The sequence below is a fragment of the Burkholderia sp. PR2 genome (genome assembly GCF_052372875.1).
In the GTDB taxonomy this organism is placed as follows: domain Bacteria; phylum Pseudomonadota; class Gammaproteobacteria; order Burkholderiales; family Burkholderiaceae; genus Burkholderia; species Burkholderia diffusa.
Genome location: NZ_JBQRWH010000001.1, coordinates 343493 through 399604, shown reverse-complemented (window position 1 = coordinate 399604; position 56112 = coordinate 343493). Strand labels below are relative to the sequence as shown.

The 56112-nt window shown below is 64.6% G+C and carries 51 protein-coding genes and 4 pseudogenes (2 of these 55 only partly in view); 16 read left to right on the top strand and 39 right to left on the bottom strand.

What is annotated here, in order from left to right; translation table 11 throughout:
- Positions 1-635, bottom strand: partial view of a bifunctional nicotinamide-nucleotide adenylyltransferase/Nudix hydroxylase gene (locus tag ACT2FV_RS01765; protein ID WP_059685934.1) — the 5' portion only. It extends 406 nt beyond the left edge of the window; the window shows 635 of its 1041 coding nt (coding positions 1-635); it begins with the start codon at positions 633-635; the stop codon falls past the left edge of the window.
- Between the two features lie 181 nt (positions 636-816).
- On the opposite strand from ACT2FV_RS01765, the gene ACT2FV_RS01760 reads away from it, so the two are divergent.
- Positions 817-1269 carry a type II toxin-antitoxin system RatA family toxin gene (locus ACT2FV_RS01760; protein WP_444503063.1) on the top strand — a complete coding sequence of 151 codons (453 nt, stop codon included), beginning with the start codon at positions 817-819 and terminating at the stop codon, positions 1267-1269.
- A gap of 106 nt (positions 1270-1375) precedes the next feature.
- Here ACT2FV_RS01760 and ACT2FV_RS01755 read toward each other — a convergent pair whose 3' ends face one another.
- The 6 genes from ACT2FV_RS01755 to ACT2FV_RS01730 are packed head-to-tail and all read right to left on the bottom strand — an operon-like array spanning position 1376 to position 5294.
- Positions 1376-1792: a hypothetical protein gene (locus ACT2FV_RS01755; RefSeq protein WP_244107997.1), complete on the bottom strand. Its 417-nt coding sequence runs from the start codon at positions 1790-1792 to the stop codon at positions 1376-1378.
- Positions 1789-2166, bottom strand: a complete 378-nt coding sequence (gene speD / locus ACT2FV_RS01750; protein WP_444503062.1) for an adenosylmethionine decarboxylase — start codon at positions 2164-2166, stop codon at positions 1789-1791. The genes ACT2FV_RS01755 and speD overlap by 4 nt, the downstream gene beginning before the upstream one ends.
- Positions 2163-2309 (bottom strand): hypothetical protein, encoded by a 147-nt coding sequence (locus ACT2FV_RS01745; RefSeq protein WP_170296473.1) that lies wholly within the window; start codon positions 2307-2309, stop codon positions 2163-2165. The genes speD and ACT2FV_RS01745 overlap by 4 nt, the downstream gene beginning before the upstream one ends.
- The gene (locus ACT2FV_RS01740; protein ID WP_444503061.1) at positions 2309-3817 is read right to left on the bottom strand and encodes a DUF4178 domain-containing protein; all 1509 of its coding nucleotides are present in this window, start codon (positions 3815-3817) and stop codon (positions 2309-2311) included. Before ACT2FV_RS01740 ends, ACT2FV_RS01745 begins: the two co-directional genes overlap by 1 nt.
- A 9-nt stretch (positions 3818-3826) precedes the next feature.
- Positions 3827-4879: an SPFH domain-containing protein gene (locus ACT2FV_RS01735; protein ID WP_059600117.1), complete on the bottom strand. Its 1053-nt coding sequence runs from the start codon at positions 4877-4879 to the stop codon at positions 3827-3829.
- A 28-nt stretch (positions 4880-4907) separates the two neighbouring features.
- Positions 4908-5294, bottom strand: coding sequence for a DUF350 domain-containing protein (locus tag ACT2FV_RS01730; RefSeq protein ID WP_059600118.1), 387 nt, complete (start codon positions 5292-5294; stop codon positions 4908-4910).
- A 121-nt stretch (positions 5295-5415) separates the two neighbouring features.
- Between ACT2FV_RS01730 and ACT2FV_RS01725 the strand changes: the two genes are divergently transcribed.
- From ACT2FV_RS01725 to ACT2FV_RS01705, 5 genes are all read left to right on the top strand, one after another.
- On the top strand, positions 5416-6930 hold the full coding sequence (locus ACT2FV_RS01725) for a polyamine aminopropyltransferase (RefSeq protein WP_444503060.1): 1515 nt from the start codon (positions 5416-5418) through the stop codon (positions 6928-6930).
- Complete coding sequence (locus ACT2FV_RS01720; RefSeq protein ID WP_444503059.1) at positions 6930-8549, top strand: FAD-dependent oxidoreductase; 1620 nt, start codon at positions 6930-6932, stop codon at positions 8547-8549. Before ACT2FV_RS01725 ends, ACT2FV_RS01720 begins: the two co-directional genes overlap by 1 nt.
- A gap of 149 nt (positions 8550-8698) precedes the next feature.
- On the top strand, positions 8699-9460 hold the full coding sequence (locus ACT2FV_RS01715; protein ID WP_444503058.1) for an N-acetylmuramoyl-L-alanine amidase family protein: 762 nt from the start codon (positions 8699-8701) through the stop codon (positions 9458-9460).
- Between the two features lie 50 nt (positions 9461-9510).
- On the top strand, positions 9511-9900 hold the full coding sequence (locus ACT2FV_RS01710; RefSeq protein ID WP_124629632.1) for a lysozyme inhibitor LprI family protein: 390 nt from the start codon (positions 9511-9513) through the stop codon (positions 9898-9900).
- A gap of 136 nt (positions 9901-10036) precedes the next feature.
- The gene (locus tag ACT2FV_RS01705) at positions 10037-10561 is read left to right on the top strand and encodes a GNAT family N-acetyltransferase (RefSeq protein ID WP_444503057.1); all 525 of its coding nucleotides are present in this window, start codon (positions 10037-10039) and stop codon (positions 10559-10561) included.
- Here the strand turns inward: ACT2FV_RS01705 and ACT2FV_RS01700 are convergent.
- Positions 10556-11476, bottom strand: a complete 921-nt coding sequence (locus ACT2FV_RS01700; protein ID WP_444503891.1) for a LysR family transcriptional regulator — start codon at positions 11474-11476, stop codon at positions 10556-10558. The two genes, ACT2FV_RS01705 and ACT2FV_RS01700, sit on opposite strands and share 6 nt — an antisense overlap.
- A gap of 151 nt (positions 11477-11627) precedes the next feature.
- Between ACT2FV_RS01700 and ACT2FV_RS01695 the strand changes: the two genes are divergently transcribed.
- Positions 11628-12821, top strand: a complete 1194-nt coding sequence (locus ACT2FV_RS01695; RefSeq protein WP_444503056.1) for an FAD-dependent oxidoreductase — start codon at positions 11628-11630, stop codon at positions 12819-12821.
- Positions 12822-12916: 95 nt separating this feature from the next.
- On the opposite strand, the gene ACT2FV_RS01690 is transcribed toward ACT2FV_RS01695, so the two are convergent.
- The 3 genes from ACT2FV_RS01690 to ACT2FV_RS01680 all read right to left on the bottom strand — a co-directional run bounded on the left by ACT2FV_RS01690 (position 12917) and on the right by ACT2FV_RS01680 (position 16274).
- Positions 12917-14263, bottom strand: a complete 1347-nt coding sequence (locus ACT2FV_RS01690) for a glutamine synthetase family protein (RefSeq protein ID WP_124901223.1) — start codon at positions 14261-14263, stop codon at positions 12917-12919.
- A 147-nt stretch (positions 14264-14410) separates the two neighbouring features.
- Complete coding sequence (locus tag ACT2FV_RS01685; RefSeq protein WP_151051692.1) at positions 14411-14968, bottom strand: helix-turn-helix domain-containing protein; 558 nt, start codon at positions 14966-14968, stop codon at positions 14411-14413.
- Between the two features lie 16 nt (positions 14969-14984).
- Positions 14985-16274, bottom strand: coding sequence for an NAD(P)/FAD-dependent oxidoreductase (locus tag ACT2FV_RS01680; RefSeq protein WP_151051694.1), 1290 nt, complete (start codon positions 16272-16274; stop codon positions 14985-14987).
- Positions 16275-16937: 663 nt separating this feature from the next.
- On the opposite strand from ACT2FV_RS01680, the gene ACT2FV_RS01675 reads away from it, so the two are divergent.
- Entirely contained in the window at positions 16938-17402 is a 465-nt protein-coding gene (locus tag ACT2FV_RS01675; protein ID WP_444503055.1) for a hypothetical protein, read from the top strand.
- A gap of 179 nt (positions 17403-17581) precedes the next feature.
- Here ACT2FV_RS01675 and ACT2FV_RS01670 read toward each other — a convergent pair.
- Positions 17582-19217 (bottom strand): annotated as a pseudogene (locus ACT2FV_RS01670) (tyrosine-type recombinase/integrase).
- Between the two features lie 827 nt (positions 19218-20044).
- Here ACT2FV_RS01670 and ACT2FV_RS01665 point away from each other — a divergent pair.
- Positions 20045-20281 (top strand): type II toxin-antitoxin system ParD family antitoxin, encoded by a 237-nt coding sequence (locus ACT2FV_RS01665; protein ID WP_133188681.1) that lies wholly within the window; start codon positions 20045-20047, stop codon positions 20279-20281.
- The gene (locus ACT2FV_RS01660) at positions 20278-20616 is read left to right on the top strand and encodes a type II toxin-antitoxin system RelE/ParE family toxin (RefSeq protein WP_444503054.1); all 339 of its coding nucleotides are present in this window, start codon (positions 20278-20280) and stop codon (positions 20614-20616) included. Before ACT2FV_RS01665 ends, ACT2FV_RS01660 begins: the two co-directional genes overlap by 4 nt.
- A gap of 200 nt (positions 20617-20816) precedes the next feature.
- Here the strand turns inward: ACT2FV_RS01660 and ACT2FV_RS01655 are convergent.
- Positions 20817-21217 (bottom strand): annotated as a pseudogene (locus tag ACT2FV_RS01655) (DDE-type integrase/transposase/recombinase); the annotation flags it as partial.
- Between ACT2FV_RS01655 and ACT2FV_RS01650 the strand changes: the two are divergent.
- A complete protein-coding gene (locus ACT2FV_RS01650; RefSeq protein ID WP_444503890.1) occupies positions 21099-21386 on the top strand; it encodes an H-NS family nucleoid-associated regulatory protein in 288 nt (95 codons plus the stop codon). The pseudogene ACT2FV_RS01655 and the gene ACT2FV_RS01650 overlap by 119 nt on opposite strands.
- Here ACT2FV_RS01650 and ACT2FV_RS01645 read toward each other — a convergent pair.
- The 3 genes and pseudogenes from ACT2FV_RS01645 to tnpA form a co-directional block, all read right to left on the bottom strand.
- A pseudogene (locus ACT2FV_RS01645) lies at positions 21317-21550 on the bottom strand (IS66 family transposase); the annotation flags it as partial. The gene ACT2FV_RS01650 and the pseudogene ACT2FV_RS01645 sit on opposite strands and share 70 nt — an antisense overlap.
- 62 nt (positions 21551-21612) lie before the next feature.
- The gene (gene tnpB, locus ACT2FV_RS01640) at positions 21613-21960 is read right to left on the bottom strand and encodes an IS66 family insertion sequence element accessory protein TnpB (RefSeq protein WP_148092775.1); all 348 of its coding nucleotides are present in this window, start codon (positions 21958-21960) and stop codon (positions 21613-21615) included.
- The gene (gene tnpA, locus ACT2FV_RS01635) at positions 21948-22331 is read right to left on the bottom strand and encodes an IS66-like element accessory protein TnpA (RefSeq protein ID WP_444503053.1); all 384 of its coding nucleotides are present in this window, start codon (positions 22329-22331) and stop codon (positions 21948-21950) included. The genes tnpB and tnpA overlap by 13 nt, the downstream gene beginning before the upstream one ends.
- Before the next feature lie 80 nt (positions 22332-22411).
- Here tnpA and ACT2FV_RS01630 point away from each other — a divergent pair.
- Positions 22412-22693, top strand: a pseudogene (locus ACT2FV_RS01630) (transposase); the annotation flags it as partial.
- Between the two features lie 389 nt (positions 22694-23082).
- On the opposite strand, the gene ACT2FV_RS01625 reads toward ACT2FV_RS01630, so the two are convergent.
- The 22 genes from ACT2FV_RS01625 to ACT2FV_RS01520 all read right to left on the bottom strand — a co-directional run bounded on the left by ACT2FV_RS01625 (position 23083) and on the right by ACT2FV_RS01520 (position 50865).
- Positions 23083-23304, bottom strand: coding sequence for a hypothetical protein (locus tag ACT2FV_RS01625; RefSeq protein ID WP_444503052.1), 222 nt, complete (start codon positions 23302-23304; stop codon positions 23083-23085).
- A gap of 177 nt (positions 23305-23481) precedes the next feature.
- Positions 23482-23844: a Fis family transcriptional regulator gene (locus ACT2FV_RS01620; RefSeq protein WP_444503051.1), complete on the bottom strand. Its 363-nt coding sequence runs from the start codon at positions 23842-23844 to the stop codon at positions 23482-23484.
- 185 nt (positions 23845-24029) lie between these two features.
- Entirely contained in the window at positions 24030-25400 is a 1371-nt protein-coding gene (locus ACT2FV_RS01615) for a metallopeptidase TldD-related protein (protein WP_444503050.1), read from the bottom strand.
- Between the two features lie 90 nt (positions 25401-25490).
- Positions 25491-27305 carry an aminopeptidase P family protein gene (locus ACT2FV_RS01610; protein WP_444503049.1) on the bottom strand — a complete coding sequence of 605 codons (1815 nt, stop codon included), beginning with the start codon at positions 27303-27305 and terminating at the stop codon, positions 25491-25493.
- A gap of 53 nt (positions 27306-27358) precedes the next feature.
- On the bottom strand, positions 27359-29125 hold the full coding sequence (locus ACT2FV_RS01605) for an ABC transporter ATP-binding protein/permease (protein WP_444503048.1): 1767 nt from the start codon (positions 29123-29125) through the stop codon (positions 27359-27361).
- Positions 29126-29187: 62 nt separating this feature from the next.
- Positions 29188-30654 carry a metalloprotease TldD gene (gene tldD / locus ACT2FV_RS01600; RefSeq protein ID WP_444503047.1) on the bottom strand — a complete coding sequence of 489 codons (1467 nt, stop codon included), beginning with the start codon at positions 30652-30654 and terminating at the stop codon, positions 29188-29190.
- A 25-nt stretch (positions 30655-30679) separates the two neighbouring features.
- Positions 30680-31990: a thioredoxin family protein gene (locus tag ACT2FV_RS01595; protein WP_444503046.1), complete on the bottom strand. Its 1311-nt coding sequence runs from the start codon at positions 31988-31990 to the stop codon at positions 30680-30682.
- Between the two features lie 17 nt (positions 31991-32007).
- Entirely contained in the window at positions 32008-32418 is a 411-nt protein-coding gene (locus tag ACT2FV_RS01590; protein ID WP_444503045.1) for an ExbD/TolR family protein, read from the bottom strand.
- 1 nt (position 32419) lies between these two features.
- Positions 32420-33145, bottom strand: a complete 726-nt coding sequence (locus tag ACT2FV_RS01585) for a MotA/TolQ/ExbB proton channel family protein (RefSeq protein ID WP_444503044.1) — start codon at positions 33143-33145, stop codon at positions 32420-32422.
- 30 nt (positions 33146-33175) lie between these two features.
- A complete protein-coding gene (locus ACT2FV_RS01580) occupies positions 33176-33820 on the bottom strand; it encodes an energy transducer TonB (RefSeq protein WP_444503043.1) in 645 nt (214 codons plus the stop codon).
- 128 nt (positions 33821-33948) lie between these two features.
- On the bottom strand, positions 33949-34689 hold the full coding sequence (locus ACT2FV_RS01575) for a TonB-dependent siderophore receptor (protein WP_444503889.1): 741 nt from the start codon (positions 34687-34689) through the stop codon (positions 33949-33951).
- A gap of 24 nt (positions 34690-34713) precedes the next feature.
- Positions 34714-36243, bottom strand: a complete 1530-nt coding sequence (locus ACT2FV_RS01570; protein WP_444503042.1) for a TonB-dependent siderophore receptor — start codon at positions 36241-36243, stop codon at positions 34714-34716.
- 479 nt (positions 36244-36722) lie between these two features.
- Positions 36723-37697, bottom strand: coding sequence for a FecR family protein (locus ACT2FV_RS01565; RefSeq protein WP_444503041.1), 975 nt, complete (start codon positions 37695-37697; stop codon positions 36723-36725).
- 42 nt (positions 37698-37739) lie between these two features.
- Positions 37740-38231 (bottom strand): RNA polymerase sigma factor, encoded by a 492-nt coding sequence (locus ACT2FV_RS01560; RefSeq protein ID WP_444503040.1) that lies wholly within the window; start codon positions 38229-38231, stop codon positions 37740-37742.
- 635 nt (positions 38232-38866) lie between these two features.
- Positions 38867-41560 carry an aminopeptidase N gene (gene pepN, locus ACT2FV_RS01555; RefSeq protein ID WP_444503039.1) on the bottom strand — a complete coding sequence of 898 codons (2694 nt, stop codon included), beginning with the start codon at positions 41558-41560 and terminating at the stop codon, positions 38867-38869.
- 601 nt (positions 41561-42161) lie between these two features.
- Entirely contained in the window at positions 42162-44195 is a 2034-nt protein-coding gene (locus ACT2FV_RS01550; RefSeq protein ID WP_444503038.1) for an ATP-dependent nuclease, read from the bottom strand.
- 373 nt (positions 44196-44568) lie between these two features.
- The gene (locus ACT2FV_RS01545) at positions 44569-45072 is read right to left on the bottom strand and encodes an integrase core domain-containing protein (protein WP_444503888.1); all 504 of its coding nucleotides are present in this window, start codon (positions 45070-45072) and stop codon (positions 44569-44571) included.
- A 77-nt stretch (positions 45073-45149) separates the two neighbouring features.
- Positions 45150-46007, bottom strand: a complete 858-nt coding sequence (locus tag ACT2FV_RS01540; RefSeq protein ID WP_059600127.1) for an IclR family transcriptional regulator — start codon at positions 46005-46007, stop codon at positions 45150-45152.
- 109 nt (positions 46008-46116) lie between these two features.
- Positions 46117-47523, bottom strand: coding sequence for an MFS transporter (locus ACT2FV_RS01535; protein ID WP_444503037.1), 1407 nt, complete (start codon positions 47521-47523; stop codon positions 46117-46119).
- Positions 47524-47638: 115 nt separating this feature from the next.
- Entirely contained in the window at positions 47639-48472 is an 834-nt protein-coding gene (locus ACT2FV_RS01530; protein WP_059600128.1) for a sugar phosphate isomerase/epimerase family protein, read from the bottom strand.
- A 39-nt stretch (positions 48473-48511) separates the two neighbouring features.
- Positions 48512-49123 (bottom strand): NIPSNAP family protein, encoded by a 612-nt coding sequence (locus ACT2FV_RS01525; protein WP_059600129.1) that lies wholly within the window; start codon positions 49121-49123, stop codon positions 48512-48514.
- Entirely contained in the window at positions 49120-50865 is a 1746-nt protein-coding gene (locus ACT2FV_RS01520) for an FAD-dependent oxidoreductase (RefSeq protein ID WP_444503036.1), read from the bottom strand. Before ACT2FV_RS01520 ends, ACT2FV_RS01525 begins: the two co-directional genes overlap by 4 nt.
- A gap of 135 nt (positions 50866-51000) precedes the next feature.
- Between ACT2FV_RS01520 and ACT2FV_RS01515 the strand changes: the two genes are divergently transcribed.
- Entirely contained in the window at positions 51001-51897 is an 897-nt protein-coding gene (locus tag ACT2FV_RS01515; RefSeq protein ID WP_444503035.1) for an NAD-dependent epimerase/dehydratase family protein, read from the top strand.
- 20 nt (positions 51898-51917) lie between these two features.
- Here ACT2FV_RS01515 and ACT2FV_RS01510 read toward each other — a convergent pair whose 3' ends face one another.
- Positions 51918-52964 (bottom strand): Gfo/Idh/MocA family oxidoreductase, encoded by a 1047-nt coding sequence (locus ACT2FV_RS01510; RefSeq protein WP_444503034.1) that lies wholly within the window; start codon positions 52962-52964, stop codon positions 51918-51920.
- A gap of 215 nt (positions 52965-53179) precedes the next feature.
- Between ACT2FV_RS01510 and ACT2FV_RS01505 the strand changes: the two genes are divergently transcribed.
- The 3 genes from ACT2FV_RS01505 to ACT2FV_RS01495 all read left to right on the top strand — a co-directional run.
- On the top strand, positions 53180-54478 hold the full coding sequence (locus ACT2FV_RS01505) for an ABC transporter substrate-binding protein (protein ID WP_444503033.1): 1299 nt from the start codon (positions 53180-53182) through the stop codon (positions 54476-54478).
- Between the two features lie 138 nt (positions 54479-54616).
- Positions 54617-55486 (top strand): branched-chain amino acid ABC transporter permease, encoded by an 870-nt coding sequence (locus ACT2FV_RS01500; protein ID WP_444503032.1) that lies wholly within the window; start codon positions 54617-54619, stop codon positions 55484-55486.
- A protein-coding gene (locus ACT2FV_RS01495) for a branched-chain amino acid ABC transporter ATP-binding protein/permease (protein ID WP_151049788.1) crosses the window boundary here: on the top strand, positions 55483-56112 show its 5' portion. 1926 nt of this gene lie beyond the right edge of the window; 630 of the gene's 2556 nt are visible here — the first part of the coding sequence; it begins with the start codon at positions 55483-55485; its stop codon lies off the right edge, out of view. Before ACT2FV_RS01500 ends, ACT2FV_RS01495 begins: the two co-directional genes overlap by 4 nt.

The window sequence follows — 56112 nt, the reverse complement described above, 5'->3', positions numbered from 1 at the left end:
TCGACCGTCACGAACGTGACCGGATACGGTGCGGCCGACCATGCCTTGCGATACGCGGCGATGAATTCGGCCTCGGCCTTCAGCTGCGCGAATTGCGGCTGCGTGCGGAAATGCTCGAGCCAGCCGAACACGGGTTCCGGCACGGCCCATTGCACAAAGCTGTTGGTGCGTTCTGCGAAATACTGATCGCGGATTTCGGTAGCGGAGATGTCCTCGGTCGCATCGACGTCAACGAGCTCCCATTGCGGGAACATCCGCAGGTAATACGACGTAGCGTCCTTTTCGTGGCCGATCAGCCCGACCTTGCGCTGCGCGACATCGCCGAGCGCGGCGGCCACCGCATCCTGCACCCAGCGCACCCAGTCGCCGTCGTTGTACGTCGAATCCTGCACGGGCGCGACCGTCACGCGCTCGCGCTCGGACGGCTCGAGCAGCGAAGCCAGCATCTGGCAGCGCTCGTCGAACGAGAACGGATCCTTGATGGTGCGGGGCTTGTCGGTCGACCCGATCAGCACGCACACGCGCTCGGCCCGGCTCAGTGCCGACTTCAGCACGTTCAGGTGACCACGATGCGGGGGCTGGAAACGACCAATGAAAACGAGCGCGTCGAAGCGCCGGTTCTGTTGCGTACTCATGAGGCTCCCTCAAGAGATTGAAACGCTTCGGGTCTGTCCCGAAGGCATGGAATCGATCGTAGGGGAATTCCCGCAGAAGGTCAATCGAGCACGCGCTCGACTTGACGAAGTCTGACGAAACGCGCGGCATTGGCGGGTTACACTCGATTTCATCCCAATCCGCGCCACGGCGCCCGCCATCATGAGGATCTCAGTCAGCCGGACCGTCGGCGTCGATCGCAGACGCCTCTTCACGTGGTCGCAGGACTACGCGCGGCGGCTCGTATGGGACAGCTTCCTCACCGACGCCTATCTGCTCGACGAAACGACGGCCGACGTCGGCGTCGACGCGTTCTGCCGCAGTCAGTCGGGCGCGACGATGGTGTCGCGCTACATCTCGTACCGCCCGCCGCAGGTCGCCGCCGTCGAAATGGTCGAAGGGCCGAAGGTGCTCGAACGCTTCAGCGGCAGCTGGAACTTCACCGAACACACGCCGGGTTCGACCGAAGTGAAATTCACGTACCACTTCCGTGCGCAGCCGTCGTGGCTGCGCTGGCTGCTCGAACCGCTGATCGGCGCGTTCTATCTCGTGCACACGCGCCGGCGCCTCGATTCGTTCAAGCGCTGGGCCGAAGCGGAGGCGTTACCGCGCTGACACGCACTGCCGCGCGGCCCGGCGCATCTGCGCCCTCTCCCTCCGAATGGATTCGAACGCGCCATGGCCGCGCCATCGGGCATCTCGCATTCCGACGGCCCAGGCGCTAACGTACTCCGCCCCGGCCTATCGAGAACGTTTCCGCGCCGGCATCGCGGCGCAACGTGACCTCCGTACCGGTCAGCCATCCCGACGATTTCAGGATCGGGCGCGCGAGCGCGTACAGCCGATCGGCGCTGGTGCCATACAGGTACAGATAGCCGTCGTTGCCGTCGCGATGCAGTTCCGTCTCGCCGAGTTCGCCCGCGCCTGCCTGCCTCACTGCGCGATCCAGCCGACGTTCCAGTGCATGAAGCCGCGCCTGGTCCTTCTCGTAGTAGTCGAAGTGGACCATCACGACGGGCCCGGGCGGCTTCGGCGGCAACTCCGCGGCAACGCTGCCGGTCAACAGTGCAAGGCCGAGCAATGCGGCAAATCGTATTCCTGTACGCATATCAGCAGTCAGTGTGACGCGTTCGCTCACGCGATGCCGCGCGCCACCTGCCGCCGGACCTGCGCCTGCGTACCGAGCGCAGCGGCGATCGCGTCGACCGCATCGGCCGCGCGTGCCGCGCCGCACATGAACGCATCGACGGCCGCGAAGCGATGCTCGGGCCACGTATGGATCGTGATGTGAGATTCGGCGAGCAGCACGACACCCGTCACGCCATGCTCGCCGCCGAAATGATGAAAGTGCGCACCGATCACGCGCGCGCCTGCCCGTTGCGCCGCTTCCGTCAGGATCGTTTCAAGCCGTGCGGCATCGCGCAGCAGCGCCGCGTCGATGCCGGCCAGGTCGGCCAGCACGTGCGAGCCGAGCATCGCACGCGGCGCGGCGAGACCGTCGCGGGCCGTCATTTGTGCGACCCGTACGACGAGTAGCCGCTGCGCGCCGACGAACTGCCCCACCCGCTGCCACCCGACCCGCTGCCGCCGAGCGACGCGCAACTGAACAACGTGACGACGATCAGTCCGTAAAGTCCGTAGAGGATGTAGCGCATTACGCGTTGCCCCCGTCCGACGCGAAACCCTTCCACAGCCATTCAGGCAGCCACAGCACCAGCAGGCCGACCAGCACGTAGACGGTGCGGCCGCTGAACGAGAACAGCGAGTCCATGTTGAAAATCACGAGCAGCGCGCTGAACACCCACGGCAGCGGCGCGAAACTGTGCGGGTGTTTCCCGCCGAACAGGCCCGTCGACGCGGTGGCGCCCGTCGCAGCCGCCGTCGCGAGCGCCGGTGTGCCGAAGCGCTCGGCCAGCGCGCTGCCCGACAGCGGCCGCGCGCGCGACCAGACGATTTCCGCGGCGCTGCGCTCGCGCGTCAGTTTGTCCTTCTGCCAACCGTAATCGATGATCGACGTGCGATCGCCCACCTGCACGCGCCAGTTGAACGCGCCCACCACGTAGACGACCTCCGATTCATACGCCTCGCGCAGGCGGTAGGTCTTGCCGCCGTCGGTCACGTCGGACTCGCCGCCGATCGTCGGCCAATGGTCGAGCACCTGCACGCGTTCCCAGCGCCCTTCGCTCTGCACGAGCCACAGGAAGCCGCGCTTCGGGTTCAGCAGCAGGTATTCGTCCCACGTCTCTTCGTCGCCCGGCACGCGGCATCGCATCATGCCGATCACCGTGTACTTCACGCCGTCGAACGTGCCGATTGCACCGAGCTCCAACGCACCCTTCACCGATTCGAGCTTACGCTGCGCCGCGAACACGGTCTGCTGCTCGGCCGTGCACTGCACGCCAGCATGACAACTGCCACACACGACGTAATCGGCCACGTTAGGCGCATAAGACAGCGGCGCGCCGCAGCTCGGGCACGCGAACGGCACCATCTCCGCGCCGCGCTTCTCGCGCGTATCGGTCTCGGTATCGCGCAACCCCGTGAACGCAAGCGCGTCGAACTCGAGTGCCTCGCCCGAATAGACGGCGGGGCTCCCGCCGTTCGCATCGGCGTCGGAATAGTCGAAGGTCGCGAACGCGTTGCCGGTGCGCAGGTCGACGACGCGCGCTTCCCAGCCCGCGTCGACGCGGAACGGCAACTCGCCGTCGCCGCCCGTGCAGCGCGCGGTGCGCACGTCGGACACGAGAAACGCGCGGCCGCCGTGGTCGATCCGCATACCCGGTTCCAGCGTGCCGAACGCCGGCCACGCGCCGCCGGATGCGTCGTCGGGCTCGCGCACCGTGACCGCATACTGCCCCGACGCATCCGACAGCCAGCCGAACGCGCCGTCGTCGAACACGACGTACCACTCGCTCCACGCGCCGGCGTCGTAGGTCATCTGGAGGCGGCCGAGCACCGTGAACGCGCGCTTGCCGTAGCGTCCGGCCGTGCCGATCTGGATCGGCGACGCGTCGTCGAGCACCGTGGCCAGCTCGCCGATGCGCTCGACGTCGGTGCCGCGCTTGAGCAGCGTGCTGCGACAGAACGCGCAGACGGCCATCACCGCCGCTGCCGAGCGAAACTCGACCGGCGCGCCGCACTGGGGGCACGAAGTGCTGAACATGCGCGACGCTTACCGGGTGAGCTTCGCGAGGATTTCCGCCTTCGCGCGCGAATAGTCCTCTTCGGTCACGAGGCCCTTGTCGAGCAACGCCTTCAGTTGTTCGAGACGCTGCACGTAATCGGTTCCTTCGGCCGGCGCGGCCGGCTGCGCGGCGGCGACCGGTGCCGCAACGGGCGCGGGCGGTGCAGCCTGCGCCGGTTGCGCGGCGCCCGCGATCTGGCCGGCCATCGCCTGCCCGATCGCCGCGCCGGCCGCGAGCCCCGCGCCGACGCCCGCGATGCCGCCCGGGTTCTGCGCGGCCAGCGGGATCGCCTGTGCCGTCTGGTATTGCGTCGCGCGGGCGAGATCGCCGGCCATCCCCGCGCCGATTCGCAGGTCGAGCGCCTTCTGCAGCTCGGCCGGCAGCGATACGCTTTCGACCGCGAACGCATCGAGCGCGAGGCCGTAGCGTGTGAACACCGGGACCAGCGCCTCGGCGACGCGTTGCGACAGCAGCGTCTGGTTCGCGGCCATGTCGACGAATGGCACGTCGGCCGAGCCGAACGTCGTGCTCATCGCTGTGACGACCAGATTGCGCAGCTGCTGTTCGAGATCGTCGACCGTGTACTGCGCGCGCGTGCCGCTCACCTCGCGGTGGAACGCGGCCGCGTCGACGATCCGGTACGAGTAGATGCCGAACGCGCGCAGCTGCACGAAGCCGAATTCGCGATCGCGGATCGTCACCGGCTGCGCGGTGCCCCAGCGCCGGCCGAGCTGCAGCCGCGTGCTGAAGAAGTAGACATCCGACTTGAAAGGCGACTGAAAGAACTTGTCCCAGTTCTTCAGGTACGTGAGCACCGGCAGCGTGCGCGTTTCCAGCTTGTACAGGCCCGGCTGGAACACGTCGGCGACCTTGCCTTCGTTGACGAAGATCGCGACCTGCGTTTCGCGCACGGTCAGCTGGCCGCCGTACTGGATCTCCTGGTCTTCCATCGGATAGCGCCAGGCGAGCACGCCGTCGGTGTCTTCCGTCCATTGCAGGACGTCGATGAACTGCTTGCGGATAAACGAACCCAGACTCATGTCGGTCTCCTCGAGCGCGCGTGGCGCATCAGGTCAGGCAGGCGGCATTGATGATGCCGACGACGAGCGACGCGGTGCCCATCAGGCCGCCCATCGCGACGTTGCGATCCTCGATCGCATGGTTCATGCCGGGAATCAGGCGGGTCAGCACCGCATAGGTGACGAGCTGCACGGCCATCGCGCCGACGGCCCACAGCATGACTTCGCCGAGCGTCGAGTTGTGCGCGATGCTGGAGGCGAGCGTCAGGCAGAAGCCGATCAGCGCACCGCCGAACGACAGCGTCGCGGCCGCGTTGCCGTCGCGGATCAGTGCCAGTTCGTCGAACGGGGTGACCTTCAGGTACACTGCCGCGAACACGAAAAGCAGCACGAACGCCGACAGCAAATGAACCGCATAAAGATAGGCACTATTCATTCTTTTCCTCGGATTTTGTGCTCGGTTCGCCGCCCCCTCGCCGGCCGGCCCATGGCGGGCCGCCCTACGGAAATCCGCGCCAGTATAGCCACATTGACAAGCCCTGCACAACGGACGCGCCATGCTGCATAAGCGCGCGCTCGTCCTGTCGATCCTCGTGCTCGCGTCGTGCGGGCTCGGCTACGAACTGATCAGCAGCGCGCTGTCGAGCTACCTGCTCGGCGATTCGATCCTGCAGTTCTCGTCGGTGATCGGCTGCTACCTGTTCGCGATGGGGATCGGCTCGTGGCTCGCGAAGTTCGTCGAGGACGACGACGTGCTCGACCGCTTCGTCGACATCGAGCTGCTCGTCGGCCTGCTCGGCGGCGTGTCGGCAGCGCTCCTTTTCGCGGTGTTCGCGTGGCTGGCCGCGCCGTTCCGCGCGGCGCTCTACGCGCTCGTGCTCGCGCTCGGCCTGCTGATCGGGATGGAGATCCCGCTCGTGATGCGCGCATTCCAGCAGCGCCGCCAGGCGTTTCGCCATACCGTCAGCGAGGTGCTGACCTTCGACTATCTCGGCTCGCTCGCCGTGTCGCTGATCTTCCCGCTCGTGCTCGCGCCGCGTCTCGGCCTGTTGCGCACGAGCTTTCTGTTCGGGCTGCTGAACGCATTCGTCGCGCTGTGGACCACGCACCTGTTCCGCGACGAGATCCGCAACGTGCGCGGCAAGCTGATGCGCGCGTCGCTCGTGATCGGACTGCTCGTCGCCGGCTTCGCGCTGTCGGACCGCATCACACACTGGGCCGAGCACGGCGTATACGGCGACGAGACGATCTATTCCGAAACGACGCCATACCAGCGCATCGTGCTCACGCAATGGCACGACGACATGCGGCTGTACCTGAACGGCAACCTGCAGTTCTCGTCGCGTGACGAGCATCGCTATCACGAGGCGCTGATCCATCCGACGATCGAGGCGCTGCCGTGGGCGAAACGCGTGCTCGTGCTCGGCGGCGGCGACGGCCTCGCGGTGCGCGAACTGCTCAAGCACCGCAACCTCGAACGGATCACGCTCGTCGATCTCGACCCCGCGATGACGAAGCTGTTCTCGACCTCCGCGCCGCTCGTGAAACTGAACCAGGGCGCACTGAAGGACCCGCGCGTGCAGGTGATCAACGACGACGCGGTGCGCTGGCTCGAATCGAATGCCGAGGTGTACGACGCGATCGTCGTCGACTTCCCCGATCCGACCAACTTCGGGCTCGGCCGGCTGTATTCGGTGCCGGTGTTCCGGCTGCTCGCCCGCCACCTGTCGGAAAACGGCTATGCGGTGATTCAGTCGACGTCGCCGTACTTCGCGCCGCACGCGTACTGGACGATCATCGCGACGCTGCACGAAGCCGGGCTCAACACGTGGCCGTACCATTGCTACGTGCCGTCGTTCGGCGACTGGGGCTTCGTGATCGCGGGCAAGCGCCGCGACTTCACCGTGCCGACGCGCTATTCGGTGCCGACGCGCTGGCTCGACGCGCAGACGGCCGCCGAGATGTTCCATTTCCCGGCCGACATGCCGGCGCTGCCGATGTCGCCGAACGAACTCAACGACCAGCCGCTCGTGCGCCGCTTCGACGACGACTGGAAGCACGTGCTGCGCTGATGGATCGCCGCACGTTCCTCCTCGCGTCCGCGGCCGCGTCGCTCGCCGCGTGCGGCCGCACCGGCTGGATCGAGACGACGCCGCGCGTCGGCTACCCCGGCATGCGCGAAGGTCACGCGTTGCGAGATCACGCAGCGCTGCCACCGCCGTCCGGCACGATCGAGACCGACGTCGCGATCCTCGGCGCGGGCGCGGCCGGCCTGTCGTGTGCGTGGCAGCTTGCGCGCGCCGGTCACACGCGCTTCGTCGTGCTCGCCGGCCCCGAATTCGGCGGCAATATGGCCGGCGGCCGCTTCGGCGAGCTCGGCTATCCGAAGGGTGCACACTACCTGCCGCTGCCCTCGCTCGAATCCGCGCATCTGCGCGACATGCTCGCCGATCTCGGCGTGATCGAATCGGCGCCGTTCTCCGCGCACCCCGCGTACGACGAACGCGCGCTCGTGCACGCGCCCGACGAACGGCTGTTCATCGCCGGCCAGTGGCAGGACGGCATCGTGCCGACGACCGGCCTCGACGACGCCGCGCTCGCGCAGCAAACACGCTTCTTCGCATACACCGACAGTTTGCGCACCGCGCGCGGCGCGGACGGCCGCAAGGTGTTCTGCATCCCGATCGCTGAATCGTCGCGCGACCCGCGCTGGCGCGCGCTCGACCGGCGTTCGTTCAAACAGTGGCTGCTCGACGAGGGCTACACCGCGAGCGCGCTGCACTGGTACCTGAACTACTGCTGCCGCGACGATTACGGCGCGGGCTACGAGCACGTGTCCGCGTGGGCCGGCCTGCACTACTTCTCGTCGCGCGGCGCTCACGCGAGCGATGCGGGCGACGGCGCGGTGCTGACCTGGCCCGACGGACTGCACACGATGGCGACGAAGCTGAGCGACTCGATCACCGCGCGCACCGGCTCGAACACGTGGTCGCGGGACGGCTTCGCCGTTCGCGCGACCGAACGCAACGGCGGCGTCGAGGTGCTGTGCGCGCGCGTCGCCGACGACGGAACGCTGACGACGTTCACGCTGAAGGCGCGGCGGGTCGTCAGCGCGATGCCGCTGTTCGTCGCGGCGCGCGTGTTTCCGCAGCTTCACGCATACGGCTTCGATCCCGTGCGCGACCTGCCGCCGCGCGCGCCGTGGCTCGTGTCCAATTTCCTGCTCGACGGGATGCCGGCCGAGGAAGCCGGCGTGCCGCTCGCATGGGACAACGTCGTCTACGACGGCGCGGGGCTCGGCTATGTCGTGTCGACGCACCAGCTGATCCGGATGTCGCCGCCGACGCGTTCGGTGTTCTCCGCCTATCAGGCGCTGAGCGCGCGCTCGCCGGACGACACGCGTCGCTGGCTCGCGCAGGCGGAACCCGACGCGCTGCGCGAGCAGGCGGCGATCGACCTGCAGGCCGTATACGGACGCGAGCTGTGGAAACATGCGACCGCGCTCGAGATCACCGTGCGTGGCCACGCGATGGCGACGCCCGACGTCGGTTTCCTGAGCCGGCCGGGGCTGCTCGCGCTGCGCGAGGCAGACGGCCCCGTCGTGTTCGCGCATGCGGATCTGTCCGGGCTGTCGCTGTTCGAGGAAGCGTCGTACTGGGGCATGCTCGCCGCCCGGCGCATGCTCGCCTGATTGCCGGCTCGCGCCTTCCGTGCGGCAGTGGTCATTGCGTCATTGCGGTGCCGCCGGCAACCGCTATAATCGCGCGACATTCCGACTGCATTGAGCAGGCCGACGGTGCGCGCCATGCGACGCACCGCATGTCCTCCTCGACAACAATAATGACAAACCGAACTGTTCGACGCCTTCGCCCGTTCGTGCGCGCCGCCGCGCGCCTGCTCGCGTGCGCCCCGCTGCTGGGCGTGCCGCCGGCGCTGTATGCGGCCGATGCCGCAAGCCCGGATGCGCAGCCGGCCTCCGGCCGCTACGTCGTCGTCGACACCGGCCATACGCCGGCCCACCCGGGTGCCACCGGCGCCAGCGGCCGCGTCGAATACCGGTACAACCTCGACCTGTCCACCGCCGTCGCGGAGAAGCTCGCCGCGCACGGCGATCGCGTGCTGCGCACGTCGGCCGACGGCCGCGAGATCGCGCTCGACCAGCGCTCGACGCAGGCGCCCGACGCGAACCTGTTCGTGTCGATCCATCACGATTCGATGCAGCAGCAGTTCATCGACGCGGGGCGGCAACGCGAATTCCGCGGTTTCGCCGTGTTCGTGTCGGAACGCAATCCGCACTACGCGGAAAGCCTGCGTTGCGCAAAGGCGATCGCCGAGCGGCTGGTCGCGGCCGGTGAACGTCCGTCGCTGTATCACGCGCAGCCGATCAAGGGCGAGAACCGTCCGCTGATCGATCCGCAACTCGGCATCCACCGCTTCGATGATCTCGTCGTGCTGCGCACCGCGCCGATTCCGGCCGTGCTGGTCGAGGCCGGCGTGATCGTCAATCCCGACGAGGAAAAGCGGCTCGCGCAGCGCGAAACGATCCAGCGCCTCGCCACCGCGATCGCGAGCGGGATCGACGTCTGTACGGCGACCAGGTAAAGGTAACGCCCGTTGGTTTCAACGGTTTTCACCCAGTGAGGAGGAGTTCCATGAAGAAGAAGAATCTGCTCGTATCCTGCGCGCTGCTTGCGCTCGCCGTGCCGTTCGCCGCGCATGCGGCCGGCTGCGGCAAACCGCGCAGCGCGTTCGACCAGGTGTACTGCAGCAGCAACGAGTTCTCGCAGCTCGACCGCGAACTGAACGACGAGTACGGCCGCGTGCGCAAGCAGTTGAGCGGCGACCAGCAGGCCAAGCTGAAGACGGGCCAGCTCGCGTGGATGAAGCAGCGCGACGACCGCTGCAGCGAAACGCGCGACGACGGCTATCTCGTGAACCTGCAATGCGCGATCGACTTCACGCAATCGCGCCTGTCGTTCCTGCGCGAACGCGAGCGCGAGTGCTCGAGCACGGGGTGTGTGACGGCGAAGCTCGGGGAGTAAGGGCTTTTTCGCATGCCGCGCCGCGAAGCGCTTTGCGGCGCGGCGTGTCGTGCCCTTGCGGTTCCGCCACTTCGGCGCCGCGAAAGGAGCGGCGATGCGACTTAAATGCTCTGAAGTCCTCAATGATCTGAACACGATGAAGATCGACATCCGCGCCGCCACGCCCGACGATGCCCCGGCCATCGCCGCCATTCACGTCGCATCGTGGCAGGCCACCTACCCGGGCATCATGCCGGCGTCGTTCCTCGCCGGCCTGTCGGTCGAAAAGCGTACCGCTTCGTGGTGCCACGCGCTCGGCGCAGGACGGCCGCGTGTCGCGCTCGCCGTCGCGAAAAATGGGCCGACGGGCTGGATCGCCTACGGGCCGACGCGCGACACCGACAAGGATCGCACCTGGGGTGAAATCGAAGCGATCTACCTGCATCCATCGCATTGCGGGCAACGCATCGGCGCGGCACTCGTCGACCATGCCTGCCGGGCGCTGCACGACATGGGCCATGAATGGGTGTCGCTGTGGGTGCTGGTCAAGAACCATCGCGCCCGCGCGTTCTACGAACGCGAGGGTTTCGTCGCCGAAGACGACATCAAGACGTTCGAGATCGACGGTGCGCCGATCGACGAAGTGCGCTACTGGCGCGCACTGCCGAAGCGATCGTCATGACGGCATCGCTTCCGCCACCGCAAGCCGCGCCTGCATCAACTGCAGCAACGCGCCAGTCTTCGCGTTGACGGAATTGCGCCTCGAATAGGCCGCCAGCAGTTCGAGCGGCGCCGGCGCCATCTCCAGCGGCACGCGCACCAGCCGCCCGGCAGCCAGCTCGGCCGCGCATCCGCGTTCGACGAGAATCGCGAAGCCGATCCCGTTCACCGCCGCCAGACCCGCCATTTCCCCGCTATTGACGCGATACCGGCTGGTGACCGGAATCTTGTGAATCCGCCCGTCGCCGTCGGCGAACTGCCACGGCTGCCCTTTCAGCGTGCTCAGCGTCGTGATGCACGGCAACTGCCTGAGCTGCTCCGTCCGCGTCGGCATGCCCGTGCGTTCGATCAGCGACGGCGCAGCCACGACGACGCTCGGCAAGCTGGCGAGCGGCCTGACGACGAACGCGCTGTCGTCCAGCCTTCCGCGATTGACGATGATCGACAGGTCGATATCGTCGCGCAGCGTCGGGACGCCCGCGAGGCGCGTGTCGCAATCGATTTCGACACGCGGGTGGCGGCTCGCGAATTCCGCGACGATCGGCCCGAGCATACGCGGCCCGATTTCGCCGGGCACGCATAGCTTCAGCACGCCGCGTAATTCCGTCTGCTGCGAGGTCAGTTCGAATTCAGCATGCGTCAGCGCATCGAGCATCGGCTTTGCGCGCTCGTGCAACAGGCGTCCGGCCTCCGTCATGCGCAAGTGCCGCGTGCTGCGCTCCAGCAGCCGCACGCCGAGCCTCGATTCCAGCTGCGCCACATGGCGGCTCACGTTGGAACCGGGTATCGACAGCACGCGTGCGGCGCCGGCAAAGCTGCCTTCGTCGACGACCGACACGAACACGCGCACCGCGTTCAGATCCAGCTTGCTGCGCATCATTATCCCGTTTCAGGTATCAAAGCTCGCCGTTTTTCGCGGCTTATCCCGTTCGTGACCGTAAATTACGATGTGGATCCAGTCAAGGCGCGGCCGCCGGCACGAATCCGCGCCGACGCGAGCACGCACACGCACCTACCGGAGCATCAATATGGATATCGCCATTCTCGGCGCCGGCGTGGCCGGAATGAGCACCGCGCTTGCGCTTGCCGGGCACGGACATCGGATACGGGTCTACGAACGCAGGCCGTCCGAGACGACGATGGGCGCCGGCGTCGTCCTATGGCCGAATGCCTGCTTCGTGCTCGAGCAGCTCGGCCTCCTGCCCGACATCGTCGAAGTCAGCGGCCACCTGCGCGCGATGCGGTGCATGGACCGGCATGGCACTCCGTTCAAGCACGTCGATATCGGCGAACTCGACCGACACATGGGTTTTCCGACGCGCGCAATACTGCGGCGCGACCTGCAGGCCGTGCTGGCCCGACACGTCGCGGCACACGACATCGACGTCCGCTTCGGCCACTGTGCAACAGCCATCGACGCCGGCCCCGACGGCCGCGCCGTCGTTCATTTCGACAACAGCGCGACGATCGCCCCCGATCTCGTGATCGGCGCGGACGGCCGCATGAACTCCGTCGCGCGACGCCATGTGGCCGGGGACGCCGCACCCGTCTATCAGGGATTCGTCAACTGGATCGGCGTGGCGCACGGCGACGTGCCGCTGGTCGACGACGTGTCGATATTCGACTACTGGGGCCAGCGCGAACGATTCGGCATCGTCGCGCTGGACCGGCATCGCATGTACTGGGCGGCGGCCCGGGCCGAGGCCGAATTCGACGACAGCCGCTACGGCGACGATGCAGCGCCGGATGATCCCGGCTCCCTACTCGAACGTCTGTTCGATGGCTGGCCGGCACCCATCGCGGAGGTGATGCGCGCAACGCCACCCAACACGATCGCGAAGATCCACGTGCACGATCTCGATCCCGTCGATGTATGGCATCGCGGCAATGTGCTGCTGATCGGCGATGCCGCGCACGCGCCACTCCCCACCTCCGGACAGGGCGCATGCCAGGCACTCGAAGACGCGTGGCATCTCGCCCAATGTCTCGACGAGCATGGCAAAGGCAACGGTCGCGGCCTCGACGCCGCACTCGTGGCGTTCACGCTGCGCCGCAGCCGTAAAACCGCGACGATCACGCTGCGCGCACGCGAGTTCGCTCACCGGTTGTTCGGCAACGACATGCACGAAGCCGCGCGACAGGTCGATCCGATCGCCGAAATCGAAGCGCTCGCGAACGCGTGGGGAGCGGGCCTGCCGATGATGCAGGGGCGAGATCGATAAGAGCCTGACACGTCACTCGACGGCGGCAGTCATGCGCGCATGGTCGTCGTCGACATCAAACGCATCGTCACGCGGACATCCCTGCCCCGTGCGTCCTACAGAAACCACCGATACTCCCGCGCCCCGATCTCGTTGCGAAAATCCAGCTCCTCCTGCCGCTTGTTCTCGCAATACACCATCACGAATTCACTGCCGAGCCCTTCACGCACGGCCGCGTGATCCTGCATCGCCGCGACGGCCGACAGCATCTCCTTCGGAAAATCGATCCCGCTGCCGCGATCGTCGTTCAGCGGCGCGATCGGCTCGATCCGTGCGTCGAGCCCGTGCTCCATCCCGCTGAGGATCGCCGCGAGCACGAGGTACGGATTCGCGTCCGCGCTCGCGAGCCGATGCTCGATCCGCAGATTGCGCGCATCCGATTCCGGAATCCGGATGCACGCGTCGCGATCCTCGAAGCCCCAGCTTGCACGGCTCGCCGCGTTCACCATCGATCCATAGCGCCGGAACGCATTGTGATTCGGCGCGAACACCGGCATGCAGTGCGGCAGCAGCTCGAGGCAGCCGGCCACCGCATGCCGTAGCGGCCGCTGCCCATCCGCGGCGAGCAGGTTGCGGCCCGCGTCGTCGTACAGGCTCACATGCACATGCATCCCGCTGCCCGGCGCATGCAGATACGGCTTGCCCATGAAGCTCGCGCGATAGCCGTGCTGCAACGCGACGCCGCGCGTGCTGCGGCAGAACAGCGCCGACCAGTCGGCCGCGCGCAACGCGTCGTCGGTATGGCCGAAGTTGATCTCGAACTGGCCGGGCCCGAGCTCCGCCGTGATCACCGTCGCGTCGACGCCCTGCTCGCACGCGGCCTCGACCATCTCGTGCAGCACGTCGGAAAACCGCGACAGGCGTTCGATGTGCATGTTCGGCTGGTCGTCGCGGTCGTCGCTCAAGCGATCGCGCGGATACTGCGGCATCCCGTCCGCGAGCTGCGCGGCGAACAGATAGAACTCGAGCTCGAACGCGACGACCGGCCGGATGCCGCGTGCCGCGAACCGCCGAAGCACGCGCGCCAGCACTTCGCGCGGCTCGAACTCGATCGGCGCATCCGTGCCATCGGAGCTGATCAGCATCTGCGCGAGCGGCTTCCGCTCCCAGCGCACCGGCTTCAGCGTGCCTGGAATCAGGCGACGCGGCGCGTCCGGGTCGCCGTCGTTGAAACAGTAATCGCCGATCTTGTAGAGGCCGCCCTGCGTGCCGAGCAGCACGCAGTTCTGCGGCAGCTTCAGCAGCGAACCCGACGCGACCTTCTCGAGCGCATCGATCGGATAGCGCTTGCCGTAGAAATGGCCCGGCAGGTCGAGACAGATCAGGTCGACATAACCGATCTCGGGATGCGCCTGCCGGAATGCGCGGATTTCATCGACCAGCACGGGAACGACGTCAGCCATGTCTCATCCTTTCCATGTCTTGTATGGCGGTGCCGCAACGCGGCGAACCGGACTCACCGGCATGCGGCACGTCACATGCCCGATATCGATCAGTACTGCAAACCGGCAACACGGCAAGACGGCCCCTCGGGCCGCCGGCCGACAAACTCAGGTGAACACCCAGATCACACGCGCCGGGGCATCGCCCAGGTTCGCGTAACGGAACCGCTTGTGCGCGGGAAGCTGGAATGCGTCGTTCGGGCCGAGCGTGATGGGTATGTCGTCGCCGTCGATCCAGATCGTCAGCTCGCCTTCGAGCACGAAGCCGCCCTGCTCGTCGCTGTCGTCGACGGAGCGCTCGCCGCTGCTCGCCCCGGGCGCGAGATGACTCTCCAGGATCGAGAAGCGCGAACGCATGTTCGGCGACACGAGGATGTCCGTGATGCCGGCCGCGTAATACACGGTGCGCCGCTCGTCGGGCCGTGTGACCCACGGCACGCTGCGCGGTTTGCTGAGGCTGTAGAAATACGTGGTCGGCACGCCGAGCGCCTCGCCGATCGCGGTGAGATCCGCGACCGTCGGGCGCGACAGCCCGCGCTCGACCTGCGATAGAAAGCCGACGGAGCGGCCGATCCGTTCCGCGAGATCGTTGAGCGTGACCTTGCGATGCTTGCGCAGATCGCGGATCAGGATTGCCAGACTTTCTATCTCTTCCTGCTCGTTCATGATGGATTCCGGTGCGTCAGACGGTATCGCGCAAACGGTACCAGGCCTTGCCGATCGCTTCCAGCGGCGCGGCGAGGCGGTCGCCGCCCGGGAAGCGCGGGTTGCGGATGCGCTGGTACAGCGCGAGCAGGCGATCGTCGCCGAGCACGGCGTCGGCGACCGCGCGCGCGCCGGCGAGCGTCGGCAACACACCGTGCCCCGAGAAGCCCTGCAGCCAGAAACGCTGGCCGCGACGGCCGATGTCCGGCGTGCGTCGCATGCTGATGTCGATGTGGCCACCCCACGCGTAGTCGAGCGACACGCCGGCCAGTTGCGGGAACACGCGTTCAAGGTGCGGGCGCGTCGCGGCCGCGATGTCGGCCGGAATCCCGCCGAGATACGTGCAGCCGCCGCCGAACAGCAGGCGGTTGTCCGGGCTGAGGCGAAAGTAGTCGGGCACGAACTGGTTGTCGATCACGCAACTGTTGCGCGGCAGCAGCGAGCGTGCGACGTCTGGCGCGAGCGGCGCGGTCGCGACCTGGTAGGTGCCGACCGGCAGCAACCGGCGCGACAGTTCGGGATCGAGTTGGTCGACATACGCGTTGCACGCGAGCACCAGCACGTCCGCGCGCACCTCGCCGTGCGCGGTGCGGGCAACGTGACCGCCCTCGGTCTCGCGATACTCGAGCACGCGGCTTTGCTCGAAGATACGGGCGCCGGCCCGTTCGATCGTCTGCGCGAGACCGAGCGCGAGCTTCAGTGGATTCAGATGGCCGGCCTCGGGATCGTGGAGCGCGGCGAGATAGCGCGCGCTGCCGATCCACTCGGGTATCTCGTCCTGCCCGATCACGCGCAGGCGGTCGTAGCCCCAGCGCTGCGCTGCCTCGTCGCGGGCCTGCGCGAGCATCGCGACGCGACGCGGCCGCACCGCGGCCCACAGACTGCCAGGCCGGTAGTCGATGTCGAAGCCGTGCCGCGCGGGCAGTTCGCGCACTTCGGCCGCGGCCCAGCGCATGCTGTCCCACAGCACGCGCGCGCCGGCGCGGCCGAGCGAATCCTCGAGCGGCTGCATGTCGCACGACCAGCCGAGCAGCGCCTGTCCGCCGTTGCGGCCCGATGCGGCCCACGCGACGCGACTCGCTTCGAGCACGACCACGCGCTTGCCCGCGAGCGCGAGGCGCAATGCCGTATGCAGCCCGCTGAAGCCCGCGCCGACGACCAGTACGTCGGCGTCGACGCGTTCGTCCAGTTCGGGCCGCCGCGGAATCGGCGCCGGATAAGTGCCGGCGTAGTAGGTTGCGACGTGACGGTCGGACTGCACGAACATGCGGATTCCCGTGAAATTTTCATCGCCAAATTTCATGAAAAATTAGCACGACAATTTCACGAGAGCAAGCGGGAGAATGAAGTCTGAGGAAATCCGACGTGACCCTGGAGTCCGAAGTCCGACGAACTAAAGTTGCGCTCCTTTCAGGAGGTTTTGGTGCGATTTAACATTTCGCACTATTGGAGCAACTTGGGCTGTCAAACTCGACCGCGCAAGAAAAGCTAGATTGGCGGCGCACCGTCCTGGCTATGCGGTTGGCGCAAGTAATCGCATCAAGGCACGATTCACACGCCGTTGCGGCGGCTATACGCGATGCGATAAGCCTAGGTACCGAGAGTCGACAGCAGTAAAGAATACGACGGACGCTGGCACAGCGGTCGAAAATCAAGGTCCATTCGTCATACCGCCGTTGGAACTAAAGTTACGCGCTTCCTGCTCGAAAGGAACTAAAATTGCACCAATTCTGCGTGCGGCGGCAGGCACAAACCTCAAATTCGCTCGCTTCCTGCTAGACCCGCCCTTCCTGACATTAAGGCAGGAACGCTCCGGATAACGCGTGCTACCGTCGAAGGTCACATACGGCCCTTGGCGACGGTATTTTCCGCAAACCTGCAGCCTGGCTAGCGTCTGCACACTGACGCCAGGCCAGTGGAGAAATTCGCGATGGCATTGCACCTCTTTGTGGACACCGAGTTCACGGATTTTCTGAACTGTGACCTCATCAGCATTGCACTCGTGGCCACAGACGGCCGTGAATTCTATGGGGAGCGATCGGATTTCGATCGGGGAAGCTGCAGCGAATTTGTACGGGCAGCGATCCTGCCTCAGCTTGGACAGTACCCGGGCAGGGTGTTTACACGCGAGGAATTGCGTGCCGCATTGCTATCCTGGTTAGACCAGTTTGCCATCGAGAGCGAACCGCGAATGCTGTGTTTCGACTATGGCGGCGACTGGGAATTGATGGTCGATTTGCTCGGTGACGTACCGTCGGGCTGGCAGGCGTGCTATCTCGGTAGCGACACATTGGACCAGCAACAAATGGAGGTCTATTTCAACGAGCATGGCGGCCGGCATCACGCGCTGCATGATGCGCGTGCAAATTGTCACGCGGCGCGTCATCGAATCTAACGCCCCTCTCCCAAGGATGCTAGCGACTTCGATTGCGAGTTCAACCGTGGATGATCCAGCATCATGTCCCAGTCGGTTAGTGTTAAAGGCAACGGGCAAGACCAGCCCGGTCACCTACGATTCCAAGGCGTCTCACGAACTAATCCCCCTCAGAATCTGCGTCGGAATGCGCGAACAGACTACCGCTTGAAAGCAGCCGCGCTGAACGCCAGATCGAACTGGCGGGCCCGCTGCACCTCGTCACTATGCAGATAGGTTGACGTCGTCGAGATGGACGCGTGGCGCAGGTTATCGCGGACCATGAGCAACTCAGCCCCTCGCGCAAGCGCGTGCGACGCATGCGTGTGCCGCATCCAATGGGGGCTTGCGCGGCGCAGCTTCTCGGCCGTCGCTGGCCGCTCATCCTGGATCGCGTCGGCGACCAGCACGAAGAATCGGCGCAGCACACGCCACAGCCTCGTGCTTTCAATGCCACCGCGGTCCGCATCGAGGCTCGCAATCAACGGCGTCGCCGGGTTCCAGCGACTCGGCGTGACCGGAAGTCCTCGCTGGACGAGGTATTGGTCGAGCGCGGTCCGGGCGAGTGACGGTAACGCCACCTTGCCCAGCTTGCCGCCCTTGCCGAGCACATGCAGCCAGTGATCGCCGTGCTCGTCGCGACGGACGTCGCCGAGCGTTGCGCCGACCAGTTCGCTCGCACGTAGACCGGTGGCGTAGCCAAAGTCGAGCAGGAACCGCAGGCGCTGCGCGGCCGGTACGCTCCAGCCGTATGACCACTCAAGGCCGTCAGCGAGCGTGCGGATCAGCAGCCACTCACCTTCCGAGAAGCCGCGGGAAACGTCCAATCCTGTACGCTGCGCTTGGCTCTTGATCTTGACGCCGGCGAACGGATTCGCGAGCACGTAGCGCTGTTCGACCAGCCAGCGAAACAGCGCCGATAGGACGTTCAGTGCGTATGCCGCTGAGCGCGCCGAGAGCGGGCCGGTGAACGGTCGCCATTCGACACGGTGCCGTTGCCGAGACGGGCCGACCCAACACTCACGCGGTGTCGGCTTTCGCAAGAAGCCCCGGTACGCGATTGCGTCGTCGGTATTGAGCGACGATAGCGCACGGCCGCGCTCGACGATCGCCCACAGAATCAGCCGCTCCGCCTCCTTGCGATAGGCACGCTGCGTGGCAACCGACTCATGCAGCGCTAGCCAGGACTGGATCGCCTCGTAGTCGTTCGACGCGTTCAACAGGCAAGCGGCCTGCGGTGCCCGGAACTGCCCCTGCGAGCCGTCAACGTCGTGCGGCACGCGCAGTTGCTCCCACGGCACGATATTGCCGGTCGGCGCAGCGACAATCAGCGCCCGCGCCCGTTCGGTCAGCGCCGGATGGGCGGCGAAGAACGCCTCGATGCGGCGCGCGCCGGCAATGCCGAGTCCGGTGATGGCGGCCCACCAGCGCCGCGACGATGCGCGGCGGGAACCAAGCTTCGAGCGTGTCGGTGATCACCGGGGTCGGCACGAGTAGATTGCGCAGCGTTTCAATCGCACGGGCTACCCCGTCGGCCGACGCTTTCGACGGGCGGTCGATAAAGACGGCAGCCAGGTCCTCGCGGTGACGTTGCACGGCGAACGCGACGAGTTGCCGGCGGATACGGCCGAGGATACCGCGCGACGACACACCGGCTTGCCGGCGGTCGCCCAGGTAGCGGGCAACGGCAGTCCGTGCGTCGAGGCCGGCGTACCAGCCGCGCAATGCGGCGAGCTCCGCTTCGTTGGGGAACTCAGGGCCCGTGCCGTCGACGGGAAGAGCCTCACGCGTTTTCATGATTGCCAGTTTAGAGCAAAAATGATGATGGACCGATAATGTTATTTATCTGCCCACATGCACTCAAATACAAACAAATTCCTTTCAATCGTTGTGGCCAGGCGTCCGATGCGGTGGCTGGCTTTTCTAGCATCCCTTCACTTTCGGCGCCGCAGTCCTTTCACCGAGCAATACCGTGGTCTAACAGCACCGACGACACTCAACGAACATGATCGATTTCACGGAAGAGCAGATAGTAGCCAGAGAGCTCCGAAACACCGCATACCACGAAGCGGGTCACAAGATGCTCTACGATCGCTTCGACGGCGCGGGCGACGCAGGCGTGTGGAAAAACGAGAGTGGTAATCCAGAGGAGAGTGCGCGGCGCGGCCACCCTGCTAATGCCGCGAGCTGCGGCTCCTAGACAAAATTCGGCATTGCGTCGGCATGATCATACGATAGGAAATGTTCTCGAACGCTGTCGCAGTTGCGTGCTCCAGCAGCGTCTGGACTGTTGGCTGCATCAGGCCGGCGCTTCCGGATTCCAGCGCCCTGCCCAAGCAATCGGGGGCGTACATTCGCATGACAGGAACTGGCACGCTTGCCAAACTTGAGATTCCCTATAGTTACTACAGACTTTCCGGCGTCAGTGTTAATTATGTCAAATAGAGTTGACGTTTTCGACCGGTGACCCTGCCGCGCTACATGCTCTTGCCAGTGGATTTACTCCCTCACTGGCAACCGTGACAAGGCATCAAATACCTGTTTTGACCATCTGGACTGGTTAGGCACACTTGCACAATGCCCTGATCTTGGCAAAATTTGCCAAGCCTGATAGACTGTTCCGCATGGGTACCATGAACATTTCCCTCCCCGATTCGCTGAAGGAATACGTCGACGAGCAGGTCGGCCAGTGCGGCTACGGCACGAGCAGCGAATACGTCCGCGAACTGATCCGTAAAGATCAAGATCGCAAGCGCCTGCGCGGAATTATCCTGCAGGGGGCGGCGTCGGGCCTCGCGGATCCGGTCGATTCTGACTACTTCGAATCGCTGCGCGCCCGCGTCCGCACGTCGCGCAAATGACGACAAAGCCCGTCATGCCGACGAGGCTGGCCAGGCGGGACGTGGAAGACCAGCTGACCTACTATCTCGTAGACGAAGACTCGGAACAGGCAGCACTCGGATTCATCGCGGAGATCGAGCAGGCGTACGCTCATCTCGCTAAACACCCGAACATTGGTTCTCCTCGTTACGCGTACCAGTTGGACATACCAGGCCTGCGATCGTGGCCACTTGATCGCTACCCGCATGTGATCTTCTACGTTGAGCGCACGGATCACGTCGAAGTCTGGCGCGTGCTTAACGGCAAGCGGGATCTCCCGTCGTGGCTGTTGAACGAAGACAGCGAGATTCACTGACGCTTTCTAGACGGTCATGCTGTGCGAAGACACGTGTTTTCGGCAGTACCCTTTTCTCCACCAATACACGAACCCTAACCGTTCTCGGTCGGGTTTTTTTCTTGCCCGATCGCGCTGGCGTCCGCGTGCACGTGCGGATTCCTGGGTTTTGTCGTGATAAGGACGGAGGATCGAGCACGACTCCATATACGTAGGATGGCTTAAATCGACAGCGCGTAGAATTGTGCCGCTACCGTGCGTTCAACGCCGTCCCCTTTCATCTGGCCTTTGCGAATCATATGCATGAGCTCGATGCCCGAGAGGATGATGCGCGCACACCGAAAATTCTTGAAGCCATCATTGGCCTGATGATACGTTTGATGGCGCGGTGGTCCTGCTCGATGATGTTATTCAGATACTTGTTCTGGCGGATCTTGATCGGCGTGTCGCGCTCGGCGTTGAGGGTCTCGAGCGCAGCCAGATTCGCTCCGCTTTTGTCGATCGTGACCGTCTCTGGCTCGCCGTTCTGGTCGATAGATTTTTCGAAATACCGTCGAGCTGCGGCCTTGTCGCGATGCGCCCGCAGCAAAGCGCGCAAATACCAACCCGCTCGCGCGCGGTATCGCGATCCCGCAACCGGTGCGACGTGGATCAGCCGCGGCCGTCCGCCGGCCTGGATCGACGGCAAGGACCGCGCACAATTCCAGATCGCGCCGCCGCCCGCCTTGAGCTGTTCGCTGCGCCGGCCGAACTGCTGGCGCTTGAGGACCGAGACCTCGTGGGTGAGTTGATCGATACGAGTCTGCCGGTAGCGTAGTTCCCGGTCTCGTTCACTCGCTTCCCGCTCCTTCTCCTTGATCTTCTGGTCCTTCGCCTCAACCTCGGCCATCAGTTGCGCTGTCAGGGCGCGCAACTGTTCCGGGCTGAGTGCGTCGAGGTCGGCAGGCAAGTTCATGCGGGCCAGTCTGCCAGAACCCTGCAGACGGCGGAAGCGCAACTGTTTACGGCGCGCCGGGCTCAGACGACACGGATCACACCGTCCTCGCCGATGCGTTGCCACGGCAAGCCCAGCACCAGGCCGGCCAGCTGTTCGTGCGTCAAGGCACGCTGCTTGGGTTCACTGCCGAGGTGCGGCCAGGCGAACTGTCCCTGGTTCAGGCGTCGCGCGGCCAGCCAGATGCCGATCCCGTCGTGAATCAGGACCTTCATGCGGTTGGCGCGCCGATTGGCGAACAGATAGGCATGGTGTGGGTGAGCGGCGCCGAACACCTTGACCACGCGCGCCAAGGCCGTATCGAAACCGGCGCGCATATCCAGCGGATCGACCGCCAGCCAGATCTCGTCGACACGGATCACCGCAGCCACTCACGCAGCCACGCGGCGCACTGGGTTGCCTCGGACACCGGCCAACTCACCGTGATCGACTGATCTCCCCGGCGCACCTCGATGCGGATCTCTGGCGAATGCGGACTCGGCGTTCCCAATGCCAACGGCACAAAGGCCGGCAGCGACGCTGGCGTGGCCAGTGGACGGCCCAACGGCTTCTTGGGAAGTCGACCTTCCGCCTGATCGATCCAGCGCCGCAGCAGATTCGCGTTGAGCCTGTGTTCCAGCGCGACCGCCGCAACCGATACGCCGATTCCCTGGCAGGCAGTAACCACCTGCGCCTTGAATTCCTCGCTGTAGCGTTGCCGCCTACGACGCTCGGGGAGTGATTCCGATTCGATAGTGTTCACGTGTCCGCTTATTCGTTAAGTGGACACGATACTCCCAAGCGCCTCGGCCAAACTCAAGACGGGTTGGCTGGCCGCTTACGCTCGGTCTCGTCCCAGGACAGTCGGGTTCCGGCGGCAAGATCGAGCTACAGGGAATTAGTAAACGAGGTGATACCTATCTCAGGACTTTGCTCGTTCACGGCGCGCGGAGCATCATCTATCGAGTGAGAGAGCCAGGTCCATGGGTGACGCAGATGAAACAGCGGCGTCCATTGAACGTCGTCATCGTCGCGATGGCCAACAAGCTTGCCCGAATAATCTGGGCGATGCTGGCACATCAACGGCCCTACCGGAAGGACTACGAAAGCGCTAAGCCAGCCTGATTTCTCTGGTTTGTCTGAAAGTTGTGCTGAAGGGGTGGAACGTCAAAAGTTGCGGTGGCATTCGAGTGTGATGACAAAACAGGTAGGACCTGGGACTCACTAAGCCTGAAAATTTGTCTGAGCCTGAAAAGCTCGCGAATTGAATGAGGCGTGAGTCTGCGGATTTCATAGGGGCCCGCAGCAAATCAGGCTGCAACAAGGCCGAATGTAGAGCTGCAGCCCATCCTGTTTTTCGAAGACTCGAAAGTCCGGCGCAAAGGGGGGCGTTCATGTAGACAAATTTAATCCGGACATATGCGAATTGACGACTTTATTTTGGTAAGACCGCCAATAAAGTCGTCAATTCAGGGTCCGGATGCCTAGATCGGCGGGATTCTGGAGTGACAGATTTATTTCGCTCTACGGCGCACGATCGCGTCGTCGGCCCGCGTGATCAGCCGTTCCAGCATCTGACGCTTCGTTACCGAGTAACGGCGAGCCAACCGTGTCAAAGCAAGAGAGGCTTCTGTACTGACCCACATATCCAGACGCCGGTCACCGTTGCCGTCCTTGCCTGCCGTCTCCCGCTTTGCCCGATAAGCTGCTTGCCGCTGTGCCGTCGTTTGTGTCATCCCGCACCTCCTTCGTTACCCGGTAACAATCAATCTGAAACATGTTACCCGGTAACGCGCGGCCTAACGACGTGTGGCAGATTTAGCGCTTACAAACTTCTTGCTGTACGTGGATTCGAGGCAGGGTCACCGCTGGATTGGCTAATCGTTGCACTTGACTCTTGAGACCGCCCAGTGTCACGCCCGGCGACTTGCCGATTCAAGTCGATTCGCGACGGCCTCGATCGCGCTCACGGGAGCACGAGCCAGTTGGTCATCATGTTCCGTCACCAGTTCGGCGAATAACCGAAAGGTGTGGTCGCCGAACTTGATCTCTCCATCCCGCCCAGCCTGAAGCGCATTCCATGCAGCGGCCTCGTACTCACGGAATCCCCGCGTTTCCGGTGCGCCATACCCCAACGATCGCAACATCTCGGCGGCAAGTGCCACTCTTGTCAGCAATTGCAGCGACGTCAACGTCCCAACGCCCGCCCTCAGTGCTTCGAGTTGAAGATGATATTCGAGCGCCAGACTATCCCTGACATGTCGGGGAAGCGGCATGCAATCGATCTTTCGAGCGCGTTTCCTCAGACTGGATTGGCGAGCTCGGCTATGGAAATCACGCATGGATCACCGTCCAGGAAATTGCCGGACGAAGGCTACCCCCGTTCCACGCAGCTCGGAAAGGCCATTCACCAATCGTCCAGGCAACGTCCTGCGAGCCGACCCGATCTCGACGAAACCGCTCATCGTCCGGCCACGGTCATTTCTTCGATCAACACCGAGCCCGACTTCAACGCGCCAGCCGTAAACGTATCGCTTCCCACCGCAACGATGTTCCTGAACATCTGCTGCAGCGTGCTGGCGACTGTAATGCCTTCCACGGGGTACCGGATCTTGCCGTTCTCGACCCAGAACCCGGCGGCGCCTCGCGAATAGTCTCCGGTCACCAAATTGATACCTTGTCCGATCATCGACGTGAGCAGGAGCCCGGTCCCAAGTCGCTCGAGCATGCCGTCGAGATCGTCACCCGGCATGGTTGCCGTGCTACGCAGCGACAGGCCATGCGGACCGTGCGCGTTGCCGGTCGTATGCATGCCGAGTCTTCGTGCCGTGTAAGACGACAGAAAGTAGCCTTCGATCACACCGTCATGCACCACGCGACGCTGCCGCGTCCTCACGCCCTCGCCATCGAACGGCGCACTTCCCATCGCAGCTGGCACATGCGGATCCTCGTCGATACGGATGTGCGGCGCGAAGATCTCCTTCCCGAGACTGCCTACCAAGAAAGACGCTTTCGCGGACAGAGCACCACCGCTTGCCGCCTGGACGAAATTCATCAGCAACCCCGCCGCCAACCGCGCCTCCACCAGCACGGGAACCTTTCCGGTCTCGAGGGGGCGCGGCTGCACACGCGCAATGGCGCGCTCCGCTGCGTAACGACCCACGAATTCGGGCGACGCCAGATCCTGAGGCCGCCGCTCCGACGTGTGCCAGGATTCCGTCTGCATATGGCTGCCGCTTCCCGCCAGCGGTCTGCAAGAGATCGAGTGATTCGACGACGCGTAGCCGCCCTGAAACCCGTTCGACGCGGCGAGCACGAAGTGCCCGTTCATGGTGTCGACGCTCGCGCCTTCCGAATTCTGGATCTGCGGACTAACCGAAAACGCGGCGTCCTCGGCCCGGCGCGCGATTTCCAACGCTCCGTCGATCGACAGCGGCCACGGGTGGTAGAGGTCGAGATCGCGCGGCGAATGTTCGAGGTGGTCGTCGTCGGCAAGCCCGGTTGCCGCATCCTCGGCCGTGGCGCTGGCGATATGATAGGCGGCGGCAACCGCATCTTTCAGGGCCGCCAGGGATAAATCGGACGTGGTTGCCGTACCCTGCTTGTTGCCGACATAGACGATGACGCTGGCGCTCTTGCTGCGCTTGTGTTCGATGGTATTGGTCGCGCCACGCCGAACAGATACGGAAAAGCCGCTGCCTTCCGTGATCCTTGTCATCGCACTGGTCGCACCGACGGCCTTGGCGTGCGCCAGGATGTCGGCCGCATATTGGTTGAATTCGTCTTGCGAATGCAGAAATTCATTCGATTGCATGTTCAGGTTGGCTTCCATGTTCCACTGTCTCGTATTAATTGCGACGTGTCGTCACGAGTCACCGTCGGCGACGTGACGCTTCCTCTTGTGTTGAACCGGCTGGCTTCGTCAGACAGGCTGCGTGCGCGCGTCCAGCCACGCCTTCGCGTCGCCGCTCACGAGCCCGCCGACGCACTCGCGCACCGTCGCGTGATACGCGTTCAGCCACGCGCGCTCTTCGTCGTGCAGCAGGTCGATCAGCACGCAGCGCGTGTCGATCGGGCACAGCGTCAGCGTCTCGAATGCGAGGAAGTCGCCGAATTCCGTCTGCTCGCCCTCGCGGCTCACGACCAGGTTCTCGATCCGGATGCCCCACTTGCCGGGCCGGTACACGCCCGGCTCGATCGAGGTGATCATCCCTTCCTCCATCGCCGTATCCGGCTCGGGCGGCGCGGAGTGCGAGATGACCTGCGGACCCTCGTGCACGTTCAGGAAGTAGCCGACGCCGTGACCCGTACCGTGACCGTAGTCGAGCCCGGCCGCCCACATCGGCGCACGCGCGATCGCGTCGAGCATCGGCGAGCGGATCCCGCGCGGAAAGCGCGCGCGCGACAGCGCAATCATCGACTTCAGCACGATCGTGAAATCGCGGCGCTGCAGGTAGCTGATCGTGCCGACCGGCACGACGCGCGTGATGTCGGTCGTGCCGGTCGTGTACTGGCCGCCCGAATCGACGAGCAGCAGGCCGTCGCCGGCGATCGTCGCGTGGGACTCGGGCGTCGCGCGGTAGTGCGGCATCGCGCCGTTCGCATTGAAGCCGGCGATCGTCGCGAAGCTCGGCTGCACGTAGCCGGGGCGCCGTGCACGCGCGGCCGTGAGCTTCTCGTCGATCGTCAGCTCGGTGATCGTCTCGCGGTTCACCGCCTGCTCGAACCATGCGAAACATTCGGCGAGCGCGGCGCCGTCGTGTTCCATCGTCACGCGCACGCACTCGATCTCGACGGCCGTCTTGCGCGACTTCGCCAAGGTCGACGGGTTCACGGCCTCGATCAGCTTCACGCCGGCCGGCACCGCCTCGAGCGTGCCGAACGTCATGCGGCGCGGGTCGATCAGCAGCATCGCGCCGTCGGGCAGCGCCGCGAGCGATGCGCGCGCGGCATCGTACGCGCGAACCTCGACGCCGTCCTGCGCGAGCGCCGCGGCCAGTGCCGGCGATATCTTGCCTTCGGCGACGAACAGTGTCGCGCGATCGCTGCCGATCATCGCGTGCGCGACGAACACGGGGTTGAAGTTGACGTCGGTGCCGCGCAGGTTGAACAGCCACGCGAGGTCGTCGAGCGTCGACACGAAATGCCATTGCGCGCCCTGCGCGCGCATCGCGCGGCGCACCTCGGCGAGCTTGCTCGCGCGCGTCGTGTCAGCCTGCGGCGTGACGTGCTCGAATACCGCGTTGTCTGGCAGCCCGGGACGATCGGGCCAGATTGCGTCGAGCAGGTCGAGATCGGTGCGCAGCACGATGCCGCACGCGGCGAGCCGGGCCGTCAGCGCGCGTGCCGCCGCGACGCCGAGCACGGCACCGTCGACACCGACCGTCGCCCCGGCCGGCACGTTCTGAGCGAGCCAGTCGACATGCGGCGCGCTTTGCTGGCCGCCCGTCATCTTCATCAGCTGGACGCCCGTGCCGGCGAGTTCCGCTTCGGCCTGCACCCAGTAACGGCTGTCGACCCACAAGCCCGCGAAATCCGCGGTCACGACCAGCGTGCCGACCGAGCCCGTGAAACCGGACAGCCAGCGGCGCGCCTGCCAGCGTTCGGGCAGGTACTCGGACAGGTGAGGATCGGTGGACGGCACGAGATACGCGGCAATGCCCTCGCGGACCATCTCGCCGCGCAGTCGCGCAATGCGATCAGCCGCTGGCGTCACGTCAGGTAGAGGTTGGTTCATGAACGTTCGTTTGTGTTTGGAATGGCGCCCGTGACAGGTTGCCGAATCGCCCATCACGCGGCGTCTTCATTCTTCACGCGATCGGCTTCTTGTCGCACCTGTTCGGCCGTCAGCAATTGCCACGCGCCTTCCGCCTGAAGCCGGAGCACATTCTGGTGGTACGCCAGCAGCGAATCGCGGTGGCCTACGCTGACGTACGTCGCACCGCCCAGCGCAAGTGCCCGATACAGCGTTTGCTCGGTGGCCAGGTCCACAGCGCTCGTTGCCTCGTCGAGAAACACGTAACGGGCGCGCGCTGCCAGTACGCGTGCGAAGCCGATCCGCTGCTGCTCTCCCAACGACAGCACTCTCGACCAATCGATCACCGTATTGAATCCCCCATGCCTGCGCGCGAGATCCGGCAGATTGACCTGCTCGAGCAAGGCCTGGAGCTGTTGATCGGTATGCGTGCTTTCCGTCTCCGGGTACAGGATCTGCTCGCGCAGGCTTCCCAACAGCATGTACGGACGTTGCGGCAGGAACAACACATCCTGCGGCGGCGGCATCGTGATCGTCCCGCTGCCCGTTCGCCACAGTTCCGCCACGGCACGGAGCAACGAACTCTTGCCGACGCCGGTCTGCCCCATGATCAGCAAGTGCTCGCCCCAGCCGATTCCCAGGCTCACTCCTCGCAGCAGCGTGCGCTCCCGACCCGGCGTCTGGAGCGTAAGACGTGTCAGGTGAATCGCGTCGCCTTCCTGATAAGCGATGGCCCCCGCGCGATCGCCATGACCCGCGTTCACTGCGTCCGCCTTTTCGACGATCTGGGCAAGCCGCACCACGTGGGGCGCGGCGGACGCGAATATCGGCATGAACGTGGTCACGCGCTGGATGCCCTGAAGCAGCAGCGTTGCCGAAGCCGTTCCTTGCGTCACCACGCCGAAACTGATCTTGCCGCTGAAGTAAAGCGGCACGAGGATGACGACCGGCAACAGCGTCCAGACGACACCGACCAGCGACTCGGTCGTTCGCATGATGAAAGCGTAGCGCGCGGTACCCATCGAGATGTCCACGACCTTGTCCAGCCGTCGCGCCACGCTGCGCGCCTCGGCGGATTCGCCGCGGTAAAGCGCGACCGTCTCGCTGTTGTTCCTGACATGCAGGATACCGAAACGAAGTTCAGCCTCGGAAACGGTCAAGTCGAAATTCAGGCGAATGAGCGGCCGGTACAGCAGCCACGTCACTACGGCGGAAATGATGCCGTAGGCAATGACGCCGTAGAACAAGAGCGGGGAAATCTGACGAAGCAGCAAGCCCTGGATGCCCAACGTACCGGCCGAGTAGATGGCGATGCGCGGCAACATCGCCGCCATGTTGCAGAACGGCCCCGTTTCCTGCTGAATGCGCTGGTCAACGTTGTCGACGTCGCCATCCTGTTCGATCCGGTAGTACGTCCGCCCCCCCAGATACCGGGCCATCAGGTCGTTCGTCATCCATGCTCGCCAGTGGATGGCGAGCCGGGTGTAGAGGAAATCGAAGAACTGACTGAGGATGCCGTTGTTGATGACCAGGCCAATCGATGTCACGAGCAAGAACAGGCGCCAGTAAGACAGCTCGTGGCGCCCCACCAGTGCGTCACTCATCTGTCTGGTCAGGATCGAGACCTTGCCGCCAAGCAGGATCTCGAACAGCGAGAACGCGATGAAGGTGCCGAGCGCCAGCCATGAGCGCCATGCTCCGGCTCTCGTCCAGTAGGGGCGAGATATGTCGATGAAACGTCGAAAGAAGCGGCCGTTGAGACTGTAGTCCTTCGGGTCCGCTTGCGTGGTGGCAGTGAACATGTCTTTATTCGTACATTGATCGGGCGCGAAAGTTCGTCGACGCAAGCCGCATCGATCCTGGCTTAATGCGTTCCGCCGACCGTCACCTCGTCCAGCCGCAGTGTGGGCTGGCCGACGCCGACCGGCACGCCCTGGCCTTCCTTGCTGCAGGTGCCGAGACCCTTGTCGAGCGACAGGTCATTGCCGATCATGCTCACGTACTTCAGCGATTCCGGGCCGCTGCCGAGCAGCGTCGCGCCTTTGACCGGGTAGGTGATCTTGCCGTTCTCGATCATGTACGCCTCGGACGCCGAGAACACGAACTTGCCGTTCGTGATGTCGACCTGGCCGCCGGAGAAATTGACCGCGTACAAGCCGTTCTTCACCGACGCGATGATTTCCTGCGGATCCTTGTCTCCGTTCAGCATGTACGTGTTGGTCATGCGCGGCATCGGCAGCGCCGCGTACGACTCGCGCCGCGCATTGCCGGTGACGGGCATCTTCATCAGGCGCGCATTCAGCGTGTCCTGGATGTAGCCCGTCAGGATGCCGTCCTCGATCAGCGTCGTGCGCTGCGTCGGGTTGCCTTCGTCGTCGACGTTGAGCGAGCCGCGGCGGTTCGGCACCGTGCCGTCGTCGACCACCGTCACGCCCTTCGCGGCGACTCGCTCGCCGATGCGGCCAGCGAACGCCGACGAGCCCTTGCGGTTGAAGTCGCCCTCGAGGCCGTGGCCGATCGCTTCGTGCAACAGAATCCCGGGCCAGCCGGCCCCGAGCACGACTGTCATCGTGCCGGCGGGCGCCGGGCGCGCGTCGAGGTTCACGAGCGCCGCGTGCACGGCGTCATCGACGTAGCGCGACAGCACGTCGTCGGTGAAGTAGCCGTAGTCGAAGCGGCCGCCGCCGCCGCCGCCGCCGCTCTCGCGGCGGCCGTTCTGCTCGGCGATCACCGTGACCGACACGCGAACGAGCGGGCGGATGTCGGCCGCGAGCGCGCCGTCGCTGCGCGCGACCAGCACGACATCGTATTCGCCGGTGAGGCCTGCCATCACCTGCGTGATGCGCGGGTCGCGCCCGCGCGCCATCTGCTCGATGCGCTCGAGCAGCTTGACCTTGGCCGTCGCGTCGAGCGACGCGAGCGGATCGGACGGCAGATACAGGTCGTGGCCCGTCACGCTCTTCAGCGACGCGTCCGCCGTCACTTTCTGCATGCCGCCGCCGGCCGCCGCGATCGCCTTGGTGGCCGCGGCCGCCTGCGCGATCGCCGCGGGCGAGAGATCGTCGGAAAACGCGAACGCGGTGCGGTCGTCCGCGACCGCACGCACGCCGACGCCCTGGTCGATGCTGAAGCTGCCCGATTTCACGATGCCTTCCTCGAGGCGCCATGCTTCGCTGCGGCGTGCCTGGAAGTACAGGTCCGCGTAGTCGACGCGATGCGTGAAGATGTCGGCGATCGTGCGCGTGAGCAGGCTCTCGTCGACGCCGTAGGGCGTCAGCAGAATGTCCTTTGCGACAATCAGATTGCGCAAGGAGGGATCGACAGAGATCATGAATAATCGAAGGAAGGAAAGAGGTTCAAACAGAACGGGGAGCGTTCGCGCTCAGCCACGTCAACAGGGATTCCGCCACATTCGCACAGACGATTGCGGCTTGCCGCACGCTTTCCATGCTGACGACGTCGTATCGCTTCCAGAGGTCCTGGTCCTGCTCCCGGCACTGTTGAATGAATGCCCCGCGGCGCTCCACGAAGGCAGACACCCAAACCGCCCGCGCTGCGGCGTCGTCGCTCGGCGCACTTCCGATCTCGCTGAGTACCTGTTCTGTAGCGCGTTCGATCATCGCGGTGATTTTCTGCTCTTCGTCGTCACGCCAATCGGCCGTGCGGCGAAGCTCCCGATTCACGTACTTCAGGATCATGTGGAGTTTCCCACTGGCCGACCAGTTCGACATGGGCCCGGCCAATCCCTCGAGCATCTGGCTTGCCTCAAGGTCGGCCGATCCGTCACCGACGCCCAGCATCACGGCCGCGCGCTGCAACGCTTCCCATTCCTTTGCCGCGATCCTCTCGCCGGCGAGCTCGCGCGCGTGCGCTGCCTTGATGTGCAACACGATGTCGCGTTCGGTTTCACCCGTGAAGTACTGCGTGATCTCCCAGCGCGAGTGGTAAACGAGTTCATGGAGAACGTCGGTCGTGGCGCGCGCGAGATTCGCGCCCACCGGAATGGCGTGGAAGATCTTCAGCGCCGTCGCATCGGCTTCTTCCGCACCGTCCTTGACTCTGCTCAGGAACTTCCAGATCGAATCGACGAGGTCCCCGAACTGCCGTGGTACCCCGACAACCTCCTCGAACTGACCCCGGTCGCCTGCCAGCCGCGTCGAGGGTTCCTGGACGCGCTCACTTCCGCGCTGCGCGTCCGAAAGCTCGTGATAGCGGCTGATGCATCTATCCTTGTGCGCTTCATCGCCGCCGAAGCTGCACCATTCCACGGCCGGTGTATCGACCGCGGCGGCCTCCGGCTCGTTGTTTCCGGCTTCGCTCGCGGCCGATTCCGGCGTCTCCAGTCCGCATTGCGCGAACCATTTCTCCATCGTCATGCGCATCCGTATGGTCGACGGTCCGGTCAGCCTGTCGTGCTCCTTGCCGTTCGCATAAAAGATCAGCGTCGGAATCGCCCTCACACCGAATTTCTTTCCGCCGTCCGGCTCGGAGTCGATGTTCAGCTTCAGGATCTTCAGTCGCCCCTCGTAGTCCTTCGCAAGCCGATCCAGATGAGGCGCGAGCGCGCGGCAAGGTCCGCACCACGGTGCCCAGAAATCCACGAGTACGGCTGTTTCACCCGACACGTCGTCGAGCAGCGTCGCGGCGGTCGTATCAAGAATTGACATCGTTCATATTCCTCACATTATTTGGATTTCGGCTGCGTAACGAAATCGATTTTCACGAGACCGGCGCGCTGCGCCGCGGAAAGCAGGTCGGCCACCGATTCATAGCGCGCGGCCCGGTCCGCGTACAGCTCGATCTCCGGTTGCGGTTGCTGAGCGGCCGCCTGAGTCAGCCTGGCATCCAGCGCATCGGCTTCGATCGGCTTTTCGTCCCACAGAACCGTCCCGCTCGCGTCGACCGACAAGCTCACGTGCGCGGGCCGCGTATCGTTCGGACTGCTGTTCGCACTTGGCAAGTCGAGCTTGACGGCGTGATTGATCACCGGCAACGTCACCATGAACACAATCAGCAACACGAGCATCACGTCGATGAGCGGCGTCATGTTGATGTCGCTCATAACGTCGTCCTGGCTGTCATCAAAGAACGCCATGTCAGCTCTCCTCGACCGTTGCGACGCGTTTCTGCTCAATATGCACACGAACGGAAGCCGTGCGGTGACGGTCCGAGTTCATCAGGTAAGCGTGCAATTCGTGCCGAAAACGCGCGAGCTTGTGGACGATCATGCGATTGCCGCGAGACACCGCGTTGTAGCCGAGCACGGCCGGGATCGCGACAAACAGGCCGAACGCGGTCATGACCAGCGATTCTCCGACGGGCCCGGCCACTTGCGCGAGACTGCTCTGCCCCGCCTCGCTGATGCCGAGCAGCGCGTGATAGATCCCCCACACGGTGCCGAACAGGCCGACAAACGGCGCCGTGCTGCCGACCGACGCAAGCGCCCCCAGTCCGCTCGCCATTCGCGCAACCTGCTCTTCGAGAGCCACGCTCAGGCTGCGCTGCAGCCAGTCGTCCGGCGAGAGAACTTCCTTCAGGTGTGTATCGTTGTGTCGCTCCGACGCTTCACGCGCGGCCTCCGCGAGATTCTGGTACGGGTTGCTGTTGTCGAAGCGACCGAGTGCCGCACACCCTTCCTCGATCGAACCCGCCTGCCAGAATCTCTGCTCGGCGGCCTTGCTCTGCCTTCTCATGCGGATTAGTTGCGCGCCCTTGTAGAGCATGACCGCCCACGACGTCAGCGACATCACGATCAGAACCAGCGCGATGGCGTGACTGATCATGTCACCGCGATTCAGGATGTCTGCGATTCCGTAATTCATTGCTGTACTCCTCGATGAGCTGCTCGCAGCTCAGTTGTCCAATCTGAAATCAAGTGGTTGAAGCGCACGAACGACGATCGGCGTCCCGTTCTCCAGGTAAGGCTTGCAATGCCCGGCGAGCATCGCGGCGCGCGCGGCCGCATCGAGTTCTTCGAAACCGCTCGATTCGGTGGTCGTCGCCTCCGTGATCCGGCCGTCCATACCGATCGTCACGCGAAGGACGACCTTGCCTTCGTGACCCAACCGGCGTGCACGCGCGGGATAGGGCGGCCGCTCGATGTCGCATGAAACGTGCGCCACGCTCTTGGCATCCTGCCCGTTCCCGAGCGCCATCATCTGCGCTGCCGCCGGCGGCGCCGACGGGGCGCTCTTTGCGCTTGTCTCGACGGGTTGGACGGGGGGCGGCGTAGGCACCGGCGGATCAGGTTCATGCGTTTGCGGAGTCGCCGCCTGGGCCGCACGCGGTGCGTCGTGATGCGTGGCGAGCACGGGCGCGCGGTGCGGCACGGGCGGCTTGCGCGTCACCGGCTTGACGGGTGGCCGCGGCGGAACGGGCGTCGGGGTCGGTTGCGGCGTGTTCACCAGCGTCACGCTGATCGACGATCCGGCCGACGTGAGCTTCCCGGCATGCAGGTCGAGATGGACGTCGGCCTTCCAGAACGCGACCAGCAGCAATGCATGAAGCGCCACTGCCACGCCCACTGCGACAGGTCGGCCATAACCGATACGAGCCTCTCGGCCGACTGCTGCGGGGCCGGATGTATACCTTGACGGCAATACGAGCGAACTATCCACGACATGCCTCAGAAGTTATAGCGTCCGGTCAGGTAAATCAGTCGGCCCGGCTGCAGGCCAACAATCGCTGAAGTCATCTGGTTCTGATAGAGGGTGCGGTTGAACAGGTTCTTGACGCCCAGGGTCGCCGTCCATTGCTTCGTGTGGTAATACACGCTCGCATCGGTCTGCGCTTGCCCCGGAGCCTTGAATACCCCGAAGCGCGAGTCCGACAATTGATAGCCGCTGCGCGCTTCGACGCCCGCGCCCACCCCCCATCCATGCAAACGCTCGCCCTGCAGGTCGTAGGTCATCCAGATCGCGCCGCTATGACGCGGCACTTCGCTAAAACCGTCCGTGATTTGCTGCTGATTGCTAAAGGTGTAGTTCGCGAAAACGTTCAACCCCGGTAACAGACGGCCGGTGACGCTCAGTTCTGCGCCGCGTACCACCATGCCGCCGCCGAGCGTGGAGAAATTTGTGCCGGGAATGCCAACCAGGACGTTGCTTTGCGCCGTTCTGAATACGTCGGCGGTCGCGCTCAGGCGATCGTCGAAGAAGTTGAACTTGAAGCCTGCCTCGACCGATCGCCCGATTTGTGGAGGCGGTACACTGCCATCCAGCAGAAGCGTTCCATATTGCGGGTAGAAACTGCGCAACGCGTTTGCATAGACGGCAACGCTATCAGTGAGCTGGTAAAGGATGCCGAGGTTCGGCGACCATTGCGATTGAGAGGTTGTATTGGTGTCCCATACCGTCCCGCGAGCGATGCTCGCGAGGATATGCAGCCTGTCCTAGGTAATCTGATCCTGGAAGTAGATCGTGCTGGAGTACGATTTGACGGGGCTGCCCGAATATCGCGGCGTCCCGGTAATGGGCGGTGCCGAAGCGTCAGGGAATGGGGCAATGAAAAACCGCAAGGGCAAACTGGTGAAATCTGTCCAATAGTCGCTGTTGCTCACGCCCACGAGAACGGTTTGCTTGACCGGGCCCAAAGAAAACTTCGCCTGCAGATGATTGTCGAGGTCGAAGCCATATGAACGCGAGCGCGAATTGAAGCCCAGAAAAAGTGTCTTTCCGGATCCCAGGCCAATCGGATCATAGAAATCACGCAGAGAGAAGCTCGACTCCTGGTATTGCGCCTTGCTTTCGAACTTGAAGATCGATCCGAGTTGCTGCGTAAAATCGACCGACAGAGTGTCCATCTGGCCCAACGAATTCTGGGACGGCGTGCTGCGCGAATGGACCGGCAGCGGGTCGTCGCCGACCCGAGGTTGTGTCAGCTGTATCGGCGGCCTGTTGACCACCTGATGCTGGTAGCCGAGAACGATGTCCGTGTTACCCGATTTCCATTCGATCGACGGCGCGACGTAGAAGTTTCTCTGGCCGTCGTAACCGCCGAAGGACTCCCCGGCACGCTCGGCGGACAAGACGAACCGATAACGGAGCGACTTGTCACTCGTCAGTGCGCCACCCAGATCGATCGAGCTCATCCAGTCGCCGTAGGAGCCCGTTTGCAGCGTCAGCTGCCGAACGGTTTCGGCGGTCGGTCTTTTGATCACGATGTTGACCACGCCCCCCGGAACCATGGCCCCCGAAAGAATGGAGTCGGCGCCTTTGAGCACTTCGATTCTTTCCACCCCTGCCACCGGAATATCCAGCGAATTGCTGGACCCCGTATCGTTGTGGCCATTGCTCATCGTGGCCGCTGTGAAGCCCCGGACACTGACTTGAGCACCGTTACCCCAGTCCTGCACCGTGACACCGCTCACGTTGGCGAGTGCCTCGGACACCGTTTGAGTCTGCTTGCTGTTGAGCAGGTCCTTCGTGACGACCTGAATCGACTGCGCGGTCTGCGAAATCGGCGTATCGGTGCGCGTCGCCGTGCTGGTCGAATCGGCGACGAAACCCTTATCGAGGCTGGCAGTGCTCGTGCTTTCACTGACCGTAATCGTCGGCAGTACTGAGTCATTTCCAGACTTCGATTTGCTCGGCGAAGGCGGTGGTTCTGACCGCTTGATGACGTAAGTCTTCGCGTCCACTTGCTCGACACGCAGCCCCGTACCGCTCAACAGGCGCGCCAACGCGTCATTCACGGTCAGCATGCCCGACACCGCCGGCGCGGTGCGGCCCGCCACGATGTTATCGGGTGCGAGGATATTGACGCCGGCCTCGCGCGCGAGCTGCGACAGCGTAGCGGAAAGCGACTGCGCGGGCAAATTGACTGAAGTTTGCGCGTACAACGGAATGCTCGCCATTCCGACGACGATAGCCGCCACATGCTTGGTCAACGCCCTTGCTGCAGGCTGCTTTAATTTCTTCATTGTCCCCTCTCTGTCATTGCAAAGATGTGAGTGAGCCTTGACGTTGTTATCGATCAGGCTTCACTACTAAAGACGAAGCAGGGAGCAAAACGGACCAGCGGCGCGCTATAAAAATTTCTCATCGCGGCGATAGCCAAATACTTCCGAATGGCCCTGCCTGCGCGATCTCGAATGAATGGCTTGTCGGTTGCATATCGCCATCGCGAAGCCGATCGGCAGAGGCAAGTTGTGAAGACTCGGGTAGAGCGTCGCTCGAAGACATTGCGCTTCGATGACAACGCGCGTCAGTGCTCGGGCGCACCGGGCGCAACGACGGCTTCGGAACAGGACCGATCGACGGACAGGCTTGTCTATTTGTAGAACGAAATAACTTTGTAGCGTTTCTGTTATGCGATGACGTGTACCGCCGGAGTTGCCATGTCAGACGCGGGCATTGACGGCGCCGTAATCGACGTTTTCGACAACACAGGACAGCGACGCTATCGACGCGATGCAATCACGGCTGTCCCGTCCGGCTGAAACTTCACCGTCACGGGGGCGACCATTGGCAACGATCTCAGCAGAACATCGGGATCCGAAATTGAAAACCCGCCCGTCACGCGAAACCGCGCCGCGACGTTATCCGCAAGCACAATGCGGGCGACTCGGTAGCGCTGCAATTCGTGTACGACGCCGGACAGCGGCGTGCCGTTGAATTGCAGGCGCCGATCCTTCCAGCTCACCATCGCGTCGAATTCCTGGCTGTCGGATACTTCGACGATCTGCGTTCCGGTTGCCCTCGCCGCTTCGTTCGCGTCGAGATCGACGACAGGGCCGCCCGAGCGGAGCGACATCGCGACGCGCCCTTCCAGTACAGCGACGTCCACATCGGCGGGACGAAGGCGTACGGAGAAGCGCGTGCCGACGTCGCGGATATCGGTCGCCCCCGCAATCACATGAAAGGGACGCAGGGAATCGTGCTTGACGGCGTAGAGCGCCTCGCCCTCCAGCATCGTCACTTCGCGGGACCGGAGCCGATTGACAAACTGTATCGACGTCCCGGTGTTGAGGCGCACATGGCTGCCGTCATCCAGAGCGGCGTCGACCTGTTCACCGACAGCCGACGAAAAACGCTGCTCCGACAGTACCGGATTGACTGCCCATGCGGCCACTGCCAATGCGCACGCACTGAAACCGATTGCACCCGCGATTGCGGGCCATCTCGTCGCGCGTCGCGCGACTGCTTCCCGGGAAGGCGAAAGATGACGCCTGTAGCGACTGCGCAGTTCGTGCACGAAAGTGTCAACCTCGCGGTCGACGCTCATATGCTCGGCGATATACGCCAGACGTTTCGGATCGTCTCCAGCCCAGCGCTGGAGCGCAGCACGCGCAAGGGTTCGCTCCTCGCCCCGACCAAAATTGATCGTTACGAGGAGTTCGTCGGCTTCGTCCTTTTGCGACTCGGTCCATGTCATCGTTGAAAATGGCACAATCCGTAGCGAATCGAATGATTCATTCTACAGCAACGCGGTTCTGCACTCTTTCATCGCCTGGACCAGGTACTTGCGCACGACGGTGGTGCTGATTCCCATCTCCTGCGCAGTCTCGTCATACGAAAGACCGTGCAACTTGCACAACACGAATGCCTCCCTGCAACGGGGCGGCAAGGCATCCAGCGCCTTGCCAAGGATCTCCATCCGCTGGCGCCCAGCATAGCGTCGCTCCGGCGTCAGTTCGGATACGGGCAACTGTTCGGCCAGTCCGTCGACCTCGTCGAGCGACTGGTGCGGCAGACGCTTCTTGCGTCGAGCGAAATCGATCTGCAGGTTGCGCGAGATGGCGAACAGCAGGCCGGCCGGCGATTCGACCTGGCTCTGACCGGCATAACGGAGCACCTGCTCAAAGGACGACTGCGCAATATCGGCGGCATCGTCAGCGCTCAACTCCCGGGTGAGAACACGGCGGAGGTCGGCATAGCCCCGCAAGAGATCATCGATAAAGCTAGCCATTTGCGTTGCTCCGTCCCACGTCCTGCGATACATGGAGATCGTAAGAATTGACCGGCTACCGCCCCGTGATCTGACCGGATCAACTTCAAGCGTTCGTCCACAAGATGACACCATCATAGCGACGCCAATTTAGAATGAATTTCTTTTTTTTGGCGGTTTTCACTTCTGTTGAGACATAATTTCCTACCGCCCCCGAGATATTACGTTTCAATTAATATGGCGAATTAGGAACGCATAAATCCCGGCGCAACAGCTTCTGACACGCGCGCAAAGAAAACCAGCACGATAAGCGGTACGATCTCGCGCAAGAAGTACGGAAAGTATTTTTATTCGGAATCGCGTCGTCGTTACATCGATAAATTCGACATACGAATTGAAATCTTCCGAATTGAAATTAGTATGACCACGTGATCGCGTCGGCAATACAGAGCGGAGCTGTCCGACATTGCGTCACGTCTGTCGCGACCGATTCGAGGCGCCGGCGTCTTCGCTCATAGAGGAATCCATTCGATAGCAAATGCTCCGCGCATGATAGGCGGATAGGTGACCGCCGCCTTCGGCATTGGCCATCTATCTGCAAGACGCATGGAATCCCGCACCACCGGATCAATTGAAATCGCCGTCGCGTCCAACCGTCAAGCCAATGCCTTCTCGACGATTTCGCGCACATCGCGCGATTTCGCTCCGGCGGCGACCTGCTCGAGCGCTTCGCGCATCCGGTCGCGCAGCGCCGGCGTGAAGCGGCGCCACAGTTCGAGCGAGCGTGCGAGGCGCGCGGCGACCTGCGGGTTGATCGCGTCGAGCGCGAGCACCTGTTCGGCCCAGAACGCGTAACCGGAGCCGTCTGCCGCGTGGAATTGCGCGGGGTTCGCTGCGCAGAAGCTGAAGATCAGCGAGCGCGCGCGGTTCGGGTTCTTCAGGTTGAACGCGGGATGCGCCATCAGCTTGCGGACCTTCGCGAGCGTCGGCTGGGCCGACGTGCCGCGCTGGGCGGCCTGCATCGCGAACCACTTGTCGATCACGAGCGCGTCCTTCTCGAAGCGGCGGTAGAAGTCGGCCAGCGCATGGTCGGCCGCCTCGTTCGCGCCCGAGGCCGCCGCCGACAGCAGCGCGCCGAGCGCGGCGGCGCGATCGGTCATGTTGTTCGCGGCGTCGTACTGCGCGGTCGCGATGCGCACGCCGTCGGCCGGATCCTCGAGTTCGGCGAGATACGCCAGCGCGAGGTTCTTCAGCCCGCGGCGGCCGGACGCTTCGGGCGTCGGCTCGTAGGCGCCCGGCGTCTGCTGCTGCTCGTACGCGGCGAGCCACTCGGCGCGCAGCGCGGTCGCGAGCTGACGGCGCACGAACTGGCGTGCGCGGTGCACGGCGGCCGGATCGGCCTCGGCCATCTGGTCGGCCAGGTAGGTTTCCGACGGCAGCGTCAGCGCGAGTTCGCGGAACGCGGGTGACAGGCTCGCGTCGGTCAGCACGCGGCGGAACGCGGCGACGAAGTTCTCGCCGAGCGTGAGCGGCTCGTTCGCGGCGGCGCGCGCGGCGAGCGTCAGCAGCGCGCGCGTCGCGAGGCGCTGGCCGGCTTCCCAGCGGTTGAACGGGTCGCTGTCGTGCGCGAGCAGGAACGCGAGGCTGTCGTCGCTATAGTCGTACTCGACGATCACGGGCGCCGAGAAATTGCGCAGCAGCGACGGCAGCGGCTGCTCCGGCACGTCGACGAACGTGAACGTTTGCTCGGCATCGGTGAAGTCGAGCACGCGCGTCGTGCCCGCTGCGGCCGCTTCACCGTCGAGCTGCAACGGCAGGTCGCGGCCGTCGCGACCGATCAGGCCGATCGCGAACGGGATCAGCAGCGGCCCCTGCTGCGTGTCGCGCGCGGCGGCCGACGTATCGCCGTAGCCTTGCGCGAGCGTGACCGTATAGCGGCGCGCGGCTGCGTCGTACGCCGTGCGCACCGACACGCGCGGCGTGCCGGCCTGGCTGTACCAGCGCTCGAACTGCGCGAGGTCGCGCCCGTTCGCGTCGGCCATCGCGTGACGGAAGTCGTCGCACGTCACGGCATGACCGTCGTGGCGCTTGAAGTACAGGTCCATCCCCTTGCGGAAGCCGTCGCGGCCGAACAGCGTCTGGTACATCCGCACGACTTCCGAGCCTTTCTCGTAGACGGTCATCGTGTAGAAGTTGTTGATCTCGACGTAGCTTTCCGGGCGCACCGGGTGCGCCATCGGGCCCGCGTCCTCGGCGAACTGCAGCTGACGCAGCACGCGTACGTCCTCGATGCGCTTGACCGCGCGCGCCGCCGATTCGACGGCGTCGCCCGCGGCCATGTCGGCCGAGAATTCCTGGTCGCGGAACACGGTCAGGCCTTCCTTCAGGCTCAGCTGGAACCAGTCGCGGCAGGTCACGCGATTGCCGGTCCAGTTGTGGAAGTACTCGTGGCCGACCACCGATTCGATGTTCGCGAAGTCGGTGTCGGTCGCGGTCTCGGGGTTCGCCAGCACGTACTTCGTGTTGAAGATGTTGAGCCCCTTGTTCTCCATCGCGCCCATGTTGAAGTCGCCGACCGCGACGATCATGAAGCGGTCGAGATCGAGCGCGAGGCCGAAGCGCTTCTCGTCCCAGCGGATCGAGTGGATCAGCGAATCCATCGCATGACGAGTCTTGTCGAGATCGGCCGGTTCGACCCAGACCTGCAGCAGCTTTTCCTTGCCGGAGCCGATCGTGATCTTCTCCTCGATCGCGACGAGCTTGCCCGCGACGAGCGCGAACAGGTAGCTCGGCTTCCTGAACGGGTCTTCCCACTTCGCGAAGTGGCGGCCGTCGGGCAGCTCGCCGGAATCGACGAGGTTGCCGTTCGACAGCAGCACCGGATACGCGGTCTTGTCGGCGCGCAGCGTGACGGTGTACGACGCCATCACGTCCGGGCGATCGAGGAAGTAGGTAATGCGGCGGAAACCTTCGGCTTCGCACTGCGTGAAGAAGTTGCCGCTCGACACGTAGAGACCGGACAGCGTCGTGTTCTGGTCCGGCGCGCACGCGCTGTCGAGCGTCAGCTCGAATGCATCGGGCACGTTTTCGACCGTCAGCCCGTGTTCGTGCGCACGCACCGCACCGTACGGCGCGCCGTCGAGATGTGCGCCGAGGAATTCGAGCGCTTCGCCCATCAGTTCCAGATGCGGGGCACGGGCCGCGTCCGGGTTGCGGCGCACGCGGATCGTATTCCTGACGATCGTGCGGGCCGGCGCGAGATCGAATTCGAGCGCGACGGAATCGATGAGGAAGGCCGGCGACGTGTAGTCGGTGCGGCGAATCACGGTTTGGGCGATGTTCTCAGCCATGCTCATGCTTCAGGAAAGGGTTTCTCGCTCTGACATTGCTCGCATCGGCTTGAGCTGATGCGCCAGGAACGATCAAGCGGTCATTGCGAAATCACGACGCCTGATCGGACCTTCACGCACCTGAACATCACGTCGCGCGCGAAACGCACTCGCGCCGCGCTCGCACATTCGCTGCGGGCTCCAAGTTGCTTAAGACGATTCAGAACGGTCAAAGGACCAGCCCCATGCAATTGATAATTAAGATTAATGACCGTCACGTTATTGATAAAAACTATCATCCCGCGTAGACTACCCCTCCACCGCCCTAATACACGCGTGATGTGGCAGCTACGAGCAGTGCCGTAGCGACCACGCTATTACCGAACACCTCAAGGGAATCCCCCTCGCCTGACAACCCAACCAAGCCGGAAATCTCCACTTCCGACCGCGACTGATTCTGGTTCAGGGTCAAAAATGCCCGCCCCCCTCCGGAACGCGCTGGCACCGGCCGTGGTCGCGGTCACTCATTCAGGAGAGGTCGAGGTTAACTGGGCAATCGTGCTGTCTTGATAAGGTTCCGTATCCAAATAAGTCGGCTTTGGGCGCGATTCGTTCGCCATCTCTACGCCTTACCGGCGAAGCGCGGATCCTCGTGAAGTCCTTGCTCTGCAGCCCAATCCAACACGACCCCGTGGAGCACTGTCGCGTAATCCTTATCCGGACCGTGAAGGACAACTGGATCATGCTGCCCTCCTTCCAAGAGATCCCGGAGCAATGCTTGCACCTTCGAGCCAAGCTCCGCATCATCTGCGACGTTGATATAGGCGTTCAACGGCTTGTCTTTCAACGCTTCGTCGGCCTCCAAGAAGCGCTCGAAATCCGGAATGCTGACTCGATGCCGCACCGTCATCCCTTCCGCACGCGCTCGTTGAACCGCTTCACGAATCTTGCTGTTTTCTGACCACATGCCGTTCGCACCACCATCCTTGCGGAACGGCGAGTCCGAGTCGTGGACGATCCCGAAGTCAATCTTGAAATGACGGAGGATGTTGATCAACGGCACCAGAATTGCTTTGCCCCGAGCGCGAACGATGGTCACCCGATCGGCAAGTTCATGCTCTCTCTCGACAATTGACGCTATAAACGCCGCGTGCTCGGTGTCGCCTTCGACGAGAATCGGGTAGGAGCCGAAGAAGATCTCTGCCAAACTCGGGTCAATATGCTGTAGCGCCTGTAGGCGACGTTTTGCATCGCCCTCGAACTCGATCGAATCCGAGCGGTATGTCCTGGGGGTGATGTGCGCGTCATGAGGATCGGTGGCTCTCTCGAGTCGCACGATTGTTGTGTGATCAACGAGCGGATTGACGAAATACGGCGAATGCGTTGTTAGCATAACCTGCCAGTCGGCACTTTCCGCTAGTCTATATAGGTGGCGTTGAGCCGCCCGAGCTGCCAATGGATGAAGAGCATTTTCCGGCTCATCGATCAACAGCAGATAGCCGGGGAACGCAGGATCATCCGGGCTCTCCGGAATGGCACCACCGGCATCGAAAGCGGCGATGCGCGCATCGATCTCGGCCAGCTGTTGTGGATCCGCGCCGACCTTCTTCTGAGCCTTGACGACTTCCGCTCGCTCTTTGTCGAGCTTCTTGCGATATGCATCACGCACTTCCTTGTCATGCGCGAGTTCATTGTGGACCTGCAGCATGGCCCAAAACAGCGCTCGACGAGCCCCCGTTCCCTGCTGAACCAAGGCCGTATCGTGTTTCCCATCGCGAATCCGCAGTCCGGACCCCTCCTTAACGAGCCCGTCGATCTTCGGCGCCCAAGGGGCCGTCGCCACATTGAGCCGGACGTCGAGATTTGGGAAAACGCCCTTGAAGCCGGCCGATACGTGGCTGGCGATTTGATTGAAATGCTCTTCATGGGCCGCGCTTAACGAGTTAATCTGGGTAATCACATCACCCAGGGCTTTCCCCAGCGCAGACTCAGCACTAGTTCGCTCTTTCTCGATCATTGAAAGCAATGGGGTGAGAGCCAAGGTCAGCAGAAGTTTTTCGGTGCTCTCTGCATCATCAAGCGATCCAATGCGAAGCACGCGCGGCAATCGTGAATTAAAAACCGGATCGGCGCCGCCCGCCTTGCCGTCTTCAGCCCAATCATTGACTTCCGGATCCCAGGTGCTCCGCACTCGCTCAAATTCAGGCGCCTTCCACTGCCAGCGGCTCCTGACGATCAGCAAACCATCCCTTTCGATTTTCCATTTTTCGTGTACGTTACCAATACCCTCGGGGATGTGAGCCTCAATCTCTACCTCAGACGCCTGCTCAGGAGTAGCCGCCTGGCATCTGTCCCGGCCAATGCTGAAGGTCTGCGTCCCTTTGGCAAGCTCGTACGCGCGTAGTACCGTCGATTTGCCAGAGTTATTTCGCCCGACGAGGCAGACGATGTCGTCAAGTTCGATTGTCACTCCCTCATTGCCAATGCAGCCGATATTGCGAACCGTCATTCGAACCAGCGTTGATCGTTTGGTCATTTGGCGCTCCGTTTCGTTGGCGTTATTGCGCTTCTCTATCCGGTGTGCTGGATGATCGCTCAAACTGAGTCCCACGATAGCAGCGAATCCATGAAGCACACTCAGCGGAAACAGCGCCACTGTGTGGACTGCATTGCGACTACAAGTTCGCCGTGCGTAAGCCGCCCTCAGTTGCTTTGCGGCAAGCAAAGATCTACCAGGTGCTTAGCCGCGGTCGTTCTCGATCAAGAATGCACCGATGCGCGCAGCCACGAGCAGCAGCGCCGCATACGCAGTGGGTGCCGAGTGACCGTCCCCGGTGGTCGCTTTTTGCATGGTCGCTCCTCGTAGGCGTCAAGGTGCGTCAGGGCGCGTCCGCATTGCGAGCGACGCGCAAAGACTCCCTCGTCGCGAGTGGTCAGTCAGTAGTCATTTTATCGAGCGTTGAACGCTCCGCGATTTTGACACTGTCAGGATTTGGCACATGTGTGGCGTAACATGTGTGGCATCGGCACTAGAACGGGGGAGTCGTGGCAGGATTCGAAGAATTGCGTCCGCTCGAAGGCATGGGTGCGCCGCTGAAAGTGCGCAATGAGCTAAGGCAGATGTTCGAGCGTTGGTTTCGGTTGATGCAATTGCCCGAATTGGTCCGGCGCCAATTGCCCCAACGCACTATGCGGACGCACCGAGTTGTAGTCGCGCGCCACGCTTCGATTCGCCTGCGTACATCGTCGAGACTGACGAACGCATGCTGATTCAAACACTCTTCACGCAATCGGCCGTTGAAGCTCTCGATGTGAGCGTTCTCCACCGGTTTGCCGGGCCGAATGAACTGCGGTTTTACGCCGTGCTCGTGTGCCCAGGCGTCGAGCGCCCTGCTGACGAACTCCGGGCCGTTATCCACCTGAATCAGATTGGGGCGCCGTCCTCGCTGCCGCGACTGCTCGAGCACACGCGTCACGCGAACACCCGTCAGCGAGAAGTCGACCTCGATGTGCCGGCACGCCCGGTTCCACATATCGATGATGGTCAACATTCGAATGCGGCGGCCATGCACCAGCGCGCAGCCGGTGCAACGCCGCTTTGCGAAGCCCCCTAACGCTTCGACGAGCGCCCGCGCGGTGCCGCCTTCGCAGTCGCAATCGGTGAGGCTTGCGTCGACGCCAGTGCCGTCCGCTTGAACCAGGGCGAACCAAGCGTGGCCGCGCTCATGTCAGCCGCAGAGGCGAGCAACAGCGGTGCGAGCTCTTTCAGCCGGGATTCCGGCAAGCGGCTTGTCGGGCCGGCGAGGCTCACGATGCCGACTACTTCGTTCGTCACGGGATTACGCACCGCTGCCGCGATCGACGTCATACCGATCTCGTACGTCTCGATCGCCACGCCGTAGCCGCGCTCGCGCGCACCCTTCAGGTCCTTCAGGAATTGCTGGATGGTCTTCGGCGCGCGCGGCACGTTCTGCGTCTTCGCGCTGAGCCCGCCCTGCTTCGACACCAGCTCAATCGCGCGCTCGTCGGGCAGCGTCGCGAGCCATGCCTGGCCGCTCGCGGTGCAATGCAGCGGCGGCTGGCTGCCCATGTCCGGGTCGTAACGCAGCCCGGATTTCGCACCCTGCGCCTTGCCGACGAACGTGATGTGATCGTCCTCGACCACACCGAGCCGCGCCAGTTCGCCGGACGACTCGGCCAGGCGATCGAGCACCGGCTGGGAAATGTCGAACACCCCGCTCGTCGACAGGTAGATCAGCGCGAGCGACACCAGCTTCAGCGCCAGCATGTACTCGCCGTGCTCTTCATCCTGACGCACGAACCCTTCATCGATCAGCATCGACAGCAGGCGATGCGTGCCGCTGCGGGGAATGTTCAGCGTATCTGCAATGGTGGCCAGCGGCATGCGGCCGCCGTTCTTTGCCAGCAATTCCAGCACTGCGAGCGCACGCTCGAGATTTCCTGCCATGGCGCCTTCTCGTCCGTATGGTGAATGTCAAATAAGAACATAATTCCATACTGGAATTCAAGCGAATTTGCGCGGCGCCGAGACCGTGGCCGCGGCGCCGCGCCCGCCATCAATGGCCGGCCGCCCCGCTCACGGCCACGAACGTGCCGCGATGGCGCGCGCCCTTGAGCAGCACCGCTGCGCCGCCCACGGCCGCCGGCACCGCAAGCGCCGCGAAGACCTGGCCGAAGCTCCAGTTCGCATGGAGCATGGCCGCGCCCAGCATCGCGCCCGCAATGCCGCCGAAACGGCCGACGCCGAGCATCCAGCTGGTCCCGGTGGCCCGCATCTCGGTCGGATAGGAGCCGGCCGCCAGCGCGCAGAAGCCCGTATTCGAACCGTTCATGCAGTAGCCGATGCCGAACGCCAGTACGCAGATCACCGTGAACGGATGGGCCGACACGCCCATGTACCAGGCAAGCGCGCCGCCGGCGAGCACGGTCGCGCCAAGCGCCGCGTGCGGATTGAAACGGTCCATCTGCCAGCCGATCAGCAGCGAGCCGACCGTGCCGCCCGCCTGGAACAGCGCGCCGACGATCGCGGCCTCGGCCAGCGAAAACCCGAGCCCGCGGATCAGCGTCGGCAACCAGTTGCCGAGCAGATACACGGTCAGCAAGCCCGCGAAGTAGCAGATCCACAGCATCACCGTGCCGAACGCATGTTCGCGCGACAGAATCGCGCGGACGGGGCTGCGCGCATCGCGCACCGGCTCGGCCGACACGAAGCGCGTGCGCGCGTCGGCAACGCCGGGCTGCACGCGGTTCAGCACGCCGATGAGCCGTGCGCGGCGCTGCTCCGACAGCGCGAGATAGCGCGCGGATTCCGGCAGCCATTTGACGAGGATGGGCACGTACGCAATCGGCAGCACGCCGCCGAGCAGCAGAACCGAATGCCAGCCCCACGTTTCGATCAGCCACGCGCTCACGAAGCCGCCGCCTGCCGCACCGAAGGTGAAGCCGCAGAACACGGCCGTCACCATCAGCGCGCGCCGCCGCGGCGGCGCATATTCGGCCATCAGCGTGGCCGCGTTCGGCATCGACGCGCCCAGGCCGATGCCGGTCAAAAAGCGCAGCACCGTCAGCGACACCACGCCCGTCGCAAACGCCGACGCAATGCTCCAGATGCCAAAGAACGCCACCGCGCTGACCATCACCGTCTTGCGGCCGAAGCGGTCGGACATCGGGCCGGCCGTGAGCGCGCCGAATGCGAGACCGAGCAGGCCGCCGCTCATTACCGGCCCCAGCGCGTCGCGCGGAATCGACCACGCGCCGGAAATCGACGGCGCGATGAAGCCGATCATCACCGTGTCGAGCCCGTCGAGCATCACGATCAGCATGCACAACAACAGCACGAGCCACTGGAACGCGCCCACCGGCCGCGTATCGAGAAACTGTTGAACGTCGAGCGAGCGCGCGTCTTTCGATTCGCGATCCTGAATAGTCTGCTTCGGCTTTCGGGCCGTCTGCGAGGAAGTCATGCTGATGTCTCCGGAAATGTTGTTCTTGTCGTCGTGTCGAATGCCCGATCCGCGCGCCGGCACGATGCCTGGCGCCGATCGGGCCCGTTGGGTCGCGAAGGCGGCCGGCGTGTGCTCAGGCCGGCACGGCCGCCGCGTCGATCACGGCAACGGTGGCCTCGCGCAAGCGGCGCGCCCGCTCGACGGCCGGCGTCGTCTTCGCCCACGCTTCGTTCGGCACCTCGACGCTCACTGGCAAGTGAGCGGGCAGCGCGCGCAGGATGCCCGCGAGATCGAGCCCGCCCTCGCCCGGCACCATCCGCGCGCAGCGTGCCTGGAACAGCAGCGTATCGACGTCGGTCGGCCGCTCGGCCGGCGCATCGCAGAACTGCACGTAGCCGAAGTACGCGTGCGGCAACGCCCGCAACGCGTCGGGCGACGAACCAGCACGATCGAAGTGGATCGGGTCGACGATCAGCCCGGTGTTGCGCCGGCCGCACGCGTCGACGATGCGCGCCCCGGCGCCGATGTCCTTCACGTCGGTCCACGGCATCGGCTCCAGCGACGGCAACAGGCCGAGCGGCGCGGCCAGGTCGCACAGCCGGCCGAGCCGGTCGATGGTGCGCGCTTCGTCGGGATCGTTGCCGGCCACGAGGACGTAGCGCGCGCCGAGTTCCGCCGCCGTTTCGAGCATCGGCAGGTAGTGCGTCACGTCGGTATCGGGCTTCAGCCGCACGATCTCGACGTCGAGCACGCGCATGCCGGTATCGCGCAGGACCGCGAGCGTTTCGCGCTTGAGCCGCGTATCGCCGATGATCTCGTGGCGAACCTCGGTGTCGGTGGCCGGCAGCAGTCGCAGGCCGACGTAGTCGTAGCCCGCGTCGACGGCGCATTGCACCATCCGCGGCGGACTCAGTTCGAGCACGGTCAGCGCCGACAGCGACAGCGCGCGGGATTGAGGCTGGGTCATATCGTCTCCTTGAGCGTCATGGCGTAACACGGGGCAGGTTCAGCGCAACGGCGAGAACGGCGCGGGCACGCAGATCGTCGACTCCATGGTCGTGAGATGGGCCGGGCCGCCCTTCGGCGGCCAGATGCCGTCCTTGACCGCCTCGGCGCGAATGCGCGAACGCTCGTCCACGCTCGCATACGGCCAGATGTTCAGGAAGCGCGGCGTATCGCCGTCGAGCGCATACATCGCGCCGACCAGCGGCGAGCGCCGGGTGCGCTCCGGCACCGCCTGTTCCCATACATCGATCGTGTGCTGCAGGCTGCCGAGCTTCGTGCCGTACACGCGCATCTCGTAGATGCCGCCGTGCACGGCCGGTTCGATCGGCGGCAGGAACGGGAACAGCGCATAGCTGGCCGTCTTCACGTCGATGATGGATTCGCCGCAGCCGAACGGGTTGCCTTCGAGCAGCATCCGCTTGCGCTCGCCGACGAGCGCGGCCTCCGATTCATAGCCGCGCAGCACCAGCACCTGGCCGAGCGTGCCGATGTCCGAATACCACGCGCCGAGCAGCTTGCCGCCCTGCGGATCGCCGCTGGCCTGAATCCCTTCGAAGACCTGCGCGTTCGCGCCGATCTTCACCGTGAGCGTCACTACGTCATACAGTGTCATTGGATTGTCCTCGAGGATGAATCGATGCCGGCACGCGCGGGTTCGGGCGCGGCGTCGGCGAGAGAAAGGCCGGCGAGATAACCGAACGTCATCGCCGGACCGAGTGTGATGCCGCCGCTGGGATAGCAGCCGCCCATCATGCTGGCCGAATCGTTGCCGACCGCGTAGAGGCCGGCGATGGCGCGGCCGGCTGAGTCGAGCGCGCGTGCATCGCGATCGGTGGCCAGGCCCGCGAACGTGCCAAGGCTGCCGGGCAACAGCTTCACCGCATAGAACGGCCCCGCTTCGATCGGCGCGAGACACGGGTTCGGCTGCCGGTCGGCGTCGCCCTGCACGCGGTTGTACGGTGTCGAGCCCTTGTGAAACGCCGGATCGCAGCCTTGCTTCGCGTACTGGTTGTAGGCCGATACCGTGTCCGCCAGCGAGGCTGCGTCGATTCCGCATTCGCGCGCGAGCGCATCGAGCGTCGCGCCGCGCTTGAGATAGCCGGAGCGCCGGTACGGGCCGGTCGGGAACGGAAACGGCTTCGAGAAACCGAGCCCGTAGCGCCGCTGAAAGCGATGGTCGCAAACGAGCCACGCGCACACTTCTTCACCGGCCGGCGTCGTGTCGAGCAGCGCGGAAATGAAGTCGTGATACGACGACGCCTCGTTCACGAAGCGCTTGCCCGCGCACGTCACCGCGATCGCGCCCGGCTTCGCGCGCTCGATCAGATGCGGAAACGCGACTGCATCGCCGCCCGGCTGCGGCACCAGCGAGACGGGCGCCCATGCGGCCGGCGCATCGAGCGACCGGTCGAAATGCGCGCCGATCGATTCGCCGAGCCGGATCCCGTCGCCGGTATTGCAACGCGGCGCCGCCGACCAGTGTTCGCGGCCCGACGGCGTATAGGCGAACGTCTGCGCGCGCCGCGCCTGATCGTGCGGGAAACCGCCGCAAGCCAGCACGACGCCGCGCGCCGCGCGCACCTCGTGCACGATGCCGTCGATCGCCACGCGTGCGCCGGTCACGCGTGCGTCGTCGCGCACCAGGCCGATCGCCTTCGCGTTCGTGCGCAGGTCGACCCCGCGATCGGCCGCCGATTTCAGCAGGCGCGCGACGAGCGCATTGCCGTTCACCAGATGCATCGAGCGCCCGTAGCGCAACTTGTGCCACCCGAACGCGGCCAGCCGGCGGCCGACATGCAGCGCCGACTTCAGCGAGCGCGTGGCGCGATAGAAATGCGCGAGATCCTGGCCGGACGCGAGCGCCATCCCCTTGAGCGTCGTCACCGACAGCGGCTCGCGCAACCGGTCGATCAGCGGGCCCAGCTCGCGACCGTCGAACGGCATCGCGCAGACCGAGCGCCCGCCCGTGCCGGCACCCGGCGTGGTGTGGAAATCGGGAATGCGGTTGCCGTCGACGAAGCGCACGGCCGTGTTCCGCTCGAAGAATTCGACCATCTCCGGGCCGCGTTCAAGCAGCGCATCGGCCTTCGCCGCATCGAACTGCGCGCCCAGTTCGTTCTTCAGATACGTGCGCGGCACCTCGATGTCCTCGCGAATGCCGGCCCGCGCCGCGAGCGGATTGCGTGGAATCCACATCCATCCGCCCGACCACGCGGTCGTGCCGCCAAACACGGCCTCCTTCTCGGCGACGATCACGCGCAGGCCCTGCGCCGCCGCCGTGACCGCCGCCGCGAGGCCGCCCGCACCGGAGCCCAGTACCAGCACGTCGCAATCGAGTATCGGTTCACGCTTCATGTTCAATCTGCCCGTTCAGTGTCTCCGACGCCGGATGCGACCCGATCGCGACGTCTATGGAATATACTTTCGAAGTGGAATACTATTCCACTAAATCGGGTTTAGCAAAGACTTTAACGAAAGGGAGGCAGCGCAATGCGAGTACTGGTAACGGGTGGCAGCGGTTTTCTCGGCGCATGGATCATCAGGAGGCTGCTCGCGCGCGGCATGGAATGCGTGAGTTTCGACGTGCGCACGAACCCACGCCTCGTCGAGGCGCTCGCGCCAGAGCGGGCCGCGGCCGTGCAGTGGCGCACCGGCGACATCGCCGACGCGGCCGCCACGGCACGCGCATTCGACGGCTGCGACGCGGCGATCCATCTCGCGGGCATCCTTACGACGGACTGCGCGGCCGATCCCGTGCGCGGCGCGCGAGTCAACCTGGTCGGCACGCTGAACGTATTCGAGGCCGCCCGCGCGTCCGGGCTGCGACGCGTGCTCTATGCGAGCAGCGCCGGCGTATTCGGCCCCGACGACGGCGCCGTGCCGCTACCGCAAACCCACTACGGTGCGTTCAAGCTGGCGTGCGAAGGATCGGCGCGCGCGTACTGGCACGACCACGGGATCGCGAGCGTGGGCTTCCGTCCGCTCGTCGTCTATGGCGCCGGGCGCGAGACCGGATCGAGCGCGGGGCCGAGCCTGGCGTGCCGGGCGGCCGCGCGCGGCGAGCGCTACACGATTCCGTTTACCGGCACGACGGGCCTCGTGTTCGCCGACGACGTCGCCGCCGCCTACGAGGCCGCGCTGCTGGCCGAGATCGACGGCGCGCACGCGTTCACGCTCGCGGGCGAGATCACCCCGGTGAACACGCTGATCGAGCGGATCGCGGCCATCGTGCCGGGTGCGCACCTCGATGCCGGCGGCCCGCCGCTGCCGATCGCGACGGCGTTCCCCGACGACCCCGCGCTCGGGCGCCTGCTGCCCGGCCTGCCGCGGACCGCGCTCGACGACGGCCTGCGGCAGACGGTGGCGCTCTACCGGCGCCAGCGCTAGGCCGGCGCACGCCCCCGCGGCTATGCCGCGACGTCCGCGGGCACAACGCCCGTGCGCGTCGCGGCCGCACGATGCACGGCGAGCGTCGCCGCGAGCGTGCGCGCGGCGTCGTCGGCCGAACAAAGCGGCGCCTCGTCGCCCGCGATCACCGCCGCGAAGTGGCGCAACTGCTCGTGATACGGATCGGCGCCATGCGGCGTGCAGCGCTCGACCGTCAACGGATCGTGCCAGCCCTTCCCGCTGCGGTATTCCCACAGATCGAGTTGCGGCAGCGTGAGCGAGGCATCTGTGCCGATGAGGAAATGCGTGTTCACCTGCTGGCGTGGATAGTGCGAGGCCTCGCCCGCCGCGAGATCCCAGTTCCAGGGTGACGCCGCGCAATCGGACACGGCCAGCGTGCCGAGCGCGCCGCTGTCGAAGCGAAGGAGCACGGCGGCCGTGTCTTCCACGTCGAAGCCGCGCACGCGATTGGACGCCTGGGCCTGCACCTCGACGATCTCCCCGAGCAGGAACCGCATGATGTCGATGTCGTGGATCAGGTTGATCAGCACGGGGCCGCCGCCCGCGCGACGGCGCCATTCGACCTCGAAATACGCGTCGGGCTTGTAGAAGGTCGCGAGCGCATTGGCCGCGACCGGCTTGCCGAGCCGCCCCGACTGCACGATCTCGCGCGCGCGCCGCAGGATCGGATTGTGGCGGCGATGGTGGCCGACCAACAGCGGCACGCCGGCTTCGCGTGCGGCGCGTCCCAGCTCGGCTGCCGCCACGACGCTGTCCGATACCGGCTTCTCGATCAACGCCGGCACGCCGCGCGCGATGCACGCATGGCCGACCTCCACATGTGTCGCATTCGGCGTCGCGACGATCGCGCCGTCCGGGCGCACCGCGTCGAGCATCGTCGCGTAATCGGCGAACCCGCGTACCCCCTCGGCACGCGCGAACTGTTCGGCCGCCGGCGATGGATCGGCGATCGCCACCACTTCCACCTGCGGATGCGTTCGTGCGCGCTCCACGTGCATCCGCCCGATTGCGCCTGCACCGATCACTACCAGCCGTCTTCTTGCCATCGCTTCATCTCCGTTGTTCGGGGCGTCCGCATCGCGTCGAGTCGTTCGCATTCCGGACCGACCGGGTGAATACCCCGATTTATTGAAATCTCCTTTGATTGTTGAATGCTATTCCACTTCAAACCAGAATTCACGAAAAATTTCGACACGTGTCGCGCGGCCTGCCCAAGGACCGCGCGGAATCGACCTTGACCAGGTAACAGGAGGCCAGACACATGACTGACCAGCACGAGCAGAACGACACCCTTTCCAGCCACCCGGCGGACGCGCCCGACAGCCCGGCGTTGCCGCGCCGCGCGTGGCTCGTCACCGCGGGCAAGGCGCTCGCGGGCGGTGCGGCGGCGCTCGCCGCGCCGGCGATCGTGCGCGCGCAGGGCGAGCAGCCGCTGAAGCTGGGCCTGCTGATGGCCAAGCAGGGCGTGTGGACCGAACAGGGCGAGGTGATCGCGAACGGCGTCAAGCTCGCGCTCGACGACGCGGGCAACCAGGCGCGCGACCGGCGCGTCGATCTCGTCTGGTACGACGAACCGAATCCGCAGTCGGCGCAGCAGAACATGCAGAAGCTCGTCGAGCAGGACAAGGCGATCGCGGTGATCGGCGGCACGAACAGCGGCACGTCGCTGGCGATGTCGTCGGTCGCGTGGCGCACCAAGACGCCCTACATCGCACCGAACGCCGCGGCGCGCGAGCTCACCGGCAGCAGCTGCAACCCGTACACGTTCCGCGTGCTGAGCCCGACGCCCGTCGCGTGCCGCGCGCTCGCGCCGTCGCTGCTCGCGATCGGCAAGAAATGGCACTTCCTCGTCGCGAACTATGCGTACGGGCAGGACATCCAGCGGGCGATGTCGGATTTGCTGAAGCAGTCGGGCGGCTCGATCACCGGCGCCGACGTCACACCGCTCAACACCACCGATTTCAGCTCGTTCATCCTGAAGATCCGCCAGTCGAAACCCGACGTCGTGCTGCTCGGCCTGCCGGGCGGCGACCTGTCGACGTTCCTGAAGCAATACGCGGAAATGGGCATGAAAGGCCGGATCCCGGTGGCGTGCCCGATCATCGGCGACTCGGATCTGTGGTCGATCAACGCCGATGCGGCGACCGGCTACTACGGCAAGCCGTGGCATTTCAGCTCGCCGGGCCATTCGCCGGAAGAAGTCGCGTTCGTCAGGAAGTACACGGCGAAGTACGGCAAGCCGCCGGCCGACAAGGCCTGGATCGGCTGGTTCACGGCGCGCGCGCTGCTGCAGGCGATCAACCACGCGAAGAGCACGTCCGGAGCGGACATCGTGCAGAGCCTGGAAACCATTCAGCTCACCGACGGCAGCGGCCCCGCGAATTTCCGCCCGTGGGACCACCAGCTGCTGCGGCGCTGGAGCGTGTTCAAGGTGAAGGACCGGATCGCGGACAAATGGGACTGGCTCGACCCGATCTCCGTCGTGCCGCAGAACCCCGCCGAGCTCGACCGCCTGTTCGGCACACGCCAGGAGATCGGCTGCCGGATGGCCGCGCGCTGAGCCCGCGCGCCGCCGCTGCGGCGGCGGCGCCCGAATCGACACGGCCCCAAGCGTATCCCGCGCGCGTCGCGGCCCGCCGCTCGCCCGTCACCACGCGGCGCGGCGCGGCGGCGGCGGGCCGCACTCTGGAGTAAGGGCATGGCTGAAATGTTGTTGTCCCAGGTCGCCAACGGACTGGTGCTGGGATTCCTCTATGTATTGCTCGCGATCGGACTGTCGATCATCTGCGGGCTGCTCGGCATCGTGAATTTCGCGCATGGCGCGCTGTTCGCGCTCGGCGCCTATTTCGCGATCGCGCTGTCGACGCAGTTCGGATGGGCCGCCGTCGTGCTCGCGCCGGTGCTCGTCGCGGCGGTGGGCGTGCTGATCGAACTGGTGTTCATCCGACGCCTGTACGGCAAGGAGCCACTGCTCGGCCTGATCGTCACGTTCGCGCTGTCGCTGCTGCTGACCGCGCTGGTGCGCCTCGTGTGGGGCGCGGGCGGCCTGCCGTTCAGCCCGCCCGAAATGCTCAACGGCTTCCTCGTGTACGGGCCGCTGCTGATCACGAAGTACCGGCTGTTCGTGCTCGCCGCGACGGTCGCGATCCTCGTCGTGCTGTGGTGGTTCATGAACTACACGCCGTACGGGCGGATCCTGCGCGCCGGCAGCCGCGATCCGGAAATGGTCGGGCTGCTCGGCATCAACCTGCCGCGCGTGCTGACCGGCGCCTTCGCGCTCGGCGCACTGCTCGCGGGCGCCGCCGGCGTGCTCGCCGCGCCGCTCGTCACGGTCACGCCGGGGATGGCGACGACCGCCGTGATGCCGGCCTTCGTGATCGTGACGATCGGCGGGCTCGGCTCGTTCGCCGGCGCCGTGGTCGCGGGCCTGCTGGTCGGCATCGTGACCGCGCTGGCCGTCCAGTTCTTTCCGGAGGGCTCGTCAGTCGCCATGTACGTGCTGATGGCACTCGTCCTTCTCGTCCGCCCTCGCGGGCTGTTTGGTGAACGCTGGGAGCGCTTCGAGTGAAACCCGACTATCTGACCCGCCACCCTGTCGCGGTGCTGACCACCGCGCTCGTCCTCGTGTCGCTCGCGCTCACCGCGACCGGCACGCCGCTCGAGCGCGCGACCCAGATCGCGATCTACACGCTCTACGGAATGGGCGTGAACCTGCTGGTCGCGTACACGGGCCTCGTGCCGTTCGGCGCATCGGTGTTCTTCGGCACGGCCACGTACCTGGTCGCCGTGTCGCTGCTGCGCGTGCTCGGCAACGAGCTGCTCGCGCTCGCGGCCAGCGTGGTCGTGACGACCGTGCTGGCCGCGCTGATCGGCGCGATCGTGTTGCGCCGGCGCGGGCTGTACTTCTCTTTGCTCACCCTCGCCTGTTCGCAGATCGCATTCGAGATCGCATTCAAGTGGACGGATGTGACCGGCGGCGAAAACGGGCTGCAGAACGTGCCGCGCCCGACTTTCCCGACGACCGTCGGCTTCCACGTATTCGCGTGCGTGACGGTGATCGCCATCGCGTATCTGCTGTGGCGCCTCGTGCACGCGCCGTTCGGGCGGGCGCTGCAGGCGTTGCGCGACAACGAGCAGCGCGCGGCGAGTCTCGGCTACGACACGTATCGGCTCAAGCTGCGTGCGTTCGTGATC

What these genes read in the sequence shown, in the direction of transcription:
- ACT2FV_RS01515 (WP_444503035.1), top strand. Translation starts at nt 51,001, where the DNA reads ATGCGAGTACTGGTAACGGGTGGCAGCGGTTTTCTCGGCGCATGGATC.
- ACT2FV_RS01510 (WP_444503034.1), bottom strand. Translation starts at nt 52,964, where the DNA reads ATGGCAAGAAGACGGCTGGTAGTGATCGGTGCAGGCGCAATCGGGCGG.
- ACT2FV_RS01760 (WP_444503063.1), top strand. Translation starts at nt 817, where the DNA reads ATGAGGATCTCAGTCAGCCGGACCGTCGGCGTCGATCGCAGACGCCTC.
- ACT2FV_RS01570 (WP_444503042.1), bottom strand. Translation starts at nt 36,243, where the DNA reads ATGAAGAAATTAAAGCAGCCTGCAGCAAGGGCGTTGACCAAGCATGTG.
- ACT2FV_RS01700 (WP_444503891.1), bottom strand. Translation starts at nt 11,476, where the DNA reads ATGCGCAGCAAGCTGGATCTGAACGCGGTGCGCGTGTTCGTGTCGGTC.
- ACT2FV_RS01615 (WP_444503050.1), bottom strand. Translation starts at nt 25,400, where the DNA reads ATGGAAGCCAACCTGAACATGCAATCGAATGAATTTCTGCATTCGCAA.
- ACT2FV_RS01565 (WP_444503041.1), bottom strand. Translation starts at nt 37,697, where the DNA reads ATGACATGGACCGAGTCGCAAAAGGACGAAGCCGACGAACTCCTCGTA.
- ACT2FV_RS01675 (WP_444503055.1), top strand. Translation starts at nt 16,938, where the DNA reads ATGGCATTGCACCTCTTTGTGGACACCGAGTTCACGGATTTTCTGAAC.
- ACT2FV_RS01500 (WP_444503032.1), top strand. Translation starts at nt 54,617, where the DNA reads ATGGCTGAAATGTTGTTGTCCCAGGTCGCCAACGGACTGGTGCTGGGA.
- ACT2FV_RS01610 (WP_444503049.1), bottom strand. Translation starts at nt 27,305, where the DNA reads ATGAACCAACCTCTACCTGACGTGACGCCAGCGGCTGATCGCATTGCG.
- ACT2FV_RS01625 (WP_444503052.1), bottom strand. Translation starts at nt 23,304, where the DNA reads ATGACACAAACGACGGCACAGCGGCAAGCAGCTTATCGGGCAAAGCGG.
- ACT2FV_RS01730 (WP_059600118.1), bottom strand. Translation starts at nt 5,294, where the DNA reads ATGAATAGTGCCTATCTTTATGCGGTTCATTTGCTGTCGGCGTTCGTG.
- pepN (WP_444503039.1), bottom strand. Translation starts at nt 41,560, where the DNA reads ATGGCTGAGAACATCGCCCAAACCGTGATTCGCCGCACCGACTACACG.
- speD (WP_444503062.1), bottom strand. Translation starts at nt 2,166, where the DNA reads ATGACGGCCCGCGACGGTCTCGCCGCGCCGCGTGCGATGCTCGGCTCG.
- ACT2FV_RS01680 (WP_151051694.1), bottom strand. Translation starts at nt 16,274, where the DNA reads ATGTTCGTGCAGTCCGACCGTCACGTCGCAACCTACTACGCCGGCACT.
- ACT2FV_RS01530 (WP_059600128.1), bottom strand. Translation starts at nt 48,472, where the DNA reads ATGACCCAGCCTCAATCCCGCGCGCTGTCGCTGTCGGCGCTGACCGTG.
- ACT2FV_RS01715 (WP_444503058.1), top strand. Translation starts at nt 8,699, where the DNA reads ATGACAAACCGAACTGTTCGACGCCTTCGCCCGTTCGTGCGCGCCGCC.
- ACT2FV_RS01585 (WP_444503044.1), bottom strand. Translation starts at nt 33,145, where the DNA reads ATGAATTACGGAATCGCAGACATCCTGAATCGCGGTGACATGATCAGT.
- ACT2FV_RS01720 (WP_444503059.1), top strand. Translation starts at nt 6,930, where the DNA reads ATGGATCGCCGCACGTTCCTCCTCGCGTCCGCGGCCGCGTCGCTCGCC.
- ACT2FV_RS01525 (WP_059600129.1), bottom strand. Translation starts at nt 49,123, where the DNA reads ATGACACTGTATGACGTAGTGACGCTCACGGTGAAGATCGGCGCGAAC.
- ACT2FV_RS01540 (WP_059600127.1), bottom strand. Translation starts at nt 46,007, where the DNA reads ATGGCAGGAAATCTCGAGCGTGCGCTCGCAGTGCTGGAATTGCTGGCA.
- ACT2FV_RS01560 (WP_444503040.1), bottom strand. Translation starts at nt 38,231, where the DNA reads ATGGCTAGCTTTATCGATGATCTCTTGCGGGGCTATGCCGACCTCCGC.
- ACT2FV_RS01695 (WP_444503056.1), top strand. Translation starts at nt 11,628, where the DNA reads ATGGATATCGCCATTCTCGGCGCCGGCGTGGCCGGAATGAGCACCGCG.
- ACT2FV_RS01620 (WP_444503051.1), bottom strand. Translation starts at nt 23,844, where the DNA reads ATGCCGCTTCCCCGACATGTCAGGGATAGTCTGGCGCTCGAATATCAT.
- tldD (WP_444503047.1), bottom strand. Translation starts at nt 30,654, where the DNA reads ATGATCTCTGTCGATCCCTCCTTGCGCAATCTGATTGTCGCAAAGGAC.
- ACT2FV_RS01605 (WP_444503048.1), bottom strand. Translation starts at nt 29,125, where the DNA reads ATGTTCACTGCCACCACGCAAGCGGACCCGAAGGACTACAGTCTCAAC.
- ACT2FV_RS01710 (WP_124629632.1), top strand. Translation starts at nt 9,511, where the DNA reads ATGAAGAAGAAGAATCTGCTCGTATCCTGCGCGCTGCTTGCGCTCGCC.
- ACT2FV_RS01685 (WP_151051692.1), bottom strand. Translation starts at nt 14,968, where the DNA reads ATGAACGAGCAGGAAGAGATAGAAAGTCTGGCAATCCTGATCCGCGAT.
- ACT2FV_RS01535 (WP_444503037.1), bottom strand. Translation starts at nt 47,523, where the DNA reads ATGACTTCCTCGCAGACGGCCCGAAAGCCGAAGCAGACTATTCAGGAT.
- ACT2FV_RS01705 (WP_444503057.1), top strand. Translation starts at nt 10,037, where the DNA reads ATGAAGATCGACATCCGCGCCGCCACGCCCGACGATGCCCCGGCCATC.
- ACT2FV_RS01745 (WP_170296473.1), bottom strand. Translation starts at nt 2,309, where the DNA reads ATGCGCTACATCCTCTACGGACTTTACGGACTGATCGTCGTCACGTTG.
- ACT2FV_RS01595 (WP_444503046.1), bottom strand. Translation starts at nt 31,990, where the DNA reads ATGTCAATTCTTGATACGACCGCCGCGACGCTGCTCGACGACGTGTCG.
- ACT2FV_RS01660 (WP_444503054.1), top strand. Translation starts at nt 20,278, where the DNA reads ATGACGACAAAGCCCGTCATGCCGACGAGGCTGGCCAGGCGGGACGTG.
- ACT2FV_RS01590 (WP_444503045.1), bottom strand. Translation starts at nt 32,418, where the DNA reads ATGGCGTTCTTTGATGACAGCCAGGACGACGTTATGAGCGACATCAAC.
- ACT2FV_RS01725 (WP_444503060.1), top strand. Translation starts at nt 5,416, where the DNA reads ATGCTGCATAAGCGCGCGCTCGTCCTGTCGATCCTCGTGCTCGCGTCG.
- ACT2FV_RS01545 (WP_444503888.1), bottom strand. Translation starts at nt 45,072, where the DNA reads ATGTGGAACCGGGCGTGCCGGCACATCGAGGTCGACTTCTCGCTGACG.
- ACT2FV_RS01520 (WP_444503036.1), bottom strand. Translation starts at nt 50,865, where the DNA reads ATGAAGCGTGAACCGATACTCGATTGCGACGTGCTGGTACTGGGCTCC.
- ACT2FV_RS01505 (WP_444503033.1), top strand. Translation starts at nt 53,180, where the DNA reads ATGACTGACCAGCACGAGCAGAACGACACCCTTTCCAGCCACCCGGCG.
- ACT2FV_RS01735 (WP_059600117.1), bottom strand. Translation starts at nt 4,879, where the DNA reads ATGAGTCTGGGTTCGTTTATCCGCAAGCAGTTCATCGACGTCCTGCAA.
- ACT2FV_RS01665 (WP_133188681.1), top strand. Translation starts at nt 20,045, where the DNA reads ATGGGTACCATGAACATTTCCCTCCCCGATTCGCTGAAGGAATACGTC.
- ACT2FV_RS01740 (WP_444503061.1), bottom strand. Translation starts at nt 3,817, where the DNA reads ATGTTCAGCACTTCGTGCCCCCAGTGCGGCGCGCCGGTCGAGTTTCGC.
- ACT2FV_RS01690 (WP_124901223.1), bottom strand. Translation starts at nt 14,263, where the DNA reads ATGGCTGACGTCGTTCCCGTGCTGGTCGATGAAATCCGCGCATTCCGG.